Origin of the sequence: Streptomyces sp. GbtcB7, assembly GCF_019091445.1 — a bacterium.
Lineage (GTDB): Bacteria > Actinomycetota > Actinomycetes > Streptomycetales > Streptomycetaceae > Streptomyces > Streptomyces mirabilis.
In genome coordinates this window covers 1-56,923 of sequence record NZ_JAGXJM010000005.1, presented here as the reverse complement: position 1 = coordinate 56,923, position 56,923 = coordinate 1, and the positions used below count along the sequence as shown (strand labels likewise).

The window sequence follows — 56,923 nt, the reverse complement described above, 5'->3', positions numbered from 1 at the left end:
CGGGACGCCGTACTTCGACACGGACACGTACGTCAGTACGGCCACCGAGGTGGGCGGCAAGTGGTCGGCGCCGCGACGGGTCGCGAGCCACGGCTTCGACCCCGCGCTCTTCCCTCACGAGGGCCGGCTCTGGCTGCTCAACCTGCAGAACGACCACCGACCGGGTGGACGCCGGTTCGCCGGGATCATCCTGACCGAGTTGGACCGGGAGACGCTGAGCCCAGTCGGCGGTACCCACTTGCTGCTCCAGCATGAACGGCTCGTCGAGGGGCCGAAGTTGCTGTGGCGGGACGGCTGGTTCCTCCTGGTGCTGGCGGAGGGCGGCACGGGGTTCGAGCACGGCGTACGAGTGGCGCGCAGCCGCGCGCTGACCGGAGCGTACGAGCTCGACGACCGGCCGCTGCTGACGTCACGGGACGACCCTTCGCTGCCGTTGCAGAAGGCGGGCCACGGAGAGCTGGTCCAAACTCCGGGTGGGGACTGGGTGTTGAGCCATCTGGCGTCCCGTCCGCTGCACACGCCCGACGGCCCGCGCTGCACACTCGGCCGTGAGACGGCGATCCAGACGGTGACATGGGACGCGGAGGGCTGGCCCAGGTTGATGCACGGGGGTCATCATCCTGCGGTCGAGGTCGACGCACCGACCCGGCCTCACACGCAAGTGGCCACGCTCGACGAGGAGTTGGGGTGGCCGTGGAGCACGCTGCGCGCCGCCCCCGATCCCTCGTGGGCTGACGTCACCACCCGCCCCGGCTGGATCCGGCTGCGCGGCCGGCACGGGCCCGAGTCGCGGTGGGCGCACAGCCTGCTGGCCCAGCGGATCACCGAGCGCCGCGCGGAGGCCGAGGTCACCGTCGAGGCACTGCCGGGGACCTTCACACAGACTGCCGGCCTGGTCCTCCGGTACAACGCCGAGGCCTATCTGAGCCTGGACCTGACCTGGGCGGAGCCGGACGGTGAAGGGCAGCACGGCCAGCAGTGGCGGGGCGCCGGCCGTACGGTGCTCAGACTGACGGAGCGCGACGAGGCGAGCACCCGGTCGGTGACCGTCGTGGACGTGGACGCAGAGGCGCCGGTCACGCTGGGGGTGACGGTCGTCGGGGTCACGGCACGGTTCTGGCACGTGCGGGACGGGGTCCGTACGGCCGTCGGGGAGCCGTTGGACTTCGGCAAGCTCTCCGACGACCACGGCTCCAAGCTCCGTTTCACCGGGTCGATGGCCGGCATCCATGCCGTGGATCTGGTGGACGCGGCGTTCACGGCCGACTTCACCGGCTTTCGGCTCACTTGCTGGTAGTCGTCCCGGCCCACCGACGTACCGTCGGCGTGTTCGAAGTTTCGAAAGTTCGGGAACGCGAAGACCTGCGAAGTCCGGCCCCTTCCCGGCATCCTCCGGCGAACCTAGGGTAGGAAGCGCTTACTGTTTGTTCGTCGGTCGGAACTTTTCATGGCCCTCGGGCGGGTCTGAGAGGTGGTTCTTTATGGTCCGCACGGGGAGTGCGGGCGTGGCCGCCGGTCCGACGCTGGCCGTGGTCGCCCGCGAGGCCGGGGTGTCCGTGCCGACCGCCTCCAAGGTTGCCAACGGCCGGGAGGACGTGGCACCCGAGACGCGCCGTCGTGTCACCGAGGCACTGGACCGGCTCGGCTATGTGCGCAGGCCCCGTTTCGACGTGGCGAAGGTGCCCGGGCTGGTCGACCTGGTCGTGCACTCGCTCGACAGTTCGTGTCGGGGGCGGTGCTGCACGGGGTGGAGGCGGCGGCGCACGACGCGGGGCTCGAGGTCGTGGTCTCGGCCGGGCTGACCCGGACGCGGGGCGCGCGCCCGGAGCGCGGCTGGCTGGACAAGCTCATCGCGAGCGGCTCTTCCGGGGTGCTGTTCAACCTGGGCGAGCTCACCCCGTCCCAGTGCGCCTGGCTGGACCAGCACCCCATCCCGTACGTCCTGATCGACCCGGTCCTCGAGCCGCCGCCGGGCGTCGTGTGCGTCGGCGCGGCGAACTGGCAGGGCGGCGTGACCCCGACCGAGCATCTGCTCGCGCTCGGCCACGAACGCATAGCCGTGATCGCCGGCCATCAGCGCAAGCTGTGCAGCAGCGCGTGGGTCGCCGGCTACCGTTCCGCGCTCGCCTCGGCGGGCATCCGGCACCGCCCCGAGTACGTCCGCCGCGCCGGCTTCGACGAGACGATCGCCCGCCGCCGCACGCTGGACCTCCTCGACCTGCGTGAGCCCCCGACGGCGGTCTTCGTCTGCTCGGACCGGATGGCGCTGGGCGTGTACGAGGCACTGGCCGAGCGCGGTCTGAGGGTGCCACACGACATCAGCGTCGTCGGTTTCGACGACCTCCCAGAGTCCCGCTGGACCACCCCCGCCCTGACCACCGTCCGCCAACCGCTGTCGGAGATGGCGGCGACGGCCCTGCACCTGCTGGTCCGCATGATGGAGGGGGACCGCCCGGAGGGCACGCGCACGGAGCTGTCGACGCTGCTGGTGGAACGGGCGAGCACGGCGAGGCCGCACGCCTAGCGACTAGCGGTGGTTTGTTGGACCGGGATGTAGAGGTTCAGGGGTCTGCCGGTGCCGACGGTGTTGATCAGTTCTTGGAGTGCTGGGGGCGGGGGCTTCGTCGTCCAGGCCCGCCAGTAGCGTTGCAGCATGGCCCAGGGCGTCAGCCAGCCACGGACGGCCCGGATGGCTTGGGGCCAGCAGGCCGGTCGGGGCTGCTGGGACCCAGGTTCTCCCCCTCTCTGCCGGTCCTGACGGTGCGCCAGGCCCGGGTGGTGGGCCGACCGGAGCGGACGGTCCGGCGTGAACCAGGTGTTCCAACAGAAGCTGAACGCGCAGTTCACGAGGGTCTGGTGGCGGCGGATGGCGGTATCGGAGCGGACCTGGAAGTCGGCCCAGCCGAGTTCGTCCTTGACGTGCTTGTAGCTCTGCTCGACCCAGTGCCGCAGCCCGTAGAGCCGTACCACCTCGGTGAGATCGGCGGCCGGGTGCCGGCTGCGCTGCTCGCGGGGTGATCCGGGCCGGGGCAAGTTGGTGGCCAGGTACCAGGTGGACGTCTCGGGCAGGGTGGCCGGGTCGGTAGTGGCCACCACGAGCCGGATCACGCCGTCCGGTCCCCACCAGCCAAGCTGGGCATCGGCGGCCCACCAGGTCGCGGTGCGTCCGTCACGGAAGTTGCGGGTCACCAGCTGCCAGTCGCCGCTCTGTTCGGGGCCGTGCCAGGCCAGTTCGCGGGCGGCATCGACGGGTCAGGAAGGCGTCTTTGTACTGCCAGGTGCCATGGCCGCGTTTGAGGGCCATCACGAACGGCAGGCGGGCGTCGGACAGTTCAGCGCGGAAGGTGTTGTGGTCGCCGTAGGCGCAGTCCGCGACGACCGCCCGGAACACCACGCCCGCTGTCTTCGCCGCGCGGGCCAGAGCGGCCCCGATCTGCAGCTTGGCGCAAAAGGCCGGGTCATTCTTCCCGCCGGGGAAGTGGTGGGCGGGGGTGTAGGGCACGGCATGCAGTGGGTAGTAGAGGTGTCGTCGGCCCAGCAGGTGGTCACCGTGACCACACCACGGTCGATCTTCCCGACCGAGCCGAGATACCGCTTGCCCACATGCGCCGTCGCGCTGCAGTCCTTGCGGTCCCCGGAATCGTCGATGACCAGCACCCCGCCGTCATGCGGCGCAGTGGCCGGGTCGGCCAGTAACAACTCCAGGCGGCAGGCATTGACCTGCTCGCCGTCCCAGGTTGACTCGGACAGAAAGAACTGCAGGCGCTGCACCGCCGCATGCTGGGCACCCACCACGGGCTCCGTGCCGGCCAGGCAGGTCAGCGTCTTGTTGCGGTCCCGCGGCAGCAACAGCCCGGCCAGGTACTCGCGAAACCCCCGCCGCTGCGCCAACGTGGAAAGGAGATCATCGAAGCGGGCGGCATAGGCTTCCAGCGGGCCCGGTGCGGGCGGACACGGCAGTCGTTTCGTCATCTCGGGCTCCCCAGGCCGTAGTTGACGCCTTTACTTCACGGCCTACTCCCACACGAACCCGCCATCAACAAACCACCGTCAGACCGGTGGGGCAGAACGGGCGTGCGGGATCGACCACCGCCACGTTCTGTCATGCGGCGATGACGACATGGCAGGCGCCGAGGAGGGCCCCGGCCTTGGGCCGCCCGCCGCTGGGGGCGACCATGACGTCACGGTCGCCGTGGATTATGGGGTCGGTGTCGTGACATCTCGGAGTTCCGCGGTCCGGTCGCCGGACTTCCGGAAGGTGTCGGTCTGTCGCGCCGTGCCCTGCCGGGCCGATGGCCTTGTCCTTGGCACGGGCGATCATGCCGCCCTTGGACATGGCGACCAGTTGCGCTCTCGCCACACCGAGGTGGTCGAGCAGGCCGGTGGTGTCCTGGGCTAGGTCGCCGCGAACCTCGTGGACCGACCGGCGTCACGGTTGTCGGAGCGGATGCCGAAGAAGCCCCGGCCGACGCGGCCGTCGGTCGTCGCCGTGCGTCCGGTGGCATGGGGTGATGTCGCCTCCGACGGGAGCGAAGCGGTCGTCGCTCATGCCGACGTCTCGGCTTTCGCTTGGCGGGCAGCGGAGGCGAAGCGCAGGTTGTCGTCCTCGACGGGGCCGCCGCGCAGCAGTTTGACGTCGGAGTGGTAGTTCATCGACATGAGCCAGGGATAGGCGTGTCCTTGACGCGGCATCATGTGGAGGGACCGCTTGACGTATCCGGCGCCGAAGTCGAGCAGCGGACGGGTCGGCATGGCCGGGTCGGGGAGCTCGGGGCAGCAGATGTCCGTGCCGGTGGCGTCCATGTGTCCGAGCAGCCGGGTGAAGTGCTCGCACAGCAGGCCCACCTTGAGCGTCCACGAGGAGTTCGTGTAGCCGATCGCGAAGGCGAAGTTCGGTACGCCGTTCAGCATCATGCCCTTGAAGGCCACCTTGTCGGCGAAGTCGACGGGTTCGCCGTCCACCGAGAGCGCCATCCCGCCGAACAGCTGCACGTTCAACCCGGTGGCGGTGACGATGATGTCGGCGTCGAGCTCACGACCGGACTCGAGCCGGATGCCGGACTCGGTGAACGTCGCGATCCGGTCGGTGACGACCGAGGCCGTTCCCTTCTTGAGCGCCTTGAACAGGTCCGCGTCGGGGACCACGCACAGCCGCTGGTCCCAGGGGTCGTAGGACGGGTTGAAGTGCTCGTCCACGGGATAACCGACCGGCAGTTGCCTGATGTTCACGGCGCGGATGAGACGTCGCACGACCCGTGGGTGGCGTTGCGAGGTCCGCCAGATGAAGCGCTGCATGGCGATGTTCTTGCGCCGGGTGAGCCGGTAGGCGAGGCCGGCGGGCAACACCTTGCGCAGCGCGTTCGCGATCACGTCCTCCGACGCGACCGGAAGGATGTAGGTGGGCGAACGCTGGAGCATGGTGACATGGCCGGCCGTGTCCGCCAGCGCCGGGATCAGCGTGACGGCCGTCGCACCGCTGCCGATCACCACGACCTTCTTGCCCGCGCAGTCCAGGTCCTCCGGCCAGTGCTGCGGGTGCACGATCTGTCCGGCGAACCGCTCCCGGCCCTCGAACCGGGGGGTGAACCCTTCGTCGTAGCGGTAGTAACCACCCGCGCAGAACAGCCAGTTCGCGGTCATCGACACCGTCTCACCGGTGTCGGCGCGCTCGATCTCCACCGTCCAGCGGGCCTCGGCGGTGGACCAGGCCGCGGCGCGCACCCGGTGGTGGTAGCGGATGCGCTGTTCGATGCCGCTCTCCCCCGCGGTCTCCCGCAGGTAGTCGAGGATCAGATCGGCGGTGGCGATCGACTTGTCGTTGCGCCACGGTTTGAAGGCGTAGCCGAAGGTGTGCAGGTCGGAGTCCGACCGGATGCCCGGATAGCGGAACAGCGCCCACGTGCCGCCGGAGACACCACGGGCCTCCAGGATCGCGTAACTGCTACCCGGCCGCTCGGTCTGCAGGTAGTGGGCAGCGCCGATGCCGGAGATGCCGGCGCCGATGATCAGCACGTCGATGTGCTCGCTCTGACGGGTCATGTGCGGGGACTCCGTTGCTGAGGCGTTCGCTGGGTGGTGCCTCGATGATGACCTCACATACCGGCCAGTACGATGTGGCAGTTCGCACCTTCATCGGAAAAGACCAGTGCATTCTGCACCACCGCGGGCTAACGTGCGGAGATGACCTGGCAGCACCCTTCCGAACGTACATGCGATTTGCTTCGGCAGGGTGCGGAGATCGCACTCAACAGTCTGCAGGAGTGGCTCGACGAGATCGACGAGGCGACCTTGGCGGCGGCGACCATGCGAGCCATCGCGCAGGACCCCGCCCTGCGCGCCGCCACACGGCGGATCAACCGCGCCCACCTGACGTTCTGGGCGTCGGAGACCGTGCGCGACCCCGGCGCGCCGGTACCCGCGTACACCGGCCCGGACAGTCTCAGCCACGCACGCGACCTGGTACGCCGCGGGCTCGACGAATCGGCCCTCGACTCCTACCGCGTCGGACAGAACGCGGCCTGGCGGCGCTGGATGCAGACCGCCTTCACCCTGACCTCCGACCCCGACGAACTGCGCGAGCTGCTCGACGTGTCGGCGCGCTCCGTCTCGGGCTTCCTCGACACCACGATTGTCGACATCGCCGCCCGCATGGCCACCGAGCGCGAAGAGCTGACCCACGGCACGCACGCCGAACGTCGCGAGATCGTCACCCTGCTCGTCGAGGGCGCGCCCATCAGCCGGCAACGGGCGGAAGCACGCCTGGGCTACGCCCTCGACCGGACACACACCGCCGCCGTCGTGTGGAGCGAGGAACCGGCCCCCGAACCGGGCCACCTCGAGCGTGCGACCGAGGCTCTGGCACAGACGGCCGGAGTGCAGCAACCGCTCACCGTGATCGTCGGCGCGGCCACTCTGTGGGTGTGGCTGCCCGGACCCGCCGCACCCGACACCGGCCTGCTGAGCCGGCTCCTCGACCCGCTGCCGGGCGTCCGGATCGCCGTGGGCCCGCCCGCCGGGGGCAGGGAAGGCTTCCGGCGCAGCCACCTCGCCGCGCTGACCACCCAGCGCATGCTCGCCAGGCTCCGTTCACCGCGTCGTGTCGCCGGTTTCGACGACGTCCAGCTCAGCAGCCTGATCAGTCAGGACGTCGAACAGGCCGACGACTTCGTCAAGACCACCCTCGGCGACCTCGCCACGGCGAGCCCGGAACTGAGGCACGCCGTCCTCACGTACATCCAGGCCCAGTGCAACACGACCCGCGCCGCCGGCCGGCTCTACACCCACCGCAACACCCTGCTCCGGCAGCTCGACCGAGCCGACCACCTGCTCCCGAAGCCACTCGAGGACAACACCGTCAAGGTCGCCGTCGCCCTCGATCTGCTCCAGTGGCGTGGCAGCGACTGAGGACCACGGTGGGCGCCGGCGTGCGTCTGCATCGGCACTACGCGCACTCCACGGCGTACTGCGTTCTCAGTAGCCGGGATTGTCGGCAGCCGGAGGACGACGCGACAGGGTCCCGTCCGAGAGCCTGATGACGTCCCCGAGAGCGGGACGACAAGACCTCTCCCAGGGCTGTTTCCCTTTGGACACCGGGCTGTTGGGCCCTCCGGCGTGCGCGCCCTCACCGTCACCGAGGCAGCAGGACATGTTGATGAAGAATCACCTACGGACCGTGCTGATCGGGGTCTTCCTGGCCTGCGCCACCCTGGTCGCCGCGGTCGGCATCACCCGGCACCACTCGGGCACCGACCCGGTCGGCGTCGCGACGCCACGGGGACCGTACGTGGCGCTCGGCGACTCCTACACCGCCGGGCCGCGGATCCCCAATCGGACCGGAGCCCCCGCCGGGTGCGATCGCTCCGACCACGACTACCCGGCGCTGGTCGCCGAGCGGCTGGGGCTGCGGGCGGCCGACTTCCGCGACGTGAGCTGCAGCGGGGCCACCGTCGCCGACCTGACGACACCGCAGTCCACCGACGACGGCACCAACCCGGCCCAGTTGTCGGCACTGTCCGCCGGGACGCGGCTGGTCACCCTGGGCATCGGCGGCAACGACATCGGCTTCGCCTCGCTGGTCACCACGTGCGTCAAGGCGGGCGTGTTCTACGACATGACCGGCCGCGGCAAGTACATCGGGGACGACGCGCCGTGCCGGGGGAAGTACGTCTCCGGCGACACCGACGACGTACAGCGGAAGGTCGACACGGCGGGTGAGCGGCTGTCCGAAGCACTGGCCGAGGTGAAGCGCCGTGCCCCGAAGGCCCGTGTGTACGTCGTGGGATACCCGGCGATCCTGCCGGCCCATGGCACCGGCTGCGCCGACGACCTGACCCTCGCACCCGGTGACGCGACCTACCTCCACGACAAGGAACAGCAGCTCAACGCCGTGCTGCGCAAGCGGGCGCAGGACGCCGGAGCCGGATACGTCGACACGTACAAGCCGTCCGTCGGCCGTGACGCCTGCTCGGGCAGGGACACCCGCTGGATCGAGCCGCTACTGCCCAGCCTTCCCGCCGCCCCGATGCATCCCAACGAGCGCGGCGCACGCGGCATGGCCGACGCGGTGCTGCGCGCGGTCGGCGCTCCACGGTGAGCGACACCCCCGGCACACCGCCTGCGGGGGGACTGTCGGGGGCGGGGCTCACGAGCTCACGAGCCGAGCGACCGCCTCGGTCACGGAGGTCTCGCCGCCGGTGAGTTCGACGATGACGCGGCTCAGGGCCGGCTCGTGCAGGGCCGCGTCGATGAACGCCGCGACGTCGTCGCGGCGCACGTCGCCGTACTCGACGGCCGGGCCCGCGGTGACACGGCCGGTGCCGGGCTCGTCGAGGAGGGTGCCGGGACGGACGATCAGCCAGTCGAGGCCGGTGCGGCTGAGGTACACGTCGACGGTCTTCTTGACCTTCACGTAGTGCTCGAAGCCCTCGTCGGGCTCGTCGGCGCGCAGGGCTTCCGGGAAGACGGAGACGAGCACGAACCGCGAGACCCCGGCACGGGCGGCCCCGGCTGCGGCCTTCTCCAGGCCCTTGCCGTCGATGGCGGTGGTCTTGTCCCTGCCGGTGCCGTGGGCTCCGGCGGAGAACACCACCGCGTCGTGCCCGCCGATCTTCGCCGCGAGCCCGTCCACCGAGTCGTCGACGAGGTCCCCGGTGAGGGGTGTCGCGCCACTCGCGCGCACGGTCTCGGCCTGGGCGGGGTCGCGGTGCATGCCGGTCACCGCGTGACCGCGGGCGACGAGCAGACGGGCGAGCCGATGGCTGACGCCTCCGGCGGCGCCGATCTGGAGCACTTTCATGATGATGCGCCTCTCTTCGTCGTTTCTTCGTCGAGTCTTCGTCGAGTCTTCGTCGCTTCTAAACCGGCATGGCCAGGCGGAACCGCGGGATCGGTGATGCGAGGACGGTCATGGCGCATGTCCTGCCTTCCTGAACCCGCGCGCTTCCGCAAGCTGATCATGGTGCTGCGCCGCGAAGGGGCCGAAGTATTACGGTTGGGGCGTCCGCGGCCGATACCGCTGGAGGACCGGTAGTCACTCGTCGCCGCTTACTGGCGTACCAACCTGACGCTGCGGCAGCTCGCCCCGATGTTCGGCCTCTCGAAATCCGCAGCATCAACTCAGCGATGGCCCCCTCGTCCCAGCCCCGTAACTGCGAAACAGGTAAAGGAAAGAACGGGCACGCTTCCTAGCATCGCCGGGGGTAGCTGCCGTACTGACTTCATGACCGCGACCCGGCCCGTGTCGTCCCCGTCGGCCGGTTGAGCGCGGTGGCGTCGGCGCCACGCTTCCAGGCCGATGACGTGAACACTTGACGCTGCTCTGCGAGATCGCCGTGTCTGTGGCGCGTCATAGGGTGCGCCCGGCAATCAATGGCTGATGAGTGAGGGGCGAAGGCATGCACGACGGGATTCGGTGGCTGGTCGATTTGGAGCACTGGATGTCCAGCGTGGTGTTCGCACGCGGGATGTCCGCGCAGGAACTGGCGGTGCGTATGGGAGGCGACCGGGACGGAGCGACCGAGCCGATCACCGACGCCGAAGCGTGGGACCTCGGCGAGTGGTACCGCCCGGGCGAGGATGGCGATGGTGTTGTACGGGTCGGAGAGCACGGAGACTGGTCGTTCGCTCTGGAGTACGGGGACTCGACCGGCGGGGACCGGCTGGCAGAGATCTCCCGCAACGGTGCCGAAGCCATCCACTACGTGCCGATGCAAGAGCATCCGCCGGCCACTGTCTTTTACGCTCGGGACGGCGTGGAACTGTGTGGCTTCGGGCTGGGCGAGGAAGTGTGGCGCTGGGGCCGGGAGCCTGACCTGCTGCTTCCAGACCTCGTTGCCGGGAACGTGCTGCAGCCCGACGGGACCACCCTCATCGCTCACGAACGCGAGCACTTCACGGATACCTACCGGCGCACCCTCGGCGTGATTGAGCAGCGGTTCGGCCTCTCGCTCTCCCCGGCCTGCCTGAGGGAAGCCCGCCTGCCGGCGTATGCAGTTCGCGGGACCCCCGACATGCACATCTGAGCAGACGCAGAGGAGCGACGCTTTCCCGTCGCCCGCGCGACAAGCTCATCGAGTCACGGTTTCGTGAGCACCGGCACGCCGAAGTGATCCTCAGCGTGCCAGGCATCGGACCCGTAATGGGCGCCGAATTCCTCGCCGCCACCGGCGGTGACATGGCCAACTTCGGCACGCCCGATCGACTCCGGCCTGGCGCCAGCGCCTCGAGACTCAGGACGAGTCAGCGGCAACCTACAACCTCCTACGACCGGAAGCGATCTGAAGGTAAACGGCACATCCAGGCAGTCCCCGCCCTCGCCCGCCGCCGAGTCAACGTGCTGTGGGCCCTCCTGCGTGACTGACGTTGCTACGCCACCAAACCACCGCTGCCCAGGGCCCCCGCCCAGGCACCACACGGAAACCACCGCGCACGGTCCGGAGCACCCGCTCTAGGGTGTGACACCTGGTCTGAGTACGGGAAGCGGGGCAGTGCGGTGGCGGGGTTGACGGTGACGGTGTGCTTGCCCGCGGAAGCTGGGGGCGATGTGGACGCGGCGCTGGCCGCTGCCCTCGCTCCGTTCGACATGGACTCCGACAACCCCGTGGACCGAGGTATGTGGGACTCGTGGACGATCCGGGGCGGCAGCGACGGCCACGGGTTCGCGGTCGGTGCGGGCCACTGGGACGATCCTCGGCTCATACATGACATGCCCCGCTGGGATGGCACGCCACTGCCGAGCGTGCCGGGGGTCTGCGCGGGCGGTCCGCGAGGGCTGCTCGACTTCACCCGGCCCACGGCCGCCGCTGAGCGGGCACTCGGGGCGTCCTGGGACCTATGGCAACAACTGTCGGCCGCGCATCCCCCCGCTGTGCCCCTGGCGGACTTCGTGCACCGCTGGCGGACGGATCCGGAGGCGTTCCCCGATGATCAGTACGGGGAGGCGATGTTCGCCGCCTACCGTGAACAGGCGCCGATCCAGACCTACTTGGGTCATCCGTTCAGCCTCGGACGCGGCTGGCTGTCCTTTCCGGAACCGTTCGAGCACCCAGTGATCGCGTTCGAGGGCGGCCGGGCGGGCTACCTCCGCCCGGCCGCCGACATGAAGTTGTGGCACCGGGACGTACTCACCCCGGACGGCTGGTGGATCGAGCCCGACGGGCACGCGGTCCACGGTGCCTGCGACCCGGATGGCTGCGCGCACACCGCCCCGACCATCGGGCCGGAGACGGAGCTGTACCTGGCCTCGCTGCCGGAGGACACCCTGCTGATACGGCTCCACTGCCACTGTTGAGCCGCATCATGGCACTTCACGAACGGTGACAAACCGGGGTCGGCCGCGGGACCAACTCGCTTGAGCAAAAGCGTACTTCAGCATGTCGGTCCGGAGCGGGCATCGGCAGCCCGAGGAGGAATCATCCGCTCAGGAGCGTGTGCGGGCACGGCCGTCGCACCTTTGCCGGCCGCGGCCAGGAGACCGAGGACCATGGTGAGACCCCCGCCGGGGGTGTCCTCGGCGGCGAGGGTGCCGCCCATCGCCTCGGCGAAGCCCCGCGCGACCGCGAGCCCGAGACCGACGCCCGCGCCGCGGGGAGCGTCGCCGTAGCGCTGGAAGGCCGCGAAGATGCGGTCCTTGGCCTCGTCGGGGACGCCGGGGCCACGGTCCACCACCCGTACCTCCACCCGGTCGGCCATGGCACTCGCCGCAACCAGGACCGGTTCGCCCGCCGGGCTGTACTTCACCGCGTTCTCCACGAGGTTGGCAACCGAGCGTTCCAGCAGGCCGGGATCGACGACGACCATGGGCAGCGTCTCGGGGATGTCCAGCTCCACGCTGTCCTCCGGTACGCCGCCCAGCGCCATCGGCACCACTTCGTCCAGGTCGATCTCGCGGATCAGCGGGGTGACCGTGCCGGTCTGCAGGCGGGACATGTCGAGCAGATTGCCCACTAGGTGGTCGAGGCGGTCTGCGCCCTCCTCTATGCCCTCCAGCAACTCGGCCCGGTCCTCCTCCGACCAGGCCACGTCGTCCGCCCGCAGCGAGGAGACCGCCGCTTTGATCCCGGCCAACGGGGTCCGCAGGTCGTGGCTCACGGCGGCCAGCAGCGCGGTGCGGATGCGGTTTCCCTCGGCCAGGGCACGGGACTGGTCGGCCTGGGACTGCAGCCGCTGCCGGTCCAGGACCACCGCGGCCTGGGCGGCGAAGGCGGCCAGCACCCGGCGGTCCTCCGCCGGCAGGACCCGCCCGGACAGCGCGAGCGCCATCCGGTCCCCCACCGGCATGTCCACGTCCGCGTCCTCCGGCCGCTCCAACGTCCTCCCCGTGCCCGCCCGGCCCGCGCAGGTCCACGGCGTCACGTCGCTCTCCCGCTCCAGGAGCGCGACCGACTCCATGCCGAAGGTCTCCCGGACCCGTTCCAGCAGGGCTTCCAGGCTGGTCTCGCCGCGCAGCACGCTGCCCGCGAGGAAGGAGAGGATCTCCGACTCGGCGCGCAGCCGGGCCGCCTGGTGCGTACGCCGGGCCGCCAGGTCCACCACCGACGCCACCGACACCGCGACCCCGACGAAGATCGCGATGGCGACGATGTTCTTCGGGTCGGCGATCGTCAGGGTGTGGACGGGCGGGGTGAAGAACCAGTTCAGCAACAGGGAGCCGACCACGGCCGAGGCCAGGGCGGGATACAGCCCGCCCAGCAGGGCGGCGGCCACCGTCAGCGCCAGGAACAGCAACATGTCGTTGGCCAGGCCGACTTCGGGCGCGACGCCGGTCAGCAGCAGGGTGAGCAGGGCCGGCCCGGCCACGCCGGTCAACCAGCCCCAGACGACCCGAAGGCGGCCGAGTCGTGCGCTCCGGGCGACCGGCAGTCCGCGTCCCTTGCCCGCCTCGCCGTGGGTGATCAGGTGGACGTCGAGGTCGGGACCCGAGTCGCGGGCCACCGTCGCCCCGACGCCTGGTCCGAAGACGTACTGCCAGGTCTTGCGCCGGGACACCCCGAGGACGATCTGGGTGGCGTTCACCCCGCGCGCGAAATCGAGGAGCGCCGTGGGGACGTCGTCGCCGATGACGTGGTGGAAAGTGCCGCCCAGGTCCTCCACCAGCGTGCGCTGGACCGCCAGTTCCTTGGGCGAGGCGGAGGTCAGTCCGTCGCTGCGGGCTATGTAGACGGCCATGACCTCGCCGCCCGCGCCCTTCTCCGCGAGCCGGGCGGCCCGGCGGATCAGAGTGCGGCCCTCGGGACCACCGGTCAGCCCGACCACGATCCGCTCCCGCGAACCCCAGATCTTCGAGACCCGGTGCTCACTGCGGTACTCGGTCAGGTACTCGTCGACCCGGTCGGCCACCCACAGCAGCGCCAGCTCGCGCAGCGCGGTCAGATTGCCGGGGCGGAAGTAGTTGGACAGCGCCGCGTCGACCTTGTCCGGCTTGTAGATGTTGCCGTGCGCCATACGGCGACGCAGCGCGGGCGGTGACATGTCGACCAGTTCGATCTGGTCGGCCCGGCGTACGACCTCGTCCGGGACGGTCTCCTGCTGCCGGATGCCGGTGATGGACTCCACGATGTCGCCCAGTGACTCCAGGTGCTGGATGTTGACGGTCGAGATCACGTCGATTCCGGCGGCGAGGAGTTCCTCGACGTCCTGCCAGCGCTTGGCGTTGCGGGAGCCGGGGATGTTGGTGTGGGGCAGCTCGTCGACCAAGGCCACCTGGGGGCGGCGGGCCAGCACCGCGTCGATGTCCATCTCGCTGAACGTGGTGCCGCGGTACTCCAACTCCTTGCGGGGCACCTGCTCCAGACCGTGCAGCATCACCTCGGTGCGCGGCCGGTGGTGGTGCTCCACGTACGCCACCACGCAGTCGGTGCCCCGCTCCACCCGGCGGTGCGCCTCGGAGAGCATCGCGTACGTCTTGCCGACCCCCGGTGCCGCGCCGAGGTAGATCCGAAGCTTGCCGCGTGCCATCTTCTCTTCTCTTCGTCGGTTTCGTACGCACGCTTCAGCTCTCGAAGCGGTATCCCATGCCCGGCTCGGTGATCAGATAGCGGGGGTGGGCGGGGTCCGCTTCCAGTTTCCGGCGGAGCTGGGCCATGTAGACCCGCAGGTAGTTGGTCTTGTTGCTCTGGCTGACTCCCCACACCTCCGCCAGCAGGTGCTTCTGCGTGATGAGCCGGCCGGGGTTGGTGACCAGGATCTCCAACAGATGCCACTCGGTCGGTGTGAGGCGTACGTCGTGCCCTGCGCGGGTGGCCTTCTTGGCGAGCAGGTCGATGGTGAAGCCGTCCGTCATGACGAGCGTCGTCTCGGGGGTCAGCGGAACGTCGTCCGTGCGGCGGACGGCGGCGCGCAGCCGGGCGAGGAGTTCGTCCATGCTGAACGGCTTGGTGATGTAGTCGTCGGCGCCCGCGTCCAGGGCCGCGACCTTCTCGTCGGAGGCGCGGCGGGCGGACAGGACGAGGATCGGTACGCGGGTCCAGCCGCGCAGGGCCCTGATGACGTCCGTGCCGTCCATGTCGGGCAGGCCGAGGTCGAGCAGGACCACGTCGGGCTGCCGGGTGGCGGCGATGCGCAGTGCGGTGGTGCCGTCGGGGGCCGGGTCCACTCCGTACCGCCGGGCCTGCAGGTTGATCACGAGGGCCCGGACGAGCTGAGGGTCGTCCTCCACCACCAGTACCCGGGTCATCGGTGTGCACCTTTCCTGTCGTACGGCGGGCCGGAGCCATACGGAACCGGCCTCATGGCTGCGGGAGTCGGCGACTCGAGGAGCGTCCCCGGCCGCCGACTCCCGCGTGGTGCAGGTAACCCCATCAGCTCTTCGCCACGAGTCCCTTGAGCGCGATGTTGAGTTCGAGCACGTTGACGCGGGGCTCGCCCATGAAGCCGAGGGTGCGGCCGTCGGTGTGCTCGTCGACCAGCTTCTGCACCTGGGCGACGGGCAGGCCGTTCTTCTCCGCGATCCGGTGCACCTGGATGTCGGCGTACTTCGGGGAGATGTCCGGGTCCAGGCCCGAGCCGGACGAGGTGACCGCGTCGGCGGGCACGTCGGAGGGCTTGACCGTGTAGCCGTTCACCGAGTTGTCCTTGATGACGGCGGCCTTGGCGTCCTTGACCCACTTGATCAGGTCGGCGTTGTCACCGGAACGGTTGGTGGCGCCCGACAGGATCAGCTTGTACTGGGTGTTGACGCTGTTGGTGCCGAGGCCGTTCGCGGGGCGGCCCTGGAACCACTTCAGGTCGGCATCCGGGGTCTCCTGACCCTTCTTCAGCGGCAGGTTGTAGGACTGGCCGATCAGCGAGGAGCCGACGACCTTGCCGTTCGCCTTGATCTCCGAGCCGTTAGCCTGGTCCGAGAACAGGCCCTGGGCGACCCCGGTGATGGCCAGCGGGTAGAGGACGCCCGTCACCACGGTGAGCACGAGGAGCGCGCGCAGGCCCGCCCAGAGCAACCGGGCAGTGTTCGTAACCGAGTTGTTCATAGCCGATCAGCCGATTCCGGGGATGAGGGAGATGAGCAGGTCGATGATCTTGATGCCGATGAAGGGGGCGATCAGGCCGCCGATGCCGTAGATCCCGAGGTTGCGCCGCAGCATCTTGTCGGCGCTCACCGGCCGGTACTGCACACCCCGCAGGGCGAGCGGGACCAGCGCGATGATGATCAGCGCGTTGAAGATGACCGCCGACAGGATCGCCGAGTCGGGCGAGGACAGGCGCATGATGTTCAGCTTGTCCAGGCCCGGGTAGACCGCCGCGAACAGCGCCGGGATGATCGCGAAGTACTTCGCGACGTCGTTGGCGATGGAGAACGTCGTGAGCGCGCCCCGGGTGATGAGGAGCTGCTTGCCGATCTCGACGATCTCGATGAGCTTGGTCGGGTTCGAGTCGAGGTCGACCATGTTGCCGGCCTCCTTGGCGGCCGACGTACCCGTGTTCATCGCCACGCCCACGTCCGCCTGCGCCAGCGCGGGGGCGTCGTTCGTGCCGTCACCGGTCATCGCGACGAGCTTGCCGCCCGCCTGCTCGCGCTTGATGAGCGCCATCTTGTCCTCGGGAGTCGCCTCCGCGAGGAAGTCGTCGACGCCGGCCTCGTCCGCGATCGCCTTGGCCGTCAGCGGGTTGTCACCCGTGATCATGATGGTCTTGATGCCCATCCGGCGCAGCTCGTCGAACCGCTCGCGCATGCCCTCCTTGACGACGTCCTTCAGGTGGATGACTCCGAGGACGCGCGCGCCGTCGGTGTCCTCGACGGCCACCAGCAGCGGCGTGCCGCCCGCTTCGGAGATCCGGTTGGAGAGGGTGTCGGCGTCGGCCGACACCTCGCCGCCCCGCTCCTGGACCCAGGCGATGACCGAACCGGCCGCGCCCTTGCGGATCTTGCGTCCGTCGACGTCCACACCCGACATACGGGTCTGGGCGGTGAAGGCGATCCACTCGGCCCCGGACAGCTCGCCCTGGTGCCGCTCGCGCAGCCCGTACTTCTCCTTCGCCAGTACGACGATGGAGCGGCCCTCGGGCGTCTCGTCGGCCAGCGACGACAGCTGGGCGGCGTCGGCCACCTCGGCCTCGGTCGTCCCCGTCACCGGCACGAACTCGGAGGCCTGACGGTTGCCGAGGGTGATGGTGCCGGTCTTGTCGAGCAGCAGGGTCGAGACGTCACCCGCCGCCTCAACTGCCCTTCCGGACATGGCCAGGACGTTCCTCTGCACCAGCCGGTCCATGCCCGCGATACCGATCGCGGAGAGCAGCGCGCCGATCGTCGTCGGGATCAGGCAGACCAGGAGGGCCACCAGGACGACCATCGTGAGGTGCGTGCCCGCGTAGTTGGCGAACGGCGGCAGGGTCGCCACCGCGAGCAGGAAGACGATCGTGAGGGACGCGAGAAGGATGTTCAGCGCGATCTCGTTCGGGGTCTTCTGGCGCGCGGCGCCCTCGACCAGAGCGATCATCCGGTCGATGAAGGTCTCGCCGGGCTTCGTCGTGATCTTGATGACGATCCGGTCGGAGAGGACCTTCGTACCGCCGGTGACGGCACTGCGGTCGCCGCCGGACTCGCGGATGACCGGGGCCGACTCACCTGTGATGGCCGACTCGTCGACGCTCGCCACACCCTCGACGACGTCACCGTCGCCGGGGATGATGTCGCCCGCCTCGCAGACGACCAGGTCGCCGACGCGCAGTTCGGTGCCGGGAACCTGTTCTTCGGCGGAGCCGGTCAGGCGGCGGGCGACGGTGTCGGTCTTCGCCTTCCTGAGTGTGTCCGCCTGGGCCTTGCCGCGGCCCTCGGCCACCGCCTCCGCCAGGTTGGCGAAGATCACGGTCAGCCACAGCCAGGCGCTGATCGCCCAGCCGAACCAGTCGCCCGGGTCCTTGAAGGAGAAGATCGTCGTCAGGACCGAGCCGACCAGCACCACGAACATGACGGGCGACTTGATCATCACCCGCGGGTCGAGTTTGCGGAAAGCGTCCGGCAGCGACTTGAGCAGCTGCTTCGGGTCGAACAGACCGGCGCCGACACGGCTTTCGTCAGTCTTGTGGCCGGTCGGCACATCGCTGTGCGGCGCCCGGGTCGGAGTGGCTGTGGACATCGAGTCCTCTTCTGAAGGTGAATCTGTGCGAGTGGTCATGACGCCAACCCCTCGGCCAGCGGACCCAGCGCCAGCGCCGGGAAGTAGGTCAGACCGGTGATGATCAGGATTGCGCCCACCAACAGGCCGGTGAACAGCGGCTTTTCGGTGCGCAGGGTGCCCGCGGTGGCCGGGACCGGCTTCTGCTCGGCGAGCGAACCGGCCAGCGCCAGCACGAACACCATCGGCAGGAAGCGGCCGAGCAGCATCGCGATGCCGATCGTGCTGTTGAACCACTGCGTGTCGGCGTTCAGGCCCGCGAAGGCCGAGCCGTTGTTGTTGGCGCCGGAGGAGTAGGCGTACAGGATCTCGGAGAAGCCGTGCGCCCCGCTGTTGGTCATGGAGTGGCCCGGAGTCGGCAGGGCCATCGCCGCGGCGGTGAAGACGAGCACCAGTGCCGGGGTGATGAGGATGTAGCAGGCCGCGAACTTGATCTCGCGGGTGCCGATCTTCTTGCCCAGGTACTCGGGGGTGCGGCCGACCATCAGACCGGCGATGAACACCGCGATGATCGCCATGATCAGCATGCCGTAGAGACCGGAGCCGGTACCGCCGGGTGCGATCTCGCCGAGCTGCATGCCCAGGATGGTGATACCGCCGCCGAGGCCGGTGAACGAGGAGTGGAAGGAGTCCACCGCACCAGTCGAGGTCAGGGTGGTCGACACCGCGAAGATCGACGAGGCGCCGACACCGAAGCGGTTCTCCTTGCCCTCCATCGCGCCGCCCGCGATCTGGAACGCCGGACCGTGGTGGGCGAACTCGGTCCACATCATCAGGGCGATGAAGCCGAGCCAGATCGTGGCCATGGTGGCGAGGATCGCGTAGCCCTGCTTCAGGCTGCCGACCATGCGGCCGAAGGTGCGGGTCAGCGCGAACGGGATGACCAGCAGCAGGAAGATCTCGAAGAGGTTCGAGAAGGGGGTGGGGTTCTCGAAGGGGTGGGCGGAGTTGGCGTTGAAGTATCCGCCACCGTTGGTGCCGATCTCCTTGATGGCCTCCTGCGAGGCGACCGCGCCGCCGTTCCACTGCTGCGAGCCGCCCATGAACTGGCCCACGGAGTGGATCCCGGAGAAGTTCTGGATCGCGCCGCAGGCGACCAGGACGATCGCGGCGACGACGGAGAGCGGCAGCAGGATGCGGATCGTGCCGCGCACCAGGTCGGCCCAGAAGTTGCCGAGCTCACCGGTGCGGGAGCGCGAGAAGCCGCGTACGAGCGCCACGGCGACGGCGATGCCGACCGCGGCGGAGACGAAGTTCTGCACCGCGAGGCCGCCGGTCTGCACGACGTGGCCCATGGCCTGCTCGCCGTAGTACGACTGCCAGTTGGTGTTGGTGACGAACGACGCGGCGGTGTTGAACGCCTGGTCCGGGTCGATCGCGGCAAAGCCGAGCGAGCCGGGCAGATGACCCTGCAGGCGCTGCAGCAGGTAGAGGAAGAGGACGCCTACGGCGGAGAAGGCGAGGACGCCGCGCAGGTACGCGGGCCAGCGCATCTCCGTGTTCGGATTGGCGCCGATGCCCTTGTAGATCCACTTCTCCACACGCCAGTGCTTGTCGGAGGAGTAGACCTTGGCCATGTAGTCGCCGAGGGGGACGTAGGCGAGGGCCAGTGCCGCTATGAGCGCGAGCAGCTGGAGCACGCCGGCAAGAACGGGACTCATGGCGCTCTCAGAACCTCTCCGGGAAGATCAGGGCGAGGACGAGATAGCCCAGCAGGGCGACGGCCACGACCAGGCCGACGATGTTCTCGGCGGTCACAGCTTCGTCACCCCCTTGGCGACGAGGGCCACCAGCGCGAACACCGCGATCGTGGTGACGACGAAGGCCAGATCGGCCATCGCGAACTCCTAGATGAGGTTCAGAAATGAAGGGGACGGTTAGAGGTAACCGCCTCGATGGCCGGATCTGGCCGCCGTTGACACCTCCCATACGGCGGCCGGTCCGCCTTTGACGGAACCCTTACGGCCGACTGGTCCACGTGCGGAGACGGGTCCCGCCGTCCGGCTGAGACGCCAATGGCCCGCATCGGCGAGATGCGGGCCGGCAGGGCGCGTAGCAGGGCAGGGCGTCGGAGCAGAGCGTTGGAGTGGGGCGTCGGAGCAGGACGTCGGAGCGGGCCTCGGAAGATTCAGAAGATGCGGAACCGCAGTCGGCAGATCACCGCGTCCGTGTCACGGCGCACCGCGTGGGCGACGACCGCGCCCCGCTGGTTCTGGAGCAGCCGCTGCCACAGCCGGTCCGGCTCGACCTCGGGGATCAGCACGGTGACCCGGGTGCCGGGCTCCGCGGCGGCCGTCTCGCCCACGTACTCGGCGATCGGGCGCCCCACGGTGCGGCGCTCGGAGGTGAGCTGGACGAGCGGTACCCCGGGGTCCCACTGTGCCCAGTCGCGGGCCAGCGCGTGGGTGTGGGCGCGGTCCTCGGCGTCGGGATGGCACACCGTGACGGCGCGCACCTCGTCGCCGAGGGAGGCGGCGGCGTTCAGCGCCTCCACGGTCAGCCGGGACAGGTTCGACACCGGAACGATCACCAGTGAACGGTCGCGGTGCGGCGGCTCGGGAATCCGCCCGAGGCCCAGCCGCTCACCGATGCGCGCGTACGCCCGGTGCACCGTCTCGAAGGCGGCCACCAGCAGCGGCACGGCGATCACTATCAGCCATGCGCCCTCCTCGAACTTGGTCGCCGTCACCACGACCGCCGAGACGCCGGTGAGCACGGCGCCGAAACCATTCAGCAGGGCCTTGCCCCGCCACCCCCTCCCCCGCTCACCACGCCAGTGCCGGACCATTCCGACCTGCGCGATCGTGAAGCCGATGAAGACGCCGATGGCGAAGAGCGGCACCAGGGTGTTGGTGTCGCCGCCGGAGAAGACGAGCAGGGCCTCCGAGACCAGGGCCAGCGCGAGCACACCGTGCCGGTGGACCTGTCGGTCGGCCTTCAGGGCGAAGACGTGCGGGAGGTAGTTGTCGCGGGCGAGCAGCTTCAGCAGCACGGGCAGGCCGCCGAAGGAGGTGTTCGCGGAGAGCGCCAACAGGATCATCGTGGCGAACTGGATGACGTAGAAGGCCCAGTTGTGGCCGAGCGAGGCGTCCGCGAGCTGGGCGAGGACCGTGACACCCTCGACCGGCTGGAGGTGGAAGCGCGAGATGAGGACCGACAGGCCGATCAACATCACCCCGAGGACGGCGCCCAGGGCCACCTCCGCCCGCTGGGCCCGGCGCACGCGCGGGACGCGGAAGGACGGCACGGCGTTGGCCAGCGCCTCGACACCGGTGAGCGCGCTGCACCCCGAGGCGAAGGCCTTCAGCAGAAGCAGCGCGCCGACGGTGGTGGCGTTGTCGGCGAGGACGGAGGCGTGCCCGGCCGCGGCCGCGGTGCTGACGGGCGAGGACCGGAAGAGACCGACGGCGATCAGCACCAGGATCGACACGACGAAGACGGCCGTCGGCACGATGAACGCGCGCGCCGACTCCACGACGCCGCGCAGATTCACGCCCGTGATCAGCACCAGCACGGCCAGACACAGCCACAGCCGGTCGCCGTAGAGTTCAGGGAACGCCGAGGTCAGGGCGGCCACCCCGGCAGTGACGGCGACCGCCACATTCAGCACATAGTCCAGGACCAGCGAGGCCGCCGCCACCAGGCTCGTACGGGCGCCGAGGTGCGTCCTGGCGACGGCGTACGACCCGCCGCCGTCCGGGAACGCGGCGATCACCTGCCGGTACGAGGCGACGAGCACCGCCAGCAGCCCGGCGATGGCCATTGTCACCGGCAGCGTGAAGCCGAGGCCGTGCGCGCCCGCCGCGGCCAGCACCAGGACGATGGCTTCGGGCCCGTACGCCACCGAGGCCATCGCGTCCAGCGACAGGGCGGCCAGACCCGTGAGGGCGGTGAGGCGATGGCGCTCGCCGGTATCGGGCGGCTCCTCGTCGGCGGGGGTCGCCCCCGGCTCGGTGGTCAGGACAGACATGGAATACGGGCTCCTTACGCGATGGCCCGCGCACGCGGGGAGGCGATGCGCGGGTGCGCCCAGGTTCTGTCCGCCCTCGACTGCTTTCGATCCTTCCTTGCGCCTTCTTCGCGTCGAAGCCCCGGACCTTGACGCGACCTTGACGACCGTGTGCCCCGCACGACTCCCACGCGGCTCCGGCTCGCCCGCGCTCAGTGACCCTGCGGGTACCTACCGCCCGGCCGTGTCGAGGGCTGCGCCCGTCTGGTCGGCGAGGGTGACCGCCACCAGGCGGGCCTGGAGCGGCGGTACGGGGCCCGGGCCGGGGGTGAGCATGAAGCGGCCCAGGTAGTGGCCGTTGCCGTAGGTGCGCAGTTCGATCTCGCCGTCCGGCCAGCCGCAGGCGTCGACGTCCCGGCGCCGGTGGCCGACCGAGACGTTTCCGTCCTGCTCGAGCCGGGGCGGCTGCCCCAGCAGGGTGCCGTACTCGTAGCGACAGCCGCGCAGGCCGAGCAGCTCGGTGAGCTGGCCGCGGACGTGGTCGACCACGGTGTCGGACGACTTGGCGGACTGGGCGAGCACGGCGGTCTCGTGGACGCGGGCGAGATGGTCCGCGTCCGTCACCGTGATGACCTCCAGGCGGCGGGCCCGGGCCGCGAGCTGGGACACGATCACGCCGACGACGAGCAGCAGCACCGCCGTCTCGATGTCGGCCGAGGTATGGATGTCGAACGTCTCGTACGGGCGGGTGAGGAAGAAGTCGAACCAGGCCGCCGCGGACAGCGCCGCGACCGCCCCCGCCGTACGGCTGCCGAGGGCGGCGACCGCGACCACCACCACGACCAGGATCAGCGCCGCGTTCGTACGCGACAGATCCGTGCGGAAGGGCACCAGGACGAGCGCCACCAGGAAGGGGCCCACCAGGCCCGCCACCAGGGCGAGCCGGTCCCGGGGCGAATAGCCGGTCATCACACCGTCACCTCCTGCGGTTGCCACGGCGACCTCGGGCCCGAGCCCTCGTACGCCGCTTCCACGACTCGTACGTCCCCGCTCATACGCCGCCTCCTACGCTCTGCGTATCACTGGGAAGATCCACCCGCTCGGCGAAGGGCAGCGACAGCACCATCGTCAGACCGCCGCCGGGAGTGTCCTCCGGGGTGAGGGTGCCGTCCATCGCCTCGGTCAGCCCCCGTGACAGGGCCAGGCCAAGGCCGAGGCCGATGGTGTTGTCGGTGTCGCCGAGGCGCTGGAAGGGCTCGAAGAGCCGGTCGCGGACAGGGGTGCATCCCTGCTCGGGCGGAGCCGAGAGCTTGGGGGACGGCGGCAGGCCGGGGCCGCGGTCGACGACACGGACTTCGACGCGGCCCGCGTGTGCGCTCGCGGTCAGCAGCACCTCGCGGTCCGCCGGGCTGTGGCGGGCCGCGTTGCCCACGAGGTTGGCGATCACGCGTTCCAGGAGCGGCGGATCGGCCAGCACGGCCGGGATCTCCTCCAGGTCCCCGACCACCACCTCGGGGGTGTCCGCGAGCGCCGCCGGAAGGACCTCCTCCAGTGTGGTGGCCCGCAGGTTCAGCGTGAGCGCGCCCGCCTGAAGGCGACTGAGGTCGAGGAGGTTCTCGACCAGGCGGTTGAGCTTGGCCATGGACTCGTCCGCGGTCGCGAGGAGTTCGTCCCGGTCCTCGTCGGAGAAGTCGACATCCCGGCTGCGCAGCGAGGAGACCGCGGCCCAGCCCGCCGCGAGAGGCGTGCGCAGGTCGTGGCCGACCGCCCGCAGCAGCGCCGTACGCATCCGGTCGGCGGCCCTGACCGGTTCGACCTCGGCGGCGGCCTCCGCGAGCCTGGCGCGTTCGACGGCGGATCCCACGTGGGCGGCGAAGGCGGCGAGCACGCGCCGCTCGGAGGAGGGCAGGGGGCGCCCGCGCAGGACGAGGAAGGCGCCGGGGCCCGCGGGCACGACCGTCGCGCCGTTGTCTCCGGGCGGCTCGTCGACCAGTTCCGCCGAGTCCATGCCGAAGGTCTCGCGGGTACGTTCCACCAGCGCCGGGATCGTGGCGCCGCCCCGCACGATGCTGCCGGCGAGGGAGGACATGGTCTCGGCCTCGGCGGTGGCGCGGGCCGAGCGCCGCGACAGGCGCAGGGAGCGGTCGACGACGCCGGCGACCACGGCGGCGACCGCCGCGAAGACCGCCAGGGCCAGCAGCGCGTTGGGATCGTCGAGCGTGAACTGCCCGACGGGCGGGATGAACCAGTAGTTGAGCAGCAGGGACGCCGTCATCGAGGCGATCACCGCCGAGACGACCCCTCCTATGCAGGCCACGCCCACCACGGTGAGCAGGAACAGCAGCGCCTCGCTGGTGAGGTTGAGCCGGTCCCGGGCCCAGTCGAGATCGAGCAGGAAGGTGAGCGCCACGGGCAGCAGCAGCCCGGCGACCGGGCCCGCGACCCGGCGCGCGGTCGACAGGGTGCGCCGCCGCGAGGGCAGCAGCGTGCCGCGTCCCGCGCGCTCGTGCGTGACGATGTGGACGTCGATGTCCGAGGAGAGTTCGACCACCGTCTCGCCCGTGCCGCGGCCGGTGACGAAGCGCTCGACGCGCCCCCGGCGGCTGGTGCCGAGGACGAGTTGGGTGGCGTTCTCGGCCCGGGCGAAGTCGACGAGGGCGGCCGGCACGTCGTCGCCGACGACCGAGTGGTAGCTCCCGCCCAGGTCCTCGACCAGCCGCCGCTGCCGGGCGAGTGAGGCGTGCGAGGCACCCGCGGCGAGACCGTCGCTGCGGGTCACGTGCACGGCGAGCAGATCACCGCCCGCCGACCGGTCGGCGATCCGGGCGGCCCGCCGGATGAGGGTGCCCCCCTCGGGCCCGCCGGTGAGGGCCACGACCACCCGCTCCCGGATCTCCCACACCCCGCCGATACCGTGCTCGGAGCGGTACGACTGGAGCGCCTCGTCCACCCGGTCGGCCACCCACAGCAGGGCCAGTTGGCGCAGCGCGGTCAGATTGCCGGGCCGGAAGTAGTCGGCCAGGGCCGCGTCGATCTTCTCGGGGGCGTAGATGTTGCCGTGCGCCATCCGCCGACGCAGTCCCTCCGGCGTGATGTCGACGAACTCGATCTGCTGCGCCCGTCGTACGACCTCGTCGGGCACCGTCTCGCGCTGCGGCATCCGCGTGATCTTCTCGACGACGTCGTTGAGGGACTCCAGGTGCTGGATGTTGAGGGCCGTGATGACGTCGATCCCGGCGGCGAGCAGTTCCTCGATGTCCTGCCGGCGTTTGGCGTTGCGGCCGGCTCCGGGGACGTTGGTGTGGGCCAGCTCGTCGACGATTGCGACCTGCGGCCGGCGCTCGAGGACCGCGGCGAGGTCCATCTCCTCGAACTCCCCGCCGCGGTGGGCGCAGCGGGCGCGCGGTACGACCTCCAGGCCGTCGAGCAGCGCCTCCGTACCCGGGCGGCCGTGGCACTCCACGAACCCCACCACCACGTCGGCGCCGCGTGCCGCCCGGCGGCGCGCCTCGTCGAGCATGCGGTAGGTCTTGCCGACCCCCGGGGCCGCCCCCAGATAGACCTTCAGCCGACCGCGCCGTACGTCACCCACGGCGGTCCGTACCTCACCCCCGCGGGTCCGCACATCACTCATCTCGGTCGGTCCGTCATTCATCGCAGCCGACGCGCTCCGCTCACTGAAGATCAACTCTCCGACGGGAAGGGGTACTTCCCCCCACCGAAGCCCTTCCGTGAGTCGTCCGGCACGACCCTTGACGCATCCTTGGCGCCGGTCACGTGGACGTTGACACCGTCTTGACGTGCGCCGGCCCGACCGAGTGAAGGACGCTCCGCCGGGGGAGCCGTTTCGGGTCCGGCGTGCCGGTGCGGGGTTCCGGTACCGCACCGTGTGTTCAATGAGCCGTTCAGGAAGTGGGCCGGAACCCGACCCCCACGACGGCACGCTCCACTCCCCTTCGATACTGTCGGAAAGCCGGTCCGGAGCGATCACAGACGGAGACTGCCTACGTGCACGTGAACCGATACGTACGAGCGGGAGGGGCCTACGGGCACCTGCTGCTCGTCGTCGTTCTCGCGCTGGGCGTGTTCGTCATGCACACCGTGGGACACCCCGACCAGCCGCCCGGCGACGGTATGAGCCGCGCGTCCCAGGTCTCGACGATGCCCACGGTGGTGGCCGCCCACGACCCCATGGGGGCTCCAGCTTCACCGGAGCGGGGCAGCGCCACGCACTCCACGCACACGTCCTCCACGGACAGGCCGGCCATGGCGATGGACATGGTCTCGCTGTGCGTGGCGGTGATGTTCGGTGCGTGGGTACTCACCGCACTGCTGAGGAGGGCCCTCGCCCGCCGTCCGGACTGGCTGGCGAAGCTCCTCGCCGAGGCGCCCGTCATGCTGCGGCCCAATCCCCCACCCCGCGGCCCTGATCTCACCGAGTTGTCGGTCCTGCGGCTGTAGGCCGAACCGCCCTCGCGGACGCGCACCACGCGCGCTCCCGCGACGACGCGTACGCCCACACAGCCAGAACCAACACACGAGGTGAGTTCACGATGACTGCCTTCACGCGCGCCTTCCACGGCAAGCACCTCCACCGCAAGCCCGTCCGCCGTGTCGCGGCCGTCGGCGTCGTAGCCGCCGGGGCCCTGATGCTCTCCGCCTGCGGCGGCGACGGCGACGGTTCGAGCGGCATGAGCGGCATGGACCACGGCGGCAGCAAGAGCTCGGCCACAGCGACCGCGACGGCGGCCGCCGAGGCCGGTGACGTCGACGACGCGGACGTCACGTTCGCGCAGATGATGATCCCCCACCACGAGCAGGCCGTGGCGATGGCCGAACTGGCCGACGGCCGCGCTTCCGACGCGGAGATCAAGGGCCTGGCCGCGAAGATCGAGAAGGCTCAGGACCCCGAGATCAAGACCATGACGGGTTGGCTCAAGTCCTGGGGCAAGCCCACCGCGACGGGGGACATGCCCGGGATGGGCATGAGCGGCGACGGCATGATGTCCGACAAGGACATGAAGGAACTCAAGGCCATGCAGGGCAAGGAGTTCGACAAGATGTTCGCCCAGATGATGATCGGCCACCACAACGGCGCGATCGCCATGGCGAAGACCGAGCAGAAGAGCGGCCAGAACGCCGACGCCAAGAAGATGGCCGACGCCATCGTCGCGGGCCAGTCCGCCGAGGTCAAGCAACTCCAGAGCATCCTCGACCGGCTCTGATCCGCGGTACCCGTTGACCGTTCCGGGCTCCCTCGGCCGTTGTGGGGAGCCCGGGCGGTCACTCGGGCGCTTCAGTGGACATGCGGACCGCCGGTCGTCTGTGGCCTGCCGCGTGGTACGAGGAACAGGGCGACGCCCGCGCTCACGGCGGCCGCGACCGCGCTGAGCCTGAACGCGTCCGTGAAACCGTCGATCGCGCCGTGCTCGACGCCCGCGGCGGCGACGGTGGACAGGACGGCCACGCCGATCGAACCCCCCACCTCGTGGAAGGTGTTGACGACGCCCGAGGCGAGCCCGGCCTCCTCGTGGGCGACCATGGCCAGCGCCGTGGTGGTGGCGGTGACGAAGACCGCCCCGAGGCCGAGTGAGGCGACGGCGAGGCCCGGCAGCAGGCCGGCGTACACGCTGCCATCGTGCGACAGCCGGGTCAGCGGCGCGGTGCCCGCCGCCGCGATCAGCATGCCTCCCACAGCGGTCGTCCTGCTGCCGATCCTGCCGACGAGCCCAGACCCGAGGTGGGCGCCGACGGCGGTGGCGACGGCCACGGGCAGGAACACGAGGCCGGTCCCGAGCGGGCTGAAGCCGCGTACGTGTTGCAGGTAGACCGAGCCCAGGAAGAAGAACGCGATCAGCAGCGCGGTGGCGATCAGCAACAGGAACGCGCCCGCGACCACGGGACGGCGGGTGAGCATGCGGAGGTCCATCAGCGGGGCGCCGCCGACCCGTTCGGCCGCGGCGAACGCCCCGTACAGCACGACCGCCGCGAGCAGCGACAGCAGTGTGGCGGCTCCGCTCCAGCCCGTGTCGCCCGCCTTGACCAGGCCGTAGATGAGCGACCCGGTGCCCGCGGTGACCAGCAGCGCGCCGGGCAGATCGAGCCGGGCCGGCCGCGGCGGACGGGCCGGGAGCAGGCCCGGCAGGACGGCGAGGGCGAGGACACCGACGGGCACGTTGATGTAGAAGACCCACTGCCAGCCGGGCCCGTCGGTCAGCGCCCCGCCCAGCAGCACGCCGATGGCCGATCCGGCGCCGCCGACGGCGGCCCAGACGCCGAGCGCCTTGTTGCGTTCCGCACCGTGGAAGCCGGTGGTGACGATCGAGAGGGCGGCCGGGGAGAGCAGGGCGGCTCCGATGCCCTGGGATATCCGCCCGCCCAGCAGCATGGGCGCGCCCGTGGCGAGCCCGGTGACCAGGGACGCGGCGGTGAACACCGCGATCCCGGCGAGGACGGTGCGGTGGGCGCCGAACACGTCGGCGACGCGCCCGCCGAGCAGCATCAGCCCGCCGAAGCACAGGGTGTACGAGGTCACCACCCAGGTCAGCGCCTGCCTGCCGAGGTCGAGGTCGGTCGCCATGTCGGGCAGGGCGACGTTCACGACGGTGACGTCCAGGATGAGCATGAACTGGGCCAGGCAGAGCACGACGAGCATCAGCCAGCGGCGCGGGTCGGCCGGGGGTTGCGAAGCGGACGTGTGGTGCGCGTCAGCGGTGCTGTGCGTCACGACGACTCCTCCGAGCGTGCGATACGGAAGGGGGAAGTGCGGCCGGGCCACGACGAACTCCGTACGAGCCCGGTCAAGTGAACTGTACGGCTCAGTACATATGAACTCAACCGTTCAGTTCACATGTCGGTAGACTCGTCGCATGAGCACGAAGGACGACACGAAGGACGTCAAGCGGCCCCCCGCCGGACCGCGCGCCGAGGCAAAGCGACTGGCCATCCTCAAAGCGGCCCGCGAGCTCTTTCTGCGTGAGGGCTTCGATGTGAGCGTCGATCTCATCGCCGCCGAGGCGGGCGTGTCCAAGGTGACGGTCTACAACCACTTCGGCAGCAAGGAGGCCCTGTTCATCGGGGTCGTCAAGGACTCGCTCGACGCCCCGCTCGGCGGCACCCTCGCCGACGCCATCGCTCGCCTCGCCGACTCGGACGACCTGCGCGAGTCGCTCATCGCCGCCGCCCGCGCCTGGGTGGCCGGAATCCGCACCAACCCGGAGATCCTCGCGTTGCGGAACGTCGTCGCCCGCGAACTGCACCGCTTCCCCGAACTCGGCGAGGGCTGGCACGACGCCGGTCCCGAGCGCCATCACCCCGCCGTCGCGGGAGCACTCCGGCAACTGGTCGCGCAGGGCCGGCTCGACGTCCCCGACATCGAGGTGGCCGTGCTCCAGCTCTACTCCCTGCTGGTCTTCCCGTACCTGGTCTTCAGTGCCTACGGCACCGACATCGACGACGGTCTCACCGACCGCCTGATCACGGGCGGGGTAGACATGTTCCTGGGCCACTACGCCCCGCGTCACACCGAGTCGTAACCGAGCCGTAAGGGGAACCGCCTTGCCCGATCCCAGCGCGTACGAGATCCAGCCCGGCGTCCCGTCGGTGGAGGACTACCGCCGGCTCCGCACCCGCGCCGGCCTCAGCGACAAGTCCGCCGACGGCGCGGCGGTGGGGCTGGCCCACACCTGGTACGGGGTGGTGGTCGTCCACGGTGGCGATCCGATCGGCATGGGCCGGATCATCGGCGACGGTGGATGCTTCTTCCAGGTCGTCGACATCTGCGTCCTGCCCGAGCACCAAGGCCATGGACTCGGCCGCCGCATCATGCAGGCCCTGAACGACGAGTTGGAACACCGCGCGCCGGCACTCTCGTACGTCTCCCTCATGGCCGACGGCGACGCACACCATCTCTACCGGAAGTTCGGGTTCACCGACAGGGCACCCAAGTCCATCGGGATGGCCCGCTTCATCCGGGCCGACTGAAGGGCGGCACCGCCGTCCGGCGTCGTCCCTGACCCCTCGGCCGACGGCCCGCTCTTCATACGGCAGGCTCATCTCATACAGCAGGCTCATCGATCCTGACGTGTCTCGCCCCGATCCCCGGCCGCGCGCCCGCACTCGTTCCGTCACCGGTCACCGTCACGGCCGGGGGCGGCGGCGGAAGCGTCCGCTGTCAGGCCGCTGCGGGCTGGGGCTCGGCCGTGTCCGGCACGCGGCTCGGGGTCTCGCGTCGGAAGACGTCCTTGAGGTAGAGCACGGCGGCAGCGCCCAGCACCCACAGCGGGAGGATCACCAGGGCGCGGGTCAGGCCGTCGTCCTGGAATCGGGAGAGCCCCTGCATGGCGCGGACGCCGACCCCGACGGGCAGGATCTCGGACAGCGGGCGCAGCCAGGCGGGGAGGTAGGCGGCGGGCATGATGCCGCCGCTGCTGCTGTTGCCGAGGATCAGCAGCAGGATCGAGGCGAGACTCACGCCCGCCGAGCCGAACAGGCGCAGCAGCACCATGGTCGTGCCGCCGACCGCGGCGCCCATCAGCGCGACGACGAGGGCGAGGGGCAGGAAGGGGCCGGGCAGGGCACCGAAGCCGGTGCTGCCGGCGATGACGGCGACCAGGACGCCGCCGGCCACGCCGAACAGGGCCAGGCTGGCCATCCGCCAGCGGTACTGGAGGCGGGGGGCGAGCTGGTAGGTGGTCATGCCGAAGAGGTATCCGGCCAGTACCAGGCCGAAGGCCGCGTAGAAGACGGACAGCCCCCGGGTGTCCCCCGCCGACGCCGGAGCGACGTCCTCGACGGAGAGGCGATGGTGTTCCGCGCGGGCCACGGAGCCGAACACGGTGGTCACGGTGGCGGTGACGGCGGCTCCGTTGGCACTGCCGTAGAGCAGATCCCCCTTGCCGAGGTAGGCCGCGTAGACGGAACGGTCCTGGACGGCGCGCCGGGCGGCGGATTCGTCGGGGTAGGTCTCCAGGGTGAAGCCGTCCGGGACGGCGCGTGCGAGGTCCTGGCGCAGGCTCGCCTGATGGGTGCCGATCTCCGTGGTGCCCACCCGCAGCTCGTGGGGGCGCGGTGCGTGGAATGCGGCGAGGTAGACGCTGACGAACACGGTGCCGATCAGCAGGACGACCGCCACGGGCACCAGGACGGCGCGCGGGGTCCCGGGGCGCGGCGGCGGATGGGCCACGTCCAGGGCGTGCTTGTGGTGCTGTCGGGCGGAGGCGTGCTGGGACATCGGAGGCAGGATCCTCGAAGAATAGGAAGAATGGAAGCCAACTGATAATATTTGTACACCACAATCAGCTGCCTTACAAAAGGGGTCCGCCACGTGAAACATCCCGACCGGCGTACGGGCTATGTGGCCTGGCAGATCGGCCAGATCATGGCGTCCCGGATCGAGCGCACCCTGCGCCCCTTCCAGCTGACCCTCGCCCAGAACAGCGCCCTGATCCAGGCCGCCTTCGACCCGGGCGTCTCCAGCGCGACCGCCGCGCGCCGGGCGGCGATCACCCCCCAGTCCATGGGAACCGCCGTCAACGGGCTGGTCGAGCGGGGTCTCCTGGAACGGCGGACCGCTCCCGGCGACAGACGCACTCACCGCTTGCACGCCACCGAGGCCGGCCTGCGGCTCGCGGCCGAGGCCGGCGCCGCCGTGGACGCCGCCCACGCCGAAGCCCTGGAAGTACTCACACCGACGGAGCAGGAACAGGCCCACTCGCTGCTCCTGAAACTCCTGGCGTCACTGAACCCGGCGGCCATGGACGTCGACAACGCACCCTGAGGTGCCGCCGGGCCGAGCAGGTCGCTCCCCTCCTGTGCACCGAGCCCGATCGCACGCGGATGTTCGACGCCCCGCCCGTCCCGGGACATCGGCCCGCCGGGTGATCCCCCTCGGGCGCAAGTCGTCGCCCCACCAGCGGAAGTCGGTCGACGACAGTGGCGCCTGACGTGGGATCAGAAGAAGCCGCCGTCGTGCTCGTGGCGTCAGGCCTGTACACGCGCGCCGGGTTGGATGCAGGATCGCCCCCGGTGATCGGCGTCGGCTGCGGCGGTGACGCCCAGGATGTGTGGTGGCAGGCGCAGTTGGTCACAGACGTGGTGTCGGGATCCGAGGTCAGTGAGGCTGCGCTTTCCGGGTTCGAGGGCGGACACGTACGTCTTGTCGTAACCGAGGAGGCGCTGAGCCCTCCTCGGGACCACGGGCCTGTCCGGCATGATCCGCCGGACAGGCCCTGGTCGGCACCGTCCTGGCCGAGCAGAACGAGGTATGCACCTCCCTCGCCCTGGAGCTCGACATGAGCCCTTGGGCGAGCGACGTCGAGGTCGTCGCCATCGGGTTCGGCGAAGACCTGCCGCAGCTGCTGCCTGAGATCACCGTGCAGCGTCTTGAGCATGCCGCCTGTCTTCAGGTCACCACCGCCTTGAAGGTGTCCGGGCAACGGCCCTACCCGGCCGAGGGACCCTGGCAGGAGGTCCCGGACGAACCCGACAGCAGGCAGCAGCCCCAGCGCCTGGCGCCCGAGGAACCCACCACACCCACGGGGGACACTGCTACGCGCCCCTCGCCGGCGGAAGCAGCGGACATGAGCGCCGAGATCTTCCCCGCCCTGCTCGCCGCCTCCACCGACCCGGCCGGACTGGGCCTGCTGCCCACCGCCGAGGCGCCGGCCGAGGCCGAGGAAGACCCTGCCGAGGAAGACCCCGGCACCGAAACGACGACGGCTCCCACCCCAGCGGCCCCGGAGACGGACGGGGGCGAGGACTCCGGCGAGGAGGGCACGGCACAAGAGGTTGAGGAGAGCGAAGCGCACGACCTGCGCGCGCCGGAGATCCGGGTCCTGGGCCCGGTCGAAGTGACGGGCGTGGACAGCACCGGCCACGGCCCGCGGATCGCCCAGCTCGCCGCGCTGCTGTACTTCCGGCCCGGGCGCAGCGCGGGCGTCCTGTGCTCGGACATGGATCCTGCCCGCCCCTGGTCAGCGAGCACCCTCAACGCCCGGCTGCAGGGCCTGCGCCGCTCCCTCGACAGCGATCCCGCCGGCCACCCCTACGTGCCGCGCCGCAGCTCCGACGACGATCCCTGCCGGCCGGCCGTTCGGAGGCAGGCCCCTGCCCTGGCCCGAGCCCCACCAGCAGGAGATGATCACCCGGATCATCGACGTGACGCACACCGTGGCCACCTACCGCACCCTCGCGGGACCGCACCACGACCTCAGCACGGCCCGACCGGCCGTCGCGACCGGTCTCGGCGTCGACGACACGGCAGAGCTGCTCTACCGGGACTGGATGAGAATCGAGGCCGCCGCCGGGAACCGGCAGGGCCTGCACACCGCCATCACCCGCGTCCAACAGGTCAACCAGGCTCTGGACTGCTCACTGGAGATCGAGACCGAGCAACTCATCAACGACCTCAACGGCTCGGGTGCCTGTGGTCGATCCTGTGACCGGCGGGGAGAGGCGATGCGCTAACGATGAGGACCATGTTCGGCGCGGTGGTGCGCCGTGGGTCCTTGCGACCTGTCGACCTCTGGCGGCCGGAATGCGATGCTGATTCGCCTGAACGAACAGTTGGGGGGCTGTCGATGAGCACGCAGGACATGGTGACTGTCTCTGTGGCGGTGCTGGTCCCTGTCGTGACCGCGGCCGCCGGTGTGGTGAGTTTGCGGGCGCAGGACCGGCGGGTGCGCCGATCGCGAGCGGGCCGCCGACGACTGGCCTTCGAGGACGCGACTCGGCAGGTGGTCTTCGCTACCGAATGGTGGAAGGCGAAGCAGCTGACCGCCGGCACACCGGAAGCGCTCCAGAACCCAACCGCGGTGGCGAACGGCTGGCTGGACGAGGCGTCCGCGCGGGTGAGCGCGGCCGAGCAGGCCGAAACCGATGAAGAGTCGCATGTCTCGGTCAGCAGACTGCTGCTGTTCTACCGGTTCCACCGCCGTTCCGCGAAGGCCATTCGGATCGGCTTCTATGCGGCGCTGGGCTTCATGACCAGCGTGATCACAGTGGTCATGAACGACGCCGAGTCCCGCAAGGACGTCGGTTTCAACGTATGGATCCTGGCCTCCTCCGGGATACTCGCGCTGTTCCTGCGCTTCTGGGCTGTCTCCGCGGACTCTCCAGACCAACGCTGAGGCGGTCCGCGCTGACCGAAGCTTGGATCGCCGAGGGGACGCACAAGAACTCCGGCTGTCTCATGTGACATTGCCCCCGGCGCGCAGATCCGAGAACGTCACATGAGACGGAAGCACCGTCGTCTGAGACGGGACAGGAGCTGTGTCTGAACCTCTTTCCGCTGGTCACAGGGTCATGAGGCGAGACAGGGAACCTGCTTGCCGTTCGATGCGGCGTCGATGGACGGATCGGCGAACGGCAGCGCAAGACCCTCGATCTTCACGCGGCGAGGGACGCGACGACTGCTGGGGCTGCCGGTGTGGCCGGCCAGACGGCGGGAGATGAGCGTGATAAACGCCCACCGGATGTGCGCTTCGGCATGGGAGATCCGCGCTCGTAGTCCCTTACGTTGCGCCTGGCCCGCATCGTCCACGAGTTACTCCGTTCCACCACCCGCCTCTTGGGCAGCACGGGACACGCTCAGGGCCTACGGCCGATGAAGGCGAGCAAGCGAGTCTGTACGTCGGCGCTTTCGGGTACCTCGACCCGTGGTCCGTACTGCCCGCTCTTGCGGAGCACGTCATCGAGCGGCAGCATCCCGTCGAGCAACTGGGCGCACCTGCCAGGGTCGAGGCGCTCCTCCTGGCCGGTGGCCCGCGCCAGGTCCCAGGTGTGCATGAAAACGTCGGCGGTGTAGAACCGGTCGACTGCCTGGTCCAGCGGGACCTCTCCGATGTGCTGGTTCGACAGCATCCTCTGCGCCGTGGCCTGATCGTCGAGGAGGGCCTGCACCCCGTCGCTGTGCACCGTCCAGGCCGCCACCGGGTCGTCGTCCACCAACGGCCCTTTCGGTAGTTCGACTCCGGCGCCAGCCTTCAGAAAGTCCGGGAACCACTCGACAAGGTGCCGCACCACATCCCGGGCGACCCACCCCTCGCACGGCGCTGGGTTGTCCCATGCCCCGGGACGCACTCCGCGCACACGGTCCGTGAATACCCCTGCGACGGTGCGGTGCTCATCGGCTGCCCTCGTCATGATCTCAAGCCTTCCTTCTCGGTACGTCGGTCGGCGTTGCCGCTCTGGCGGCCGCTGAGCAGCTCGTCAAGCCGCTCGTGGCCTTCCCGGACACCGCGTTGCATGCCGCTCTTGATCATCGAGTCGCGGGCCTCGATGGAGTCCATGAGGGATTTGGTGGTGACCCGGGTGCGACCCCGAAGGTCCTCGAAGACGGTTGTCTCCAGGCTGACGCCGTCCGGGAAGCCGTCGAAGGCGAAGGTCTGCACGATGCGCTCGTCGAGGCGTACCTCGTGGAACACGCCACGGAAGCCGTACTCCGTCCCGTCGTCGTCGCGATGCACATAGCGGTACGACCCACCGGTGCGCGTGTCGTACTCGTCGATCCGCATGGTGAGCCGACGCGGGCCGAGCCACTGGACGACCAGGTCAGGATCGGTGTAAGCCCGGAACACGCGCCCTGGCGAAGCGTCGAACTCCCGGATGATGAGGATGGTGGGCAGAGTCGGGTCGGCCACGATCTGCGTCTCGTGCCGGCGGTTCGCCTTCGTGGTGCTCATGATGCCGCCTCCTTCGCCGGGGTGCCCGTCACCGGCTGTTCCTCCATCTGCTCGAGGACGGCATCGAGCTGACGGAAGCGGTCTTCCGCCTCGCGCCGGTAACGTTCGATCCATTTGGTCATGAGGTCGAAGACCTCTCCCTCAAGGCGGCAGGGTCGCCGCTGAGCGTCCCTGCTGCGACTGATCAGACCGGCGTCTTCCAGGACCCTGATGTGCTTGGACACGGCCTGCACGGTCACGTCGTAGGGCTCGGCCAGTTCATTGACCGTGGCATCCCCGGCGGCCAGCCTGGCCACGATGTCGCGCCGGGTCGGGTCGGCCAGAGCGGAGAACACCCGGGACAGCCGGTCGTTGGCCATCTCGCACCTCGCATCTTCAACCAATCGGTTGAATAACCGTACGGCCGAGCCCATGTCGTTGTCAACCGACTGGTTGAATAACGGTCGACGGACCGGACGGCTACGGCCGCCGCCCGAGATGCACACCCGGGCGGCGGCCGTCCGTGTCCCCTGCCCGGCCGCACGTTCCTTCACGAGGCGGAGAACATCCTCACCCCCGCTGCCTGGCCTTCGCCCGCGCCCGCCCCGATCCCCGCAGGTGCCGCTGGCGCCCCCGGGCAGGCTTGGCGTCGGCACCTGTTCACCGTCGGTACGGGTGTGGCTGCGGTGGCCGCCGCCACGGTGATAGCGGCGCTCTCCGTGCGGGGCCCTGGCACCGGACAGCCGACGAGCCTGGCGTCTCCCGGGCTGGATCCTGCTCCCGGATGTCAGGGGAAGGCGTGTGACGGGAAGGATCCCGACCACATGTTCTGCGGACTGCCCGGCCGGGTGGACTCGCTCGGGCCACAGCACCGCACCGGGACCGGTGCGAGTGTGGAGTTCCGGTACAGCAAGGAGTGCGCCGCCGCGTGGGGCCGGATCTGGCATTCGAAGGTCGGGGACGCGATCGAGGTCTCGGCCCCCGGCGACCGGCCGCGTCGAGTCGTCATCAGAAACACGGCGGATACGGGTGTATACCGCTTCACGCCGATGGTCGGCGGCCCGGACCGGACCAACCTGCGGCTGTGCTTCATACCGGCGGGCGGCACGGACCGCGAGTGCTTCGAATCCTGACGGTGCGTTTCTCCTGGCCGAGCATTGCACTCCGGGGGGGGCGAGGCCCCAGCGTCGTCGCGGCGGTCCACCCCGGCCATCCAGGCCTCCCCGCACTCCGGGCAGACCCTCCGGCCCACGCCTTGCTCCAGCGCCGCCACCCGCAGCCGCCGCACCCGGCGCCACTGCCTGCAGCCCCAGCCTTCCTCGAAGCTTCAGAAGACGGGTTGAGAAGCGGCACTCAGGCAGGTTTCACCGCATGGAGAGCCCGAGTCTCGATGTCGAGGAGCTGCGCGTGATCAGGCATCGACAGCTGCCCGTTGGCACTGGTGAAGGTCAGTGTGACGACGATGTTGTCGCGGGCGGCCACAACGGTAATAGCGGAGCGATCGCTGGCTTCGGCGGTGAAGCCGCCGCTGTTGGCCAGTTGCCCTGGTCGCGTGACTTGGGAGTGTTTCCGCTGTTGCTCGGCCAGGGCCTTCCTCACACCCTGTTTCGCCTGCCGGGGACCGCTCGTGTCGGCGTCGGCCTGGTAGCGGGTGTACTGCAAGGCGACGTCCCCGGCGGAAAGGAAAAGCTGTGCGTACGTCCAGTCACAGCGGCTGCTCTGCTGACTCGTACTTTCGACAGGTGGCTCTCGGGGCACGATAACCGCCAGGTTGATCAGGGTCGCCGTCCCGCCCCCCACTAAACTGTTCGCTGTCTTCTTGTCCAGCGTGCGGCATGCTCGTGGCACGCTGGCGATGTCGTTACTGCGGTTCCAGGGGTGGTCGATCCCGGTCAGCAGGGTGAGGGCGACCAACGTCACTGCCATGGCGTTGCGCAGCGGCAGCAGGGTCCGGCCGTAGTGCACCGGCGCGGGCGAGCCACGCCTCAGAGTCCACTGCCGCAGGGTCTCCACGTCATCGTCGAAGCCGACCGGATGGAAGGGCCGTAGCCGTTTCGGCGCGGGCAGGACGACGCGCCGCGTGACCGCTGTGTTCGCGCGATGCGCGGCGACCGTTGTTCCGAAGAGCGTCGTCCGGCATTCGATGGCCAGGATCGACGGCCATGGGACGAGTGTGTTGTGCCATCCGCGTATTCGCAGCCCGTCGGCTTCCAGCACTGTTTCCCCGAGCAGGCAGGCGGCCATCCCCGCCAAGGCTGCCACCAGCAGGCAGCCCCCCGTGAACCCCAGTGACACCAGGTCGTACCGCCATGCTCCCCACAGCGCCGCTGCCCCCGTCACGGCGGCCGGCGCCATCGCGACTGCCTGTCGGCGGGCAGCCGGGAGGCGGACCGGGTCGGGGGCGGATGAGACGGCGACTGGTGGTCGCGGGCCGGGGCGGCGTAATGCTATGACCATGCGGCCGCGGGCCCCGTAGACCCACCGGCACGGTGTCTGCTGTCCTGGCTGGGCGAGTTGCACGGCGTCGAAGAGGAACTGGTACAGCTCATCGAGGGTGATCTCGCCGTCCCCGTCGAGGTCGGCGGCGCCACTGTCCAGGCCCCGGATCAGCTCGCCGGTGAAGACCGACGGCATAGGGTCCGCTTCGGTGACCTCTCCTGCCTCGAAGGCGTACTCGCGGGCTGTGGAGGCGGTGATCAGGGTCAGCCCTCGGCCGCCGAAAAACTCCTGTACATGCACCCGTTGCTCGCCCATGGGCACCATTCGGTGGGCGAAGGCACCGCTGTAACAGCAGTCGAGGATCAGCACGATGCGCCTGGCTCGGCAGGTACCCAGCAGGTTCTTCAGAACAGTCGCGGACAGCGCGGTGCCGGCGAGGTCGTCGAGGTCGGTGTCCGACCCGGCGAGGAGGAGCTCGTCGCCTTCCCTGATGCCATGCCCCGTGTAGTAGAGCAGCAGGACGTCGTCCCGCTCCCTCCCACCGAAGAATTCCTCGGCAGTGGAGCGCAGCTCCTGCGCGGTCGGGTTGTCGGCGCTGGTGATGACGAACTGGCCGATCTCTGGATCGGCCAGTACCCGCGACAGTTCACCGACGTCGTGCACCGGTGAACGCAGCCGGTCCAGCCGGGAGTCGGTGAAAGTGTGGCTGCCGAGGACGAGCGCGAAGCGGGACATGCCCGTTACTCAGTGGTCCGGCGCCGGATGAAGGACTCCGCCAGTTCGCGACTCAGCTCGGGCGACATGCCCTCGATCTCGACGCTGTCCTGCCCGATCCGCACCACGACCTTGCGGTGCCGGTCCCGCTCGGCCCACACCCGCACCGCGTCCACGGCCGTACGCAGTCCGCGTGGCGCTCCGAGTACTGTCACCGCTAGTGCGCCCAGTTCGATGCCGAGTCCCTTCGACCCGACGGGTCCCGTGCCCGTGTGCATTTCGCGTACCGCGACTCCGGGGATCTCCGCCAGGACCCGCCGAAGCGACAGCGCGGCATCATCGACATCTTCCGGATCACTGGTATCCGCCAGCCCCACCCGCACCAGCAACGCCCACCCGCCGTCTACCACGCGACTCCCCCATCCGCGCCAACGGACCCGCAATGAAGGCCCGAGCCAATCTTCCCGCTACTACGCCCCGACCGCCGTCCTTTCTGTGATACCCGCTACAGCGCAGGTCGCCTACCGCACCGCCCGCGCCATCGACCTCCGTCTGACAGCAACACCGGCCCCTCGGGGGTGTTGCCGAGGCCGTGCTGCTGCGCCCCGTTCGGGAGTCGGCCTCGCGCTCTGCCCAGCAGCACCTGTACGAGCGGGCCCCCTTCCCCAACTTGGCGGGCACCGCAATCGCCCCGGTCAGCCCAACAAGGAGTGGTGGCCTGTGTGCGCCGCCGGGGTTCAACCGGTGCTGGGGTTGAGGCGGGCGGCGAGGAGTGCGATGTCGTCGTCGACGGAGGTGGGCGTCAGGTGGATGAGCAGGCGGTCGCACAGCTCGTCCAGGGTCGGGGCGGGTTGTTCGAGGAGGTGGGTGAGTTCGGCAAGTCGTTCGTCGATGTCGCTGCCGCGGGCCTCGACGAGCCCGTCGGTGTACAGGACGAGGGTGCTGCCGGGCGGGAGGGTGACATCGGTGGTGGTGAAGGGGGTGCCGCCGACGCCGAGTGGGACACCGGGTGGCACGTCGAGGAGGCGGGCGGTGCCGTCGGGTGAGACGGCGGCGGGCGGGGGGTGCCCGGCGCGGGTGATTTGGCACCGGCCGTTCGCGGGGTCGATGACGGTGTAGAGGAAGGTGGCCAGCATCGGCTCGGCAAGGTCTTCCAGTGCGGCTTCCAGCTGGTGCAGCAGGTTCTCGGGGGCGAGGTCGAGCCGCGCCAGTGCGCGGACGCTGACGGAGAGCCGTCCCATGACGGCTGCGGCCGCGGTGCCGTGTCCCATGACGTCGCCGATGGTGAGCGCGGCCTTTCCGCCGTCGAGTCGGATTACGTCGTACCAGTCGCCGCCGACTTCGTTGACATCGCTGGCGGGCAGGTAGCGGTGGGCGACCTCCATCCCCGGGATCTGGGGAATGTGCTGGGGAAGCAGGCTTCTTTGGAGCACGAGGGCGGTGTCGTGTTCACGGCGGTAGAGACGGGCGTTGTCCACGCAGATGGCGGCGCGGGCCGCGAGTTCGCCGGCGAGGCTCACGTCGTCGTCCGTGAACGGGCCGACGGGCCGGCTCCGGTACAGGGTGCCGAGGCCGAGCACGACGCCGCGGGCGATCAGCGGCACCATCATGAACGAGTGCACGCCGTGCTCGAGAAGTTGTGCGGGCGCCGGTGTATGGCGGGCCGCTGGGGCGATGGCCTTCTTGTCCAGGTGGGCAATCATGAAGGTCTCGCGGTCGGCGAGGACCTGTGTGTAGGGCGCTCCGGCAGGGAAGGTCAGGGTTCGTCCGAGCGGGGCGAGGATGTCCGCGATACGTGAGCCGGCCGGGGGAGCTTTCCCGAGGCGGCGCAGAGCGGTGCCGCCGACCAGGCCCGGGCCGAGGTCTCCACCGGTGGTGAGGGTTTCCAGGACGTCGACGGTGACAGCGTCCGCCAGGTCGCGCACGACGACTTCCGCGAGCTCCTGCGCGGTGCGTTCCAGGTCCAGACTGGTCCCGATCTTGACGCTCGCCTCATTCACCAGGGCCAGGCGGCGCCTGCCTGCTTCCGCTTCCAGCTGGTCCTGTTGTTGGGCGGTGATGTCGATCAGGAAGGCGGTCAGCCCGATCGGTCGGCCGTCGGGGTCCTCCAGCCTGACGTAGGAGCACGACCAGACGCGCTCATGGCCGGGATCGGCGTGGGTGCGGCCCGTGCGGCGAAAATCAAGGACCGGCTTCCCGGTGGCCATGACCTGCCGCATCGCGGATTCCATCTCGGCCGCGTTCACCGTGTGCAGCAGCTCCACTACGCTGCGTCCGATGTGGGCATTCTCCTCCAGGCCGTTCATGGCCTGGAGAGCCTGGTTCACGCGCAGGAACCGCAGTTGGGTGTCGAAGACGGCAATGCCGACGGGAGAGCGGACGAACAATCCGTCCCATACCGCGGAGGAACCGCGGATGCCACGGGCGGTGTGAGCGTCGGCAGCGAAGACCAGCACGGTGGTGCCGCCACGGTGGCGGGCCGGGACGGGCGCCGCCCAGATCTCCAGCTCAAGTGGATGTCCGTCGCGGTGCCAGGCGGTCACCGTGGCCATGACCCCGCGGTCGGCGGTCGCGCTGTCCCACAAGGACCGGCCGAGGCTGCGGTCGGCGCCGGGGTGCAGCAGGTCGGCGATGGGCCGACCCACGACCTCCCGCGACGGATACCCGAGCAGAGCCTGCGCCCCGTGGTCCCAGCGCACGATCGTCCCATCGGCGGTCGTGGCCACGACCGCGACCCGTAGCTCCCCCAGCCAGCCACCCGCATCCCAGGCAGCAGCACCACCGGCCACATCATCCACGGGCGCCCGCATCACCACACTTCCCATCTGCCCCGCACAGCCTCTCTTCCAGTATCCGTGCGGACCCGACGCATCGCGCTTCAGCGCGAGGCTGCGGATTGCCTGCCGACCTGGCGAGGTGGTGCTCAACGCCGTACGGCCATTGCCGTGAAGGGCAGCCCCGATCAGACCGATCCCGCCGCCTTCGCGGCCGAGTACCGCGAGATCATGGCACGCGCCCACGCCCGTGGCATCCGCGTCGTCGGCGGCACGATCACCCCGTACGGCGGCAACGGCGGCCGGACCGCGGCCCGCGAGGCCGTACGGCAGTCCGTCAACGACCTGACCCGGTACGGCGGCAACTTCGACGCGGTGGCGGACTTCGACCCCGCCGTCCGTGACTCCGACGTTCCCGACCGGATCCGGCCGGCCTTCGACTCCGGCGACCACCTGCACTTCAACGACGCCGGACTCCAGGCGATGGCCGACGCGATCGACCTGACCAGCACACTGACTCGATTTTTCGTGTCAGTGTCCTCTGTGGGACGCGGCCCCCTCGGATTTGCCTTCGAGTGGACTCCAGCCTCCAGACTGATCACGACAAGATCCGTGCTGCGGACAGAAAGACGGCAGTAGATGGAGACGACGAGCCAGACGGGGCATCCTCTGCCCTACGACACCTACCGGCAGGCGATAGCGCGGGAGACCCTGCGGTTTGCCGAGGTGGTCAAAGGTGCAGACCCCGCGACCGCCGTGCCCTCCTGCCCCAACTGGAGGCTGGCCGAGCTCACCCGGCACGTGGGAGCGCTGCAGCGCTGGTTCTGCACGCTGCTGACCCGGCTGGTGCAGGAGCCTCCGCACAGTCGCGACGTGGAGCTGGGGCTGCCTGAACGTGCGCAGGAATATGCCGACTGGGTGGCAGCGGGCGTACCCCAAGTGGCCGCCGTACTGCGGGCCACGGATCCCCAGGCGGTGATGTGGGCGTGGGGTGAGGACCAACACGCGCGGTTCTGGGCCCGCCGGATGCTGTTCGAAACGCTGGTGCACCGGGTGGACGCGGAGCGTGCCGTCGGCCGGAAGTCGGACATCGACCCCGCGCTGGCGGCGGACGGGGTTGACGAGTTCCTCGTCAACCTGCCCTACGCGGGCCTCTTCGCCCCGGCCGTGGCGAAGCTGCACGGCAACGGCGAGACCATCGCCTTCCAGTGCGCGGACTCCGCCGGCGAAACCGGCGAGGAGTGGCGGGTGCGGCTGGATCCGGACGGTTTCCGACTGCTGACGCGGGCCGGAGCCGGCGCCGCGCCATCCAAGGCGCAGGCGGCTGTACGGGGGCAGTCGGCCGACCTCCTCCTGCTGCTCTACGGGCGGCGGTCGTACCAGGAGACCGCCTTCGACATCTCAGGAGAGGTCACGGCACTCGACTGCTGGTTCGCCCACACGGCCTTCTGATCTGCGCCAAGGAGCGCGCTGGTGGAACTCGGCGACGGGCTCGACGACCAACGGCTCCCCTTTGAGCTCGTTCCCGAACCGCTTGCCCGACCCACCGTCCGCACTCAGGAACCAGCGAGCTGCCTCCCATCGCCGGCGCCGTCCGGTCTCGGTGAGCCCCTGCGGCGGCGAGGTTGCGGCGGTTGTTGGCGAGCTTCCTCCGGGTGCGTGCCGATGGAGGGCACCGGTCTGTGCAGCCCGGATGCCCTCGCCCGGGATCCTTGGAGTGGACACCCTGACAATGGATCTTGATGGTCCAGGGAGGGATGTCCAGGTGGGACGCAAGTCTCCGTATCCGGAGGAGTTCAGGAAGGACGCGGTCGCGCTCTACCGCGCCGCGGGCGGCAAGCGCACATACGCGGCGGGGGCGGCGGACCTCGGCATCACCGCCGAGTCGCTGCGGACGTGGGTCCGCAAGGAAAACGAGTCCCAGGCACTGCCCGAGCGCCGCGAGGCCGGCGGGAGTCCGGCTGCGGAACTGGCCCGGTTGCGGGCGGAGAACGCCCGGCTGCTGAAGGCGGAGAAGGAGTGGCAGCTGGAGCGCGAGATCCTGCGCCGGGCAGCCGCCTATGTCGCCCGGGAGGTGAAGTGAGCCCCAGCCGCTGGGACTTCATCTCCGCCAATCGCGCCGCCTTCGGCGTGAAGCGGATCTGCCGGGCCCTGGGCGTCTCCCGCTCCGGCTACTACCAGCACCGGGCCACTGCAGACGCCCGCACCGAACGAGCCGTCGCGCCTATGGCGCCCCGCGCGTCCATGCCGAACTCCGCTCCCGCGGGAGAAAGATCAACCGTAAGCGCGTGAGCAGGCTGATGAGGATCAACCGCATCGTCGGACGGCACCTGCGGCGCAAGAGGCGCACGACCATTCAGGACACGACGGCCCCGCCTGTGCCGGACCTGGTGATGCGTGACTTCACGGCGGACGTGCTCAACACCAAGTGGTGCGGCGCCATCACGTACGTCGCCGTCGGCTCGCCCTGGCTGTATCTCGCCACGGTCATCGACATCCGCTCGCGGCGCGTGATCGGCTGGTCGATCGCGGACCACATGCGCACCTCGCTGGTCACCGACGCGCTCGAGATGGCCGTGGCCGCCCCCGGCGGCCTGGTCCACGGCGTCATCTTTCACACGGACAGGGGCGCGCCTTATGGATCGGCCGCCTTCGCCGAGGTCCGCCGTCGGCACGGCATCCGCCGCAGCAAGGGCCGCGTCGGCTCAAGTGACGACAACGCCCTCGCCGAATCGTTCTTCCAGGGCCTCAAGCGCGAGTTGCTGCACGGAAGGCGCTGGACCTCGAAGGCGCAGACCCGGCTGGAGCCGTTCAGGTGGCTGTCGTACTACAACCGGCGCCGCCGCCACTCCGCCCTCGGCTACCTCACGCCGGCCGAATACGAACAGCAATTGATCACGTCACGTACGCGGTCACCCGTCGCGTGAAACCCGGTGTCCACCCCCGGGGATCAACCTCACGGTCGGGTGTCCGTGATCGTGGACCGGCCCGCGTTACCCCAGGTTGTCGAGTTTCTCGTAGAAGGACAGGAGGCCGTCTGCGAGCCTGTCGGGGGCTTCCATCGCCGCATAGTGGCCGATCCCGTCAAGGGAGAGTGCGCTGACGTCCTCGGCGACCTGGCGCAGGGTCGCCGGGGTGAACTCTCCCGATCTGCCGCCGACGGCGAGCACGGGCGTGGTGAGTTTCCGGGATGCCAGTTGGCGGATTTCGTCGCCTTCGCGGAGCATCGATCGATACAGTCCGGCCGCGCCGTTGAACGCGTCGGGTCGCGCGTAGGAGCGGGCGAGTTCGTCGATGTCGTCGTCGGTGAACGCGTCAGGGGCCACGCAGAGCGACGGGATCGCGTACTGCGCGAGGAATGCCCGTTCTCGTCCGGCGAGCAGCATTTCGGGGATGCCCGGGGCGGCGAGCACGCCGATGTGCCAGGCGCCGCCGTGGGCGACGTCCGCGAGCGTTTCGACACCGAACCCGGGCAGCCCGGTCTCGATCGCCGCATAGCTTCGCACGAGGTCGGGGCGTGTGGCGGTGACGCGGAACGTGGTGGGGCCGCTGATGTCCTGGCCCGTGAGGTGGACGGGGCCCGCGTCGAGCCGCGCGATCAGTTCACTCAAGTCCTGGGCCGCGGTCTCACTGTCGTGCGCTGTGGTCGCGGTGGCGGAGTCGCCGAAGCCGCGAAGGTCGGGGGCGAATACGCGGTGGTGCTCGCTGAGTAGGGGGATCAGCTTGCGGAAGACCCACCAGGTCTCGGGGAAGCCGTGGACCAGCATGACGGGAGAGCCGACGGTCCCGGCCGATATGTAGTGCAGTTCGGTCCCGTTCAGGCTGACATGGTGGTGTTCGACGCCCGGGATGGTGGCGCCGCCGGTAAGGGGGTCCATCGTTCTCCTAGATTTGATCGACAACCATGTTGTCAATCTACAGGTCGACAACATGGTTGTCGACCTTCGTTTCTCGTATGCTTCGTCGCATGGCACGTTCACCGGGCGCTGAACTCGCGCTGCTGCTTCTCGGCGGCTTCCAGTCGATGGTGGACGACGTGCACGGCGAACTGGCGCACCGCGGGCACCCGGGCGTGCGCGCATCGCATGAGTTCGCCCTGCGCGCCATCGACGAGGGAGCGGACACGGCCTCGGAGCTCGGCCGCCGGCTCTCGGTCTCCAAACAGGGCGCTGCCAGGACGATCGCCGCACTGGAGAAGCTCGGATACGTCGAGCGGGAGCCCGACCCGAGCGACGGCCGCCTCAAACGGCTGCGGGTCACCGACCGCGGCCACGACATGATGACGCTCGGCGCCTCACTCTTCGACGATGTGCGCGAGCGCTGGGCGGCGCATATGGGGCCCGAGCAACTCGAGGCCCTTGAAGCACACCTGGCCCGGCTTGTCGCGAGTCGGCCGTCGAGCGTTGAAGCCGTGGCACGGCTCAATGAGGATCTCGGCGAGGTCACCTGAGGACGGCCGATCGCCGGACGGTACCGGCCGACCCGAGGTGACAGCCGTCGGCGGGATTCGAACGATTCGCGGACACCGGCGGCGGTTCCTCCGTGCGGGTGAAGTGCAGGTCAGCCTGGCTGTCGGAGAAACGCTGTTCCGAAGTCGGGCTGTCGCTTCGGGAGGGTGGCGCCGTTTTCCCTACGCTCGGCTGCCGTGACCCGATGGGTGAGACTGGCGCACCTGCCGCCTGGTGCGGTGACCGCGCACTCACGAACGGAGCCGCCGGCCCCGCGGCTCAGGGAGCCGAGGGCAGGTTGTCGGCCGTGAGGTCGCCGCGGACGCGCAGCACGCGGGGGCGGTGCCGGAACCGCCCGAACTCGCGGGGGCCTGTCTGGTCGGCCTCGATCTCCACGACCACGTCGGGGATCACCGGCCGGTAGTACACCGGATCGGCGCCGGGCAGCCCGCCCACGGTCCCGGGCAGCTCCGCCTCCGTGTCCCCGGCCGGCCGCAGCAGCGGGAGCAGCTCGTGGCGTACCGCCTGGCCGAGGGGGAGGCTCACTCCCACGGCTCGCATCTGGCCTCCGCGGTGCGGCAGGCCGAGGATGAGGCACTGCGTTGCGGGAGTATGGCCGCTCACCCCCAGGACCACGGCCTCGCTGGTGTGCATCTGCCTCCACTTCAGCCACCCCGAGCCGCGCCCCGCGACGTAGGGCCGGTTCGGCGACGTAGGGCCGGTTCGGCTTCATCACGACGCCCTCCACTCCGCCCAGGGCGCCCACCCAGTCCAGGGCCGTCGCGACGCTGCTGGTGACCGGGACCGGGCGGATCGCGGGCGGTCCGCCCTCCAGCAGGTCCAGCAGCTCCCGCGGCGCTCCGAGTACGGCTTCGGGCCGCCAGTCCATGTCGCCGACTGCCAGGACGTCGAAGGCGGCCAGGTGGACTGTGAAGCCCTCGCCCGGCCGGGGGCCGCGTCCGGAGCGGGACTGCAGCTTTCCGAACGCCGGCTCGCCGCTGTCGAGGACGGCCACCAGCTCGCAGTACAGGACGCAGTCCGGCAGGGCGCGCGACGCCTGGGCGATGTCCGCGAACGAGGTGCTCAGATCGGTACCGTGGCGGCTCCACAACCAGCCCGCGCCAGCGAGGACCTGGCAGCGCCATCCATCGAACTTGGGCTCGATCGCGGTGGTGCGGGGGTCGCCAAGGATGTGATCGACGGAACGGCACAGCGCCAGGGGAACGGGAAGGTCGAAGGGCGGCACGATCTATCGGTACCCGCCGTGGATCCGCACACCGGGGCTCGGCGCCGGCTTCACCTGCCCATCCCCGACATCGGGGCGGCGCGGGCATCGTGACGCTCTTCGCTCACCTGTCCTCTGGGGCCGTTTCCCCAGGTCGCAGCGGAAGCGGTCCTGCCTTGCGACAGTGATCGTGGGGAAGCCGCAGAAAGCCCGAGGGCGAAAAGCCCCGCGGCCTGTGGATCGCGCGCCAGCTCGGAGCCAAGATCGCCTTCGCCCCTACGGAGGCCGGAAAGATCGTTCAGGCGTTGATCAAGCCGCTGGAAGTGTCCGTTTGAACGCCCCGGCAGTGCGCCAAACCCCCTGATCGGCCGTCAGGCCTCAGTCATCCACTCCGGCTCTCCCAAGAATCGGAAAGTCGACTGTCACCTGGCGGCTCCCACTCCCATTTCGAGGACACCGCCCCCATGGCCCCCTTACGCGCCCCAGGCCAGGACCCCCTCCTGCCTGAAGCCCCTCGCCTGATGCGGGGGTGTACCGATGGCCTCCAGTGATACGGACCTGATCGTTCACGCTGTCGGCCCGGACGAAGGCCTGCGCCTCGCCCTCGAAGACCTGCGAATAGACCGATACCTGGAAGCGAAACGACTGCTCCGTGCCACATACGGGGACTGGGCGCTGCGTACGTCCCGCAGCCAGGTCCTGGCCGCCGGAGCCGCCGGCAACAAGGTGATCGACTCCTGGTACGCCGAGGAACCTTCCGACCCGGACGCGCTGATGATGCGGGCCCGCGTCCTGACACACCGCGTACTCAACGCCCACCGCGGCGGACTCTCCGGCCGGAAACTGATCAGCGCGGTCAACGCTGCCGGCGCGGCGTGCAAAGCCGCAGCGGATCGGTGGCCGGCCGATCCCGTGCCGTACGTGTGCTTCCTGGCGCTCGCGCAGACCGACGCGGACGAGCGGTTCCCTCATCATCGGGTGCACTGGCACTCGCCGCCCGAAAAAATGCTGCCGCCGGGACCGTGGAGGGTGCTGGCCCGAACTGGCCCGCCGCATCGGCGGGTTCGGGAACTTCGCGATCAGCTTCAGCGTGATCTGCATCCTGGCCGGCGGCATGACCCTGTTCGGCTACGGCCTGAACACCGGTGGCCCCGCCGTCATGATCTGGGGCTGGGTCGGCATCGGCGCCATGACGATGCTGCTCGGGGCTTGCCTGGCCGAGGTGACCTCCGCCTACCCCACGTCCGGTGGCCTGTACTACATGGCCGACCGGCTCGGCGGCCCTCGCTGGGCATGGATGACGGGCTGGCTCAACCTGCTCGGCCTGCTCGGTGCGATCGCCGGCATCGACTACGGCTGCGCGCTGTTCGTCGGAGCGTTCGCCAACTTGCAGTGGGGCCTGGCACCCACGCCCGAAACGACGATCGGGATCTTCGCGGCCATCCTGCTGCTGCACGGCGCCCTGAACGCGGCCGGGGTGCGCCTGGTCAACGTCCTCAACTCGATCTCGGTGTGGTGGCAGGTCGGCGGTGTCCTGCTGATCGCCGGGACGCTCACCCTCGCCCCGACCCAGCACCAGAGTGTCGGCTTCGTGTTCGGTCACTTCGCCAACGGCACCGGCTTCACCAGCCCCGTCTACGTGGCCCCCCTCGGCTGTCTCCTGGCCGCGTATACGTTCTGCGGCTACGACGCCTCCTCCCATCTGTCGGAAGAGACCACCCGGGCACAGCTAGCTGCCCCGCTCGGCATCGTCCGCAGCATCGGCTACTCCTGAATCGCCGGATTCGTGCTCCTGGCGGGCATGCAGTTCGCCGTTCAAGGCTACGCGGGCACCCTGGGCACCAGCACGGGCGTGCCTCCGGCGCAGATCTTCATCGACGTCCTGGGCACGGGCGTCGCCTAGGGGCTGCTGCTCGTCGTGATCGTCGCACAACTGTTCTACGGCAATGCGGAGACAGCCGCGGCCTCGCGCATGGTGTACGCGTTCTCGCGTGACGGGGCGCTGCCGTTCTCCTCGACCTGGCGACGGGTCAGCCACCGCACCCCCATCGCCGCGGTGTGGCTGTCCGTGAGCGTCGCGCTGGTCCTGGCGCTGCCGAGCCTGTACTCGCCGACCGCGTACGCCGCCGTCACCGCGATCAACGTCATCGGGATCACCCCCGCGTACGCGATCCCGGTGTATCTCCGCCTGCGTGCCGGTGACCGCTTCCGGCCCGGGCCGTGGCACCTGGGCCGCTGGAGCAAACCCCTCGGCTGGATCTCCGTCACCTACGTGCCCATTCTGACCGTGGTGTTCTGCCTGCCCCAGGCCTCGCCGATCACCGCGGAGTCGTTCAACTACGCGGGCGTCACCCTGGCCGTCGTCCTGGTCCTCGCCTGGCTCATGTGGATCACCAAGGGCAAGCGCGACTACCAGATCCCCACCCTCGGCAGCGAAGCAGAAGACACCGCCCTTGCCGGGGACGTGGTGTGATGAGCGACCAGACGGTCAAGCGGTCCTGCCAGACGCCACACCGGCCGGGGCTTCTCTCCCCCGACGAGCTCCGCGCCGCCGTGCACAGCGGAGAGATCACCACGGTGATGCTCGCCGTCCCGGACATGATGGGACGGCTCAAGGGCAAGCGTCTCAACGCCTCCGTCTTCCTGGACCGGATGCCGTCCAAGGCGGAGGTCTGCGCCTACATCCTGGCCACCGACGTGGACATGCCCCCCCTGGAGGGCTTCGACCTCACCGGCTGGGACGACGGGTACGGCGACTTGTCCGTCATCCCCAGCCACGACACCATCCGCGTCCTGCCCTACCTGCCTGGCGCCGTCCTCATCCACGCCGACGTCGCCGACGAGCGCGGCGAGTTCGTCGAGATCGCCCCACGCCACATGCTCCGCACGCAGCTTGACAAGCTCACGGCCCTCGGACTGGAGATCCGCGTCGGCCTGGAGAGCGAGGCCGTGTTCTACCAGGGCAGCCCATTCCAGGCACACCCGGCCCGATACCGGGGCCTTCAGCCCGTGGCCTTCCACAACCTCGACTACGCCCTCGACCAACCATCCTCCGGCCCTCACCGACTTCTTCCAGCACCTTCAGGACGCACTGCACGGCGCCGGGACACCGGTCGAATCGGTCAAGACCGAGGGCGCCCTCGGACAGCTGGAGATCACGTTCCCTTACGGGCCGGCGATGAAGGCCTGCGACACGTACACCGTCTACAAGCACGCCGTACGGCACATCGCGCAACGGCACGGCATGACGCCCGCGTTCACGGAGCCGGTGAAGGACCCAGGCGTGCGGATCGAGGTGGTCGGCCCGGAGCAGGCGCACGTGTTTGCCGCCGTACATCGGGCAGCGTTCGACGGGTCGAGGTTCACGGACGAGCGCTGGCACGCGATGGCGGCCGGATTGCCGTACGCCGACGCCCGGTGTCTGGTCGCGTACGACGACCAGGGCAACGCGGTGGCGGCGGTGACGGTGTGGTCGGCCGGTCCGGGTAGGCCCGGGTTGCTCGAACCGATGGGCGTGCACCGGGAACATCGCCGTCACGGCTACGGCGAGGCGATCACCGTCGCCGCCGCGGCCGCACTCCAGGAGCTGGGCTCGTCGAGCGCGATCGTCTGCGCCCCGAGCTCCAATGTCGGCGCCGTCGCCACCTACAAGTCAGCCGGCTTCCAGCAACGCCCCGAGGTCCGGGACCAATACCGGGACGCCTAGTCTAACGCTGATCATGGGCGGGGTTGGGGATCTCGGCGTAGGTGCGGGTGCCGTGGGCATCTGTGAGGTCGACGATGACACTGGGCCAGTCCTGGGCGGGAACCTCGACGATGCCCGTGGAGTATGTGCCATTTTCGAGCATGCTCGCGGTCACGTGGACTCCGGTGAGCACATCGGCGAGTGCGACGTACTCCTCAAGGTCGCATATGCCCTTTTCGAAGTCGAAGCCCACATGGAGCATGAGGTCGACGAGCTCGTCGGGAGTGGTGCCCTCCCGTTGTTGTGCACCTTCGAACCGAGTGCGCAGTTCGCCGTCTTCCCACCAGGAGAACAGGGTCATGGCGTGAGGACTGCGGAAGTGGGAGACGGCCCGGGTGCCGCGGGTGGCGTCCTTCATGCAGTCGGTCTGGATCTCGATGCCGCCGTTGATTTCCAAGGCGGGGACCCAGTCGGCGTCCTTGCCCTGGACGCGGGTGACGCCCACGAACATAAAGTCGCCCCAGTCCGTCTGATCTTCCTGGAACTCGCGGTCTCGGGCTGCAAACGCTTCGAACCCGCCATAATCCCCGGTCGGGTCGGCACCGACGCGGTCGAGGAGTCTTGTGGGGAGAGCAAGCGGACCAGTGTCAGGGTGTATCCCTCAAGAAGGTAGCCACCATGGAAGTCTCGAAGCCAGGAGCGATTGGACGACTCAGCGTTCATGAGCGGCCACGCTGCCAGGCGCCTGTGGCCGAACACTACCCAGTCCGTGGGTGATTGGCAGGTGCTGGGCGTAGCTGTGGGGGGGGATCCCCCGTCAGACGGGATAGTGGATGAGGGTTGGGACCAGCGTCGACAGCGTCTGCTGAGAGGAAACAACACCCTTCACGCAGAAAGTGCCACCTGGACTCACAGAACCCCTTGGCAGAGCTCACCGTCCCTGCTCAGAAGGCACTTTTGCGTTCACGACACGGTGACCACCCGCACCCCAACTGAAAGGCGAGGTTAGTGCGGGAAGCGGCGGGGTGGGCGAGTGACCATGGATTCGCGGAACTCGGCAATCCGCGAGTGGACTTGGCGCATCAGGTGAGTGTCCTCGATCCGATCCAGGTAGAGGCAGCGGGCTGCCAGGCCTGGGAGGTCGAAGGCGAAGTACAGGGACATCAGCGGGTTCACGAACAACTCGCTGCCCCGGGTGCGGTCAGTGAACCGGACATCGCCGAACGAGCCGCGCACGGCCGCCGCGATGGAACCGTTCACGATGCTGGGGTGCTCCGGGGTGTGGTGCTGAGCGTGCGTCACCGCGTCAAGGTAGAGAGCGCCCTCACGGGTGGCCCGCGGTATCGAGAACGCACCGAGGTACGCACCGTCGCGCTCCAGCGCGGCGATATTCTCCAATACCTGCACATGGTTTACGCCGTGGTACGCGTCTACACCGAAGCCGACCGACACGACGAGCCGCGTCGGTACGCCGTCCAGCGCGGCCAGCGCCGCCACGCTCGTCAGGTCTTCCTCTGGAGTGCCGAGCCCGGCTTCATCGCCGCGCATCAGAATGTCCGTACCGCCGTCGACCAGCACCACAGCGTCGACGCAGTGCAGCTCGATCAGTGCTTGGTAGGCGGCGCGCAGCGGGCGCACCCCGGTCTGGGGGAAGGCGTACACGGTGAACGGGTAACCGTGCTGGCGCAGCCACTGCGCGAGGGTCCGCTCCGGGAAGTAGCTCTGGTGCAAAGCGGAGTCGGGAGTCACGGCGGCCAGGTCGGGGGCGACCCAGTCATCGATCGGGAGACCGGCGAGTGCACTGAAGGAGAGGTTCGCGAGATATACCTGCTTGCCCTGATGCAGGAGGGAGAGAGCCAACGGCAGGCCGGAGTAGATGTCGAAGCCGCCACCCGCGCCCGCGACGAGGATCCGTTCGGCATCAGCGAGCCGGGTGAAGAGTGGGTTGGAGTGGAGGGACGTCATGACGATCATTGTCCGGGGACCCGGCCCCGGGCGCTCCCGAGTTCTCGGCGCGACGACGGAGCCACGGAGTAACCGGAATCAAAACCTCCGACCATCGACCGCCCAGAGTCAACCTGTTGCGGTGATGTCCCTGACTACGGACACGACCGGGTGGCCGTACCGGCGGCGCAGGGCCGCGCTGGAGTCTGTGTTCGCCGCCCGCCGGCTGTCGGCGCCGTGGGCGCTGGGCCCGTCGACCACCGAGGCTGATGTCGTGCGCGAGTGGCTGACGTGGTCGTCGGTCGGGATGGAGGGGGCGGTCTTCAAGAGGCTGGACGACGCCTGCCGGCCCTCGGTGAGGGGCTGGCAGAAATACAAGGTCCGCGAGACGAGCGAGGCGATCGTCGGCGCCGTCACCGGCTCCCCGGCCGCTCCCCGCACGCTGCTGCTCGGCAGGTACGACGACCAAGGCCGCCTTCAGTACGTCGGCCGCACCACCACTCTCGCCCGGGCAACGGGTGCTGCGGTGGGCGGATTTCTCGCTCCGGCCCAGCGCGGCCATCCCTGGACGGGCTGGTCTTTCTCCGCCGGGTGGGGCACCAGGGAGACGCTGAGCGTCACACTGGTGCGACCCGAGCTGGTGGTGGAAGTCGGCGTCGACGTCGCCCGCGACGCCTCCGGCCGATGGCGCCACCCCGCACGCTGGCACCGCGCCCGCCCCGACCTCTCCCCCTCCGACGTCCCCACGTGACGCCGCCGCTCTGACTGCGGCGCAGCGCGGCGGCCCCGGGCGACGCGCGAGGAGCACCGGCGGCGCCCGATCCCCTCGCCCGCCGCCCGGGACTGTCCCACCCACCCACTTTCCTTGTTCTTCCTGCTGTGGGGCGTGGTCCGGGGGCGTAGAGGGGATGTCGGCCTCCCGACCACGGCCTGACCGACATGGTGACCTGCGGGTTCACAGGAAGGTGCGGCAGAGGGCGCGGGCAGTTGTCGGCCGGGTTGTCGGAGGGGATTCCGGCCTGGCCCACGGAGGCGTTGTCGCTTCGTGACCGTGGTCGGGCCTTCGTGGTCGGTGGTCTGGTCGGGGCCGACTGCTGCTGTGGCCGCTACGCGCGGCGCCGGGCAGGACGGTGCCGCACCGGATGGCCACCACCGAGCAGATGACGGCCGATCAGGAGCTTCAATGCGGGCCGCCTGCCGGTGCCGTAGCGATTCCTGGCTACGGCCTTTGCCAAACCTGCGCGGCAAGGCCTCACCCGATGGGTCGTGAGCGGGCGCCCCAGGGTGGACCTTGGCGGGCCGGCACGGCGGCCGGACCGTGCCCTGCGAGTCCCCTCCGGCGGCCGTTTGGACTCAGCCGCCGCTCTTGCGCCGAAACGACCGCTGACTCGCAGCCGGGCCGTGCGCCCCGCGGATCTTCGACGCGTCGGTGTTCGCAGCGAGGGCGGCCGCGTCCGCCTGCATGCCCCGCTTGCGCGCCAGGGCGTCCCGGAACTTGCGTTTCAAGTCATCCTGTCCGTCGTCGTCGGGTGCCGGCGCGGGCTCCTCGATGTCGGCCGGCTCCGAACCTTCTTGCGGTGCGGGCTCTGCAGTCACGGTGACCTCCGGGTTCGGGCAGTGGGAAGCACAGCTTGTCATGAAACATGGTGTCCGCGATCAGGCCCCCAGTCCGGGCGCGCGTCCGCGAAGGTTGGTGAGGCCTACACGCCCGCCGGAGGCGACGTCGTGATGAAGGTGGTGGCGGGTGCCACCCAGCACGCGGTGGTCTTCCCTGTCAAGTTGCTCTGGTCAAGCTCATGACTCGTCGCGCGTTGCGTTTGCATCAGCGGCAAGCGCGGTTGGCACTGGTCTCGGGTATCCATCGGCTTGGGGTGATCTGAGGCTGGATCAGAAGAAGGTGCCCGTGGTCTGCGAGGATGTGAGTGCGGGAAGTAACTGCCCTGGCGCAGCTTGGGAATGGCGAGTTCGACGGTCCCTGCGCGGGTGTCCCACTCGCGTGGGCGGTAGCCGTTGCGGTGGTTCACGCGTTCGTCGCTGACCTGCCCGTATTCGGCATTGCAGAGAGCGTCGGCTGCGCCGGACATGAGTACGTCGGCGAACGTCTTGACCATCGCGCGCAGCAGATCGGGACTCGCCGCGGCGAGGTTGTCCTCGGCGAGGGCATGCAGGGGCAGACTGTCGGGTGCGGTCGTGCTGGTCTCCTTCGGGCTTCGACACCTCGAAGATCAGCCGGTGGCCGTTCATCTATGCGGGCATCAGCCAGAAGCCGGAGCAAACCCCCGGATCAGGTCGAACCCGTACACCACATCCCTGGACGCAACCTACTGACGCCGGTGCCGGTCGGTGTTGTCTGTCAACGTTGGTCATCACCGGACGACCCAGGAACGACGAGTGGCACTCAGGCGGCAACAGAGGTTGGTGGAGTCTCAATGGCCAGGTCAGGAGCGCAGAGCGGCACGAAGGGCTTCAAGCTCGGCGTGTGGCAGCGGACGGCCCCACTTCGACGCGTACCCCTCATCCCCCAACTCGTGGGCAACCTGATCAAATGCATGCACGGCGGACCGTCCAACTGCCGCAATGGGGTGACGGCCTTGCCAAAGTAGGGTGCCTGTGTCCGCAGGCGCTTGATGGTCGTCGGCCAGCACCAGACGGATGTGTGCCTCCGAGTCGACCTGGCGGAAGAACCAGCGAAAGACTTGGGGTTCTGCTTCGAACTCGGCCTGTGCTTCGTCGGCACCACTCAGCAGCACGGCAACAGCCTGCAAGAACTGTTCCGGCCCTCTGGTGATGTCCGAGGCGATCGCTACAGCCTCGCCTTGATCATCACACACTGTGCAGTACGCCCAGCCCTGATGGCGCAGCGTCCACGTGATCGTGAGAGACCCCATCCCACCCCCTAGACTCCCGCACCCTACGCCGCAGGTCGGCGGAGTCTCAAAGAGCGAGTCAAGCCCTAAGTGATCTTGAAATGTCCGTGGGGCGGGTCGTGATGCGAGCCGATCTCGTGCCTGCTGTAGAAGGTTCCTGGCCAACGTGATTTGTTGGTGTTTCGGCAGGTGGCACGGTCCGGTCAGAAGGCGGACTGCCACCAACGATGCGGTGGGTCGCCGGATGGCACTGCGTCGGGACGTTCAAGGATCTTCGTATCGAGAGGCTGCACGATGTTGCGGAGCTCCCGTGAGCTCTTCTTGGGGAGAGCACAGATCGCGAGTTCGAGGAGATCTCGCTCGTCCGCCGGTTCGGGACAGCAGTCCGGTACGCCGCAGCGGTCGCTGAACGGCGGTGGGAGCTGATCTTTCGGTGCCCTTGCGATGGCAGCCCAACGGGAGAGAGCCTGCTGGATCAGGCCGGGCTGGAGGCGTGTCCGCTCCAACTGGATGACCTGTGCCTGAGCTGGGCCGGACAGTCGACCGATCTTCGAGTAGCTGCGATGCGCGGCGAAGCGCCTGTTGTCCGCCCGCAAGCGTGAGGGGCGCCTACGCGGCATTGCCCTTTCGGCTGTGAGTCATAAACAGCAGTCTGACACGCAGTTGGAATGATGCGAAGGTCGGTCGGAGTCCTGACGGGGTCAAGCTGCTTCGGCTGTGGCTATAGGTGAGGTGGCGGTGAAGGGGCGGTTGTCTCGGAGCAGGGCCCACAGGACGTCTACCCGAGTGGATCGCCGCGTACGGGGAAGAACCAGGAGCGCCAATGACCCCGGCTGGCCTCGGCCTTGCCGATCCCCGGCGGGGTGGAAGGGGCCGTAACCACCTGCCGGACGGCCCGTTGCTCAAGTGAGCCTGGCGGCGTGCCCACCGTACGGCGCCAAGCTTCCCGCTACGCTCCGGCCAAGGGCCTCCCTTACGATGATCACCGTGACCACCCGCCGCACTCTTGGCGCCGGCCCCGAGGCTCCCGCGCAGAACATCCGCGCCGCCCAGGCCGACCTTCTCGACGCACTGCCCGGCGTCCGTCTGCCAGACCTCGGCGAGTTG

48 protein-coding genes and 9 pseudogenes (1 of these 57 cut by a window edge) are annotated in these 56,923 nt (G+C 69.5%); 24 read left to right on the top strand and 33 right to left on the bottom strand.

Annotation, left to right across the window (positions count from 1 at the left end; genetic code table 11):
• Together KVT44_RS10585 and KVT44_RS10580 are read left to right on the top strand one after the other, a co-directional pair.
• A protein-coding gene (locus KVT44_RS10585; RefSeq protein WP_217566822.1) for a family 43 glycosylhydrolase crosses the window boundary here: on the top strand, positions 1–1,297 show its 3' portion. Its footprint begins 284 nt before the window's first position; only the last 1,297 of its 1,581 coding nucleotides appear in the window; the start codon falls outside the window, past its left edge; its stop codon occupies positions 1,295–1,297.
• Between the two features lie 184 nt (positions 1,298–1,481).
• A pseudogene (locus KVT44_RS10580) lies at positions 1,482–2,524 on the top strand (LacI family DNA-binding transcriptional regulator).
• Here the strand turns inward: KVT44_RS10580 and KVT44_RS57950 are convergent.
• From KVT44_RS57950 to KVT44_RS10565, 5 genes are all read right to left on the bottom strand, one after another.
• Complete coding sequence (locus tag KVT44_RS57950; RefSeq protein WP_254649225.1) at positions 2,521–3,189, bottom strand: hypothetical protein; 669 nt, start codon at positions 3,187–3,189, stop codon at positions 2,521–2,523. The pseudogene KVT44_RS10580 and the gene KVT44_RS57950 sit on opposite strands and share 4 nt — an antisense overlap.
• The gene (locus tag KVT44_RS57945; RefSeq protein ID WP_368857586.1) at positions 3,170–3,421 is read right to left on the bottom strand and encodes a transposase; all 252 of its coding nucleotides are present in this window, start codon (positions 3,419–3,421) and stop codon (positions 3,170–3,172) included. The genes KVT44_RS57950 and KVT44_RS57945 overlap by 20 nt, the downstream gene beginning before the upstream one ends.
• Positions 3,304–3,972: a transposase gene (locus tag KVT44_RS61020; protein WP_368857585.1), complete on the bottom strand. Its 669-nt coding sequence runs from the start codon at positions 3,970–3,972 to the stop codon at positions 3,304–3,306. Before KVT44_RS61020 ends, KVT44_RS57945 begins: the two co-directional genes overlap by 118 nt.
• Positions 3,973–4,102: 130 nt before the next feature.
• Positions 4,103–4,360, bottom strand: a complete 258-nt coding sequence (locus KVT44_RS10570) for a hypothetical protein (RefSeq protein ID WP_217566821.1) — start codon at positions 4,358–4,360, stop codon at positions 4,103–4,105.
• Positions 4,361–4,545: 185 nt separating this feature from the next.
• On the bottom strand, positions 4,546–6,039 hold the full coding sequence (locus KVT44_RS10565; RefSeq protein WP_217566820.1) for an NAD(P)/FAD-dependent oxidoreductase: 1,494 nt from the start codon (positions 6,037–6,039) through the stop codon (positions 4,546–4,548).
• Between the two features lie 141 nt (positions 6,040–6,180).
• On the opposite strand from KVT44_RS10565, the gene KVT44_RS10560 reads away from it, so the two are divergent.
• Both KVT44_RS10560 and KVT44_RS10555 read left to right on the top strand, forming a co-directional pair.
• Positions 6,181–7,404 carry a CdaR family transcriptional regulator gene (locus KVT44_RS10560; protein WP_217566819.1) on the top strand — a complete coding sequence of 408 codons (1,224 nt, stop codon included), beginning with the start codon at positions 6,181–6,183 and terminating at the stop codon, positions 7,402–7,404.
• 247 nt (positions 7,405–7,651) lie between these two features.
• Positions 7,652–8,593 (top strand): SGNH/GDSL hydrolase family protein, encoded by a 942-nt coding sequence (locus tag KVT44_RS10555; protein WP_217566818.1) that lies wholly within the window; start codon positions 7,652–7,654, stop codon positions 8,591–8,593.
• Positions 8,594–8,641: 48 nt separating this feature from the next.
• Here KVT44_RS10555 and KVT44_RS10550 read toward each other — a convergent pair whose 3' ends face one another.
• A complete protein-coding gene (locus KVT44_RS10550) occupies positions 8,642–9,295 on the bottom strand; it encodes an NAD(P)H-binding protein (RefSeq protein WP_217566817.1) in 654 nt (217 codons plus the stop codon).
• 96 nt (positions 9,296–9,391) lie between these two features.
• Between KVT44_RS10550 and KVT44_RS10545 the strand changes: the two are divergent.
• The 4 genes and pseudogenes from KVT44_RS10545 to KVT44_RS10530 all read left to right on the top strand — a co-directional run.
• Positions 9,392–9,610 (top strand): annotated as a pseudogene (locus tag KVT44_RS10545) (transposase family protein); the annotation flags it as partial.
• A 283-nt stretch (positions 9,611–9,893) separates the two neighbouring features.
• A complete protein-coding gene (locus KVT44_RS10540; RefSeq protein WP_217566816.1) occupies positions 9,894–10,520 on the top strand; it encodes a hypothetical protein in 627 nt (208 codons plus the stop codon).
• A gap of 38 nt (positions 10,521–10,558) precedes the next feature.
• Positions 10,559–10,858 (top strand): annotated as a pseudogene (locus KVT44_RS10535) (transposase); the annotation flags it as partial.
• Positions 10,859–11,017: 159 nt separating this feature from the next.
• The gene (locus tag KVT44_RS10530; protein ID WP_217566815.1) at positions 11,018–11,788 is read left to right on the top strand and encodes a hypothetical protein; all 771 of its coding nucleotides are present in this window, start codon (positions 11,018–11,020) and stop codon (positions 11,786–11,788) included.
• Positions 11,789–11,865: 77 nt separating this feature from the next.
• Here the strand turns inward: KVT44_RS10530 and KVT44_RS10525 are convergent, their stop codons facing one another.
• The 9 genes from KVT44_RS10525 to KVT44_RS10485 form a co-directional block, all read right to left on the bottom strand.
• Positions 11,866–14,454 (bottom strand): sensor histidine kinase KdpD, encoded by a 2,589-nt coding sequence (locus KVT44_RS10525; RefSeq protein WP_217566814.1) that lies wholly within the window; start codon positions 14,452–14,454, stop codon positions 11,866–11,868.
• Between the two features lie 34 nt (positions 14,455–14,488).
• Entirely contained in the window at positions 14,489–15,172 is a 684-nt protein-coding gene (locus KVT44_RS10520; protein WP_217566813.1) for a response regulator, read from the bottom strand.
• Between the two features lie 124 nt (positions 15,173–15,296).
• On the bottom strand, positions 15,297–15,965 hold the full coding sequence (locus tag KVT44_RS10515) for a potassium-transporting ATPase subunit C (protein WP_054233354.1): 669 nt from the start codon (positions 15,963–15,965) through the stop codon (positions 15,297–15,299).
• A gap of 6 nt (positions 15,966–15,971) precedes the next feature.
• Positions 15,972–18,110, bottom strand: coding sequence for a potassium-transporting ATPase subunit KdpB (kdpB, locus tag KVT44_RS10510; protein ID WP_217566812.1), 2,139 nt, complete (start codon positions 18,108–18,110; stop codon positions 15,972–15,974).
• Positions 18,107–19,771, bottom strand: a complete 1,665-nt coding sequence (kdpA, locus tag KVT44_RS10505) for a potassium-transporting ATPase subunit KdpA (protein ID WP_217566811.1) — start codon at positions 19,769–19,771, stop codon at positions 18,107–18,109. Before kdpA ends, kdpB begins: the two co-directional genes overlap by 4 nt.
• A gap of 7 nt (positions 19,772–19,778) precedes the next feature.
• Positions 19,779–19,868 (bottom strand): K(+)-transporting ATPase subunit F, encoded by a 90-nt coding sequence (gene kdpF, locus KVT44_RS10500; protein ID WP_016434100.1) that lies wholly within the window; start codon positions 19,866–19,868, stop codon positions 19,779–19,781.
• Between the two features lie 370 nt (positions 19,869–20,238).
• Positions 20,239–22,080 carry an APC family permease gene (locus KVT44_RS10495; RefSeq protein ID WP_217566810.1) on the bottom strand — a complete coding sequence of 614 codons (1,842 nt, stop codon included), beginning with the start codon at positions 22,078–22,080 and terminating at the stop codon, positions 20,239–20,241.
• Between the two features lie 210 nt (positions 22,081–22,290).
• On the bottom strand, positions 22,291–23,028 hold the full coding sequence (locus KVT44_RS10490) for a DUF4118 domain-containing protein (RefSeq protein WP_217566809.1): 738 nt from the start codon (positions 23,026–23,028) through the stop codon (positions 22,291–22,293).
• 82 nt (positions 23,029–23,110) lie between these two features.
• Entirely contained in the window at positions 23,111–25,651 is a 2,541-nt protein-coding gene (locus tag KVT44_RS10485) for an ATP-binding protein (protein ID WP_217567013.1), read from the bottom strand.
• A 416-nt stretch (positions 25,652–26,067) separates the two neighbouring features.
• Here KVT44_RS10485 and KVT44_RS10480 point away from each other — a divergent pair, with 416 nt between their 5' ends.
• Together KVT44_RS10480 and KVT44_RS10475 are read left to right on the top strand one after the other, a co-directional pair.
• A complete protein-coding gene (locus tag KVT44_RS10480; protein WP_217566808.1) occupies positions 26,068–26,520 on the top strand; it encodes a DUF6153 family protein in 453 nt (150 codons plus the stop codon).
• A gap of 92 nt (positions 26,521–26,612) precedes the next feature.
• Positions 26,613–27,284 (top strand): DUF305 domain-containing protein, encoded by a 672-nt coding sequence (locus KVT44_RS10475; RefSeq protein WP_217566807.1) that lies wholly within the window; start codon positions 26,613–26,615, stop codon positions 27,282–27,284.
• Between the two features lie 71 nt (positions 27,285–27,355).
• On the opposite strand, the gene KVT44_RS10470 is transcribed toward KVT44_RS10475, so the two are convergent.
• Positions 27,356–28,786 (bottom strand): MFS transporter, encoded by a 1,431-nt coding sequence (locus KVT44_RS10470; RefSeq protein WP_217566806.1) that lies wholly within the window; start codon positions 28,784–28,786, stop codon positions 27,356–27,358.
• Between the two features lie 142 nt (positions 28,787–28,928).
• Here KVT44_RS10470 and KVT44_RS10465 point away from each other — a divergent pair, with 142 nt between their 5' ends.
• Together KVT44_RS10465 and KVT44_RS10460 are read left to right on the top strand one after the other, a co-directional pair.
• Positions 28,929–29,594: a TetR/AcrR family transcriptional regulator gene (locus KVT44_RS10465; RefSeq protein ID WP_217566805.1), complete on the top strand. Its 666-nt coding sequence runs from the start codon at positions 28,929–28,931 to the stop codon at positions 29,592–29,594.
• Between the two features lie 22 nt (positions 29,595–29,616).
• On the top strand, positions 29,617–30,042 hold the full coding sequence (locus tag KVT44_RS10460) for a GNAT family N-acetyltransferase (protein ID WP_217566804.1): 426 nt from the start codon (positions 29,617–29,619) through the stop codon (positions 30,040–30,042).
• 190 nt (positions 30,043–30,232) lie between these two features.
• Here the strand turns inward: KVT44_RS10460 and KVT44_RS10455 are convergent, their stop codons facing one another.
• Positions 30,233–31,291 (bottom strand): ABC transporter permease, encoded by a 1,059-nt coding sequence (locus KVT44_RS10455; protein ID WP_099924401.1) that lies wholly within the window; start codon positions 31,289–31,291, stop codon positions 30,233–30,235.
• A gap of 93 nt (positions 31,292–31,384) precedes the next feature.
• Between KVT44_RS10455 and KVT44_RS10450 the strand changes: the two genes are divergently transcribed.
• From KVT44_RS10450 to KVT44_RS10440, 3 genes are all read left to right on the top strand, one after another.
• A complete protein-coding gene (locus tag KVT44_RS10450) occupies positions 31,385–31,837 on the top strand; it encodes a MarR family winged helix-turn-helix transcriptional regulator (RefSeq protein WP_217566803.1) in 453 nt (150 codons plus the stop codon).
• A gap of 1,358 nt (positions 31,838–33,195) precedes the next feature.
• Positions 33,196–33,525 (top strand): hypothetical protein, encoded by a 330-nt coding sequence (locus KVT44_RS57935; RefSeq protein WP_254649223.1) that lies wholly within the window; start codon positions 33,196–33,198, stop codon positions 33,523–33,525.
• Between the two features lie 113 nt (positions 33,526–33,638).
• On the top strand, positions 33,639–34,187 hold the full coding sequence (locus tag KVT44_RS10440; protein WP_254649222.1) for a hypothetical protein: 549 nt from the start codon (positions 33,639–33,641) through the stop codon (positions 34,185–34,187).
• A 308-nt stretch (positions 34,188–34,495) separates the two neighbouring features.
• Here the strand turns inward: KVT44_RS10440 and KVT44_RS57930 are convergent.
• The 4 genes and pseudogenes from KVT44_RS57930 to KVT44_RS10425 form a co-directional block, all read right to left on the bottom strand.
• Positions 34,496–34,638: pseudogene (locus KVT44_RS57930) on the bottom strand (IS5/IS1182 family transposase); the annotation flags it as partial.
• Positions 34,639–34,647: 9 nt separating this feature from the next.
• Positions 34,648–35,202 (bottom strand): TIGR03086 family metal-binding protein, encoded by a 555-nt coding sequence (locus tag KVT44_RS57925; RefSeq protein WP_180293131.1) that lies wholly within the window; start codon positions 35,200–35,202, stop codon positions 34,648–34,650.
• Complete coding sequence (locus tag KVT44_RS57920) at positions 35,199–35,741, bottom strand: SRPBCC family protein (protein WP_180293130.1); 543 nt, start codon at positions 35,739–35,741, stop codon at positions 35,199–35,201. The genes KVT44_RS57925 and KVT44_RS57920 overlap by 4 nt, the downstream gene beginning before the upstream one ends.
• Entirely contained in the window at positions 35,738–36,274 is a 537-nt protein-coding gene (locus KVT44_RS10425) for a metalloregulator ArsR/SmtB family transcription factor (protein WP_308313953.1), read from the bottom strand. The genes KVT44_RS57920 and KVT44_RS10425 overlap by 4 nt, the downstream gene beginning before the upstream one ends.
• 123 nt (positions 36,275–36,397) lie before the next feature.
• Between KVT44_RS10425 and KVT44_RS57915 the strand changes: the two genes are divergently transcribed.
• On the top strand, positions 36,398–36,853 hold the full coding sequence (locus tag KVT44_RS57915; RefSeq protein WP_308313952.1) for a DUF2690 domain-containing protein: 456 nt from the start codon (positions 36,398–36,400) through the stop codon (positions 36,851–36,853).
• A 220-nt stretch (positions 36,854–37,073) separates the two neighbouring features.
• Here the strand turns inward: KVT44_RS57915 and KVT44_RS10415 are convergent, their stop codons facing one another.
• The 3 genes from KVT44_RS10415 to KVT44_RS10405 form a co-directional block, all read right to left on the bottom strand.
• A complete protein-coding gene (locus KVT44_RS10415; RefSeq protein ID WP_217566801.1) occupies positions 37,074–38,894 on the bottom strand; it encodes a caspase family protein in 1,821 nt (606 codons plus the stop codon).
• Between the two features lie 5 nt (positions 38,895–38,899).
• The gene (locus KVT44_RS10410; RefSeq protein WP_217566800.1) at positions 38,900–39,283 is read right to left on the bottom strand and encodes a hypothetical protein; all 384 of its coding nucleotides are present in this window, start codon (positions 39,281–39,283) and stop codon (positions 38,900–38,902) included.
• 327 nt (positions 39,284–39,610) lie between these two features.
• Positions 39,611–41,671 carry a SpoIIE family protein phosphatase gene (locus KVT44_RS10405; RefSeq protein ID WP_308313951.1) on the bottom strand — a complete coding sequence of 687 codons (2,061 nt, stop codon included), beginning with the start codon at positions 41,669–41,671 and terminating at the stop codon, positions 39,611–39,613.
• 147 nt (positions 41,672–41,818) lie between these two features.
• On the opposite strand from KVT44_RS10405, the gene KVT44_RS10400 reads away from it, so the two are divergent.
• The 3 genes and pseudogenes from KVT44_RS10400 to KVT44_RS10390 all read left to right on the top strand — a co-directional run bounded on the left by KVT44_RS10400 (position 41,819) and on the right by KVT44_RS10390 (position 44,574).
• A complete protein-coding gene (locus tag KVT44_RS10400; protein WP_308313950.1) occupies positions 41,819–42,286 on the top strand; it encodes a GDSL-type esterase/lipase family protein in 468 nt (155 codons plus the stop codon).
• Complete coding sequence (locus KVT44_RS10395) at positions 42,287–43,099, top strand: maleylpyruvate isomerase family mycothiol-dependent enzyme (protein WP_217566799.1); 813 nt, start codon at positions 42,287–42,289, stop codon at positions 43,097–43,099. It abuts the gene before it with no gap.
• Between the two features lie 313 nt (positions 43,100–43,412).
• Positions 43,413–44,574 (top strand): annotated as a pseudogene (locus tag KVT44_RS10390) (IS3 family transposase).
• A 66-nt stretch (positions 44,575–44,640) separates the two neighbouring features.
• Here the strand turns inward: KVT44_RS10390 and KVT44_RS10385 are convergent.
• Positions 44,641–45,525: an alpha/beta fold hydrolase gene (locus tag KVT44_RS10385; protein WP_217566798.1), complete on the bottom strand. Its 885-nt coding sequence runs from the start codon at positions 45,523–45,525 to the stop codon at positions 44,641–44,643.
• An 89-nt stretch (positions 45,526–45,614) separates the two neighbouring features.
• On the opposite strand from KVT44_RS10385, the gene KVT44_RS10380 reads away from it, so the two are divergent.
• Positions 45,615–46,097 (top strand): MarR family winged helix-turn-helix transcriptional regulator, encoded by a 483-nt coding sequence (locus tag KVT44_RS10380; RefSeq protein ID WP_254649219.1) that lies wholly within the window; start codon positions 45,615–45,617, stop codon positions 46,095–46,097.
• Positions 46,098–46,374: 277 nt separating this feature from the next.
• On the opposite strand, the gene KVT44_RS10375 is transcribed toward KVT44_RS10380, so the two are convergent.
• Complete coding sequence (locus tag KVT44_RS10375; protein ID WP_217566797.1) at positions 46,375–46,749, bottom strand: hypothetical protein; 375 nt, start codon at positions 46,747–46,749, stop codon at positions 46,375–46,377.
• A 190-nt stretch (positions 46,750–46,939) separates the two neighbouring features.
• Positions 46,940–47,341: pseudogene (locus KVT44_RS61015) on the bottom strand (hypothetical protein); the annotation flags it as partial.
• A 1,021-nt stretch (positions 47,342–48,362) separates the two neighbouring features.
• Here KVT44_RS61015 and KVT44_RS10370 point away from each other — a divergent pair.
• A pseudogene (locus tag KVT44_RS10370) lies at positions 48,363–49,793 on the top strand (amino acid permease).
• Here the strand turns inward: KVT44_RS10370 and KVT44_RS57910 are convergent.
• Positions 49,730–50,365, bottom strand: a complete 636-nt coding sequence (locus KVT44_RS57910; RefSeq protein ID WP_254649282.1) for a hypothetical protein — start codon at positions 50,363–50,365, stop codon at positions 49,730–49,732. The pseudogene KVT44_RS10370 and the gene KVT44_RS57910 sit on opposite strands and share 64 nt — an antisense overlap.
• Positions 50,366–50,411: 46 nt before the next feature.
• Between KVT44_RS57910 and KVT44_RS57905 the strand changes: the two are divergent.
• Both KVT44_RS57905 and KVT44_RS57900 read left to right on the top strand, forming a co-directional pair.
• Positions 50,412–50,519: pseudogene (locus KVT44_RS57905) on the top strand (hypothetical protein); the annotation flags it as partial.
• Positions 50,520–50,582: 63 nt separating this feature from the next.
• Positions 50,583–51,026, top strand: a pseudogene (locus KVT44_RS57900) (GNAT family N-acetyltransferase); the annotation flags it as partial.
• A gap of 1 nt (position 51,027) precedes the next feature.
• Here KVT44_RS57900 and KVT44_RS10360 read toward each other — a convergent pair.
• The gene (locus KVT44_RS10360) at positions 51,028–51,663 is read right to left on the bottom strand and encodes a DUF6461 domain-containing protein (RefSeq protein ID WP_308313969.1); all 636 of its coding nucleotides are present in this window, start codon (positions 51,661–51,663) and stop codon (positions 51,028–51,030) included.
• Positions 51,664–52,010: 347 nt separating this feature from the next.
• Complete coding sequence (locus KVT44_RS10355) at positions 52,011–52,970, bottom strand: DUF1152 domain-containing protein (RefSeq protein ID WP_217566794.1); 960 nt, start codon at positions 52,968–52,970, stop codon at positions 52,011–52,013.
• Between the two features lie 124 nt (positions 52,971–53,094).
• Here KVT44_RS10355 and KVT44_RS10350 point away from each other — a divergent pair, with 124 nt between their 5' ends.
• A complete protein-coding gene (locus tag KVT44_RS10350) occupies positions 53,095–53,700 on the top strand; it encodes an ATP-dependent DNA ligase (protein WP_254649235.1) in 606 nt (201 codons plus the stop codon).
• 602 nt (positions 53,701–54,302) lie between these two features.
• On the opposite strand, the gene KVT44_RS10345 is transcribed toward KVT44_RS10350, so the two are convergent.
• The 3 genes from KVT44_RS10345 to KVT44_RS10335 all read right to left on the bottom strand — a co-directional run bounded on the left by KVT44_RS10345 (position 54,303) and on the right by KVT44_RS10335 (position 55,837).
• Positions 54,303–54,545 (bottom strand): DUF5302 domain-containing protein, encoded by a 243-nt coding sequence (locus KVT44_RS10345; protein WP_190169434.1) that lies wholly within the window; start codon positions 54,543–54,545, stop codon positions 54,303–54,305.
• Positions 54,546–54,649: 104 nt separating this feature from the next.
• Entirely contained in the window at positions 54,650–55,123 is a 474-nt protein-coding gene (locus KVT44_RS59990) for a transposase (protein ID WP_302832041.1), read from the bottom strand.
• 264 nt (positions 55,124–55,387) lie between these two features.
• On the bottom strand, positions 55,388–55,837 hold the full coding sequence (locus KVT44_RS10335) for a hypothetical protein (protein WP_217566792.1): 450 nt from the start codon (positions 55,835–55,837) through the stop codon (positions 55,388–55,390).
• Positions 55,838–56,923 lie beyond the last annotated feature (1,086 nt).

Bases quoted from the DNA above. Each gene is read 5' to 3' on its own strand.
- KVT44_RS10495 (WP_217566810.1), bottom strand. From the start codon at position 22,080: ATGTCTGTCCTGACCACCGAGCCGGGGGCGACCCCCGCCGACGAGGAG.
- KVT44_RS10465 (WP_217566805.1), top strand. From the start codon at position 28,929: ATGAGCACGAAGGACGACACGAAGGACGTCAAGCGGCCCCCCGCCGGA.
- KVT44_RS10565 (WP_217566820.1), bottom strand. From the start codon at position 6,039: ATGACCCGTCAGAGCGAGCACATCGACGTGCTGATCATCGGCGCCGGC.
- KVT44_RS10385 (WP_217566798.1), bottom strand. From the start codon at position 45,525: ATGGACCCCCTTACCGGCGGCGCCACCATCCCGGGCGTCGAACACCAC.
- KVT44_RS10455 (WP_099924401.1), bottom strand. From the start codon at position 31,291: ATGTCCCAGCACGCCTCCGCCCGACAGCACCACAAGCACGCCCTGGAC.
- KVT44_RS10380 (WP_254649219.1), top strand. From the start codon at position 45,615: ATGGCACGTTCACCGGGCGCTGAACTCGCGCTGCTGCTTCTCGGCGGC.
- KVT44_RS10525 (WP_217566814.1), bottom strand. From the start codon at position 14,454: ATGGCACGCGGCAAGCTTCGGATCTACCTCGGCGCGGCACCGGGGGTC.
- kdpB (WP_217566812.1), bottom strand. From the start codon at position 18,110: ATGACCACTCGCACAGATTCACCTTCAGAAGAGGACTCGATGTCCACA.
- KVT44_RS10540 (WP_217566816.1), top strand. From the start codon at position 9,894: ATGCACGACGGGATTCGGTGGCTGGTCGATTTGGAGCACTGGATGTCC.
- KVT44_RS10415 (WP_217566801.1), bottom strand. From the start codon at position 38,894: ATGTCCCGCTTCGCGCTCGTCCTCGGCAGCCACACTTTCACCGACTCC.
- KVT44_RS10355 (WP_217566794.1), bottom strand. From the start codon at position 52,970: ATGACGTCCCTCCACTCCAACCCACTCTTCACCCGGCTCGCTGATGCC.
- KVT44_RS10555 (WP_217566818.1), top strand. From the start codon at position 7,652: ATGAAGAATCACCTACGGACCGTGCTGATCGGGGTCTTCCTGGCCTGC.
- KVT44_RS61020 (WP_368857585.1), bottom strand. From the start codon at position 3,972: ATGACGAAACGACTGCCGTGTCCGCCCGCACCGGGCCCGCTGGAAGCC.
- KVT44_RS10515 (WP_054233354.1), bottom strand. From the start codon at position 15,965: ATGAACAACTCGGTTACGAACACTGCCCGGTTGCTCTGGGCGGGCCTG.
- KVT44_RS10475 (WP_217566807.1), top strand. From the start codon at position 26,613: ATGACTGCCTTCACGCGCGCCTTCCACGGCAAGCACCTCCACCGCAAG.
- KVT44_RS10335 (WP_217566792.1), bottom strand. From the start codon at position 55,837: ATGGGGTCTCTCACGATCACGTGGACGCTGCGCCATCAGGGCTGGGCG.
- kdpA (WP_217566811.1), bottom strand. From the start codon at position 19,771: ATGAGTCCCGTTCTTGCCGGCGTGCTCCAGCTGCTCGCGCTCATAGCG.
- KVT44_RS10395 (WP_217566799.1), top strand. From the start codon at position 42,287: ATGGAGACGACGAGCCAGACGGGGCATCCTCTGCCCTACGACACCTAC.
- KVT44_RS57920 (WP_180293130.1), bottom strand. From the start codon at position 35,741: ATGAGCACCACGAAGGCGAACCGCCGGCACGAGACGCAGATCGTGGCC.
- KVT44_RS10440 (WP_254649222.1), top strand. From the start codon at position 33,639: ATGAGCACGCAGGACATGGTGACTGTCTCTGTGGCGGTGCTGGTCCCT.
- KVT44_RS10560 (WP_217566819.1), top strand. From the start codon at position 6,181: ATGACCTGGCAGCACCCTTCCGAACGTACATGCGATTTGCTTCGGCAG.
- KVT44_RS10350 (WP_254649235.1), top strand. From the start codon at position 53,095: ATGTCCCTGACTACGGACACGACCGGGTGGCCGTACCGGCGGCGCAGG.
- KVT44_RS57935 (WP_254649223.1), top strand. From the start codon at position 33,196: ATGATCACCCGGATCATCGACGTGACGCACACCGTGGCCACCTACCGC.
- KVT44_RS10550 (WP_217566817.1), bottom strand. From the start codon at position 9,295: ATGAAAGTGCTCCAGATCGGCGCCGCCGGAGGCGTCAGCCATCGGCTC.
- KVT44_RS10375 (WP_217566797.1), bottom strand. From the start codon at position 46,749: ATGCACACCAGCGAGGCCGTGGTCCTGGGGGTGAGCGGCCATACTCCC.
- KVT44_RS10520 (WP_217566813.1), bottom strand. From the start codon at position 15,172: ATGACCCGGGTACTGGTGGTGGAGGACGACCCTCAGCTCGTCCGGGCC.
- KVT44_RS10490 (WP_217566809.1), bottom strand. From the start codon at position 23,028: ATGACCGGCTATTCGCCCCGGGACCGGCTCGCCCTGGTGGCGGGCCTG.
- KVT44_RS57925 (WP_180293131.1), bottom strand. From the start codon at position 35,202: ATGACGAGGGCAGCCGATGAGCACCGCACCGTCGCAGGGGTATTCACG.